Origin of the sequence: Oceanicella sp. SM1341 (genome assembly GCF_003448965.1) — a bacterium.
Lineage (GTDB): Bacteria > Pseudomonadota > Alphaproteobacteria > Rhodobacterales > Rhodobacteraceae > Paroceanicella.
The window spans coordinates 1-57,671 of sequence record NZ_QRGC01000019.1 but is presented as its reverse complement, the minus strand read 5'-3'; the positions used below and the strand labels follow the sequence as shown (position 1 = coordinate 57,671).

The following is a 57,671-nucleotide window of genomic DNA, read 5'->3' as shown; positions in this document are numbered from 1 at the left end:
CCGGTCGCGCGCCGGGAACCGGATGCGGCATCGGAAGGGAGGGCGCCTCGTACGGCATCATGTCGAGCATCGGACTCTCCGCGAGCAGGTATTTCCAGCCGGTCCGGGCAGGCTGTCCGATCACCAGTTTCGCGCCCAATGTCTAACAGTCGGTAACCGTCCCCGCTATTTCCCGGCCAGCGCGAGGGCCCGGGCATAGACATCGCGGCGCGGCAGGCCGGTCGCCTCGGCGACCATGCGGGCCGCGTCCTTCACCGACATTTCCTCCAGTGCGGTGCGCAGGGCGGTGTCGAGGTCTTCCGGCCCGGTCTCGCGGGGCAGGGGCGGGCCGACCACAAGCACCACCTCTCCGCGCGGGTCCGGCTCCCCGGCGAGGGCTTGCGCCAGCTCTCCGAGCGTGGCGCGGCGCACCTCCTCGAATTTCTTCGTGAGTTCGCGGCAGAAGGCGGCGGGGCGGTCGGGGCCGAAGGCCTCGGCCATCGCGGCGAGGGTGGCGGCGCTGCGGCGGGGGGATTCGTAGAACACCAGCGTCGCCGGCACGGTGGCGAATTCGGCGAGGAAGCGCGCCCGCGCCGCCTCCTTCACCGGCGGGAAGCCGGCGAAGAGGAAGCGGTCGGTGGGCAGGCCGGCGACGGTGAGGGCAACCAGCACCGCCGAGGCGCCGGGGGCTGCGATCACCTCGTGGCCGGCGGCGATCGCCTCCTGCGCGAGGCGGTAGCCGGGGTCGGCGATGAGCGGGGTGCCCGCGTCCGAGACATAGGCCACCGCCGCGCCCTCGGCGAGGCGGGCCATGATGTGCGGGCGCTGCTCGGGGCCGTTGTGATCGTGGTATGGTATCACCCGGCGGCCGGCGAGGTGGATGCCGTGGATGTCCATCAGGTGCCGGGCGCGGCGGGTGTCCTCGGCGGCCAGCAGGTCCGCGCGGGCCAGGATGTCGAGGGCGCGGAGCGTGATATCGTCGGCGGTGCCGATCGGGGTGGCGACCAGGTAGAGGCCCGGCGGCAGCCGGCCGCCGGCCGGCCCCGGGCTGCGGGGTGCGGGGGGCGTGGCGCCTTCGGAAGCGGTCATCTTTCGGTCCTGTCGTTGTCTTGTCCCGGGCATCGCCCTAGTTTGTCTCCCGCTTTTCACACAAACCCTTGCGCGCGGACAGAGCAGAAGAGAGAAAACATGACGAACCTCAGGGGCCAGGTCGCCCGTTTCGTGAAACCCGCGGTCTGCGCGCTGCTCGTCGCCGGCGTGGCGGCCTGCGGCTCGCAGCGTCCGGCCACGCGCAGCACCGTGGGCGCGGGCGGCGGCACCGGTCCGGCGGCGAGCGCCGGCGCGGCCGCCATCCCGATGTCCGGCCCGGTGACCGTGGCGCTGATGGTGCCCACCGGCTCCTCCGACGCCGAGCGCAACGCCATCGGCGAGGGGCTCGTGAACGCCGCGCAGATGGCGAAGGCCGACCTTTCCGGCACGCCGATCGACCTGCGCATCTACGAGACCGGCGGTGACGCCGCCCGGGCCCGTGCCGCGGCCGAGCGCGCGGTCTCCGAGGGCGCGAAGATCATCGTCGGGCCGCTCTTCGGCGCCTCCGCCCAGGCGGTGGGACCGGTCGCGCAGCGGGCGGGCCTGAAGGTGCTCACCTTCTCCACCAACCCCGCCGCGGCGGGCGGCAACGTGTTTCTCCTCGGGCAGACCGCCGAGACCGAGGCCGACCGCATGCTCTCCTACGTGAGCAGCACCGGGCGGCGCACGGTCTCGGTGTTCAGCCCCGACACGCCCACCGGCCAGGCCGCGGCCTCGGCCGTGCGCGCCGCCGCCGGCCGGCACAACCTGCAGCTCGTGCAGTCCTCGAGCTACCCGCGCAGCTTCCGCGGCATCCAGGACCAGGCCCAGGTCTTCGCCAACGGTGTCACGGCCGAGGCGCTGGTGCTGCCCGACGGCGGCCAGGGCCTCGCCTCGCTCGCCGCCTTCCTCGCCTTCTACGGCGTGAACCCGCAGGAGACCAAGTTCACCGGCCTCGGCCAGTGGAACTCCGCCTCCACCGCGCGGGAGGCCTCGCTGAAGGGTGGCTGGTTCGTGGCCCCGGATCCGGACCTGTTCAACACCTTCGCAACACGTTATCAGTCACTCTACGGTGCGCCGCCGAGCCCGGTGACCAGCCTCGCCTATGACGGGATCGCCGCCGTGGGCGCGCTGATCCGCGATGCCCGCGCGGCGCAGGACCCGGATGCCTTCTCGGCCGAGCGGATCACCGATCCGAACGGGTTCATCGGAGTGACCGGGGTGTTCCGCCTCAGGAGCGACGGCATGATCGACCGCGCTCTTGCGGTGATGGAGGTGGATGACAATGGGTTCCGCGTTATCGACCCGGCGCCGCGCGGTTTCGGCGCCTACGGAAGCTGAGCACGCGGCCGACGGGCTGTCGCTGATCCTGCCCCCGGGCGAGATCATCGACATGCCCGCGCTCGCGGCGGCGCTCGACGCCGCCGTGGGCTGCGAGAACCCGGCCGAGGCGCGGGGGGCCTGCGTGGCCCTGCTGCGCGCGGCCAAGGACGGGGCGCATGCGTCCATCGCCGCGGCGCTCGAGGCCCGGCCCTTCGCCGGGCCGCTGGCCGCCAGCTCCTACGCCTGGGTGGCGGACCGTATCGTCTGCCTCGCCATCACCACGGTGCAGGAGCGCCTCCACCCGCTGCCCAACCCCACCGCCTGCGAGCGCATGGCGGTGCTGGCGGTGGGCGGCTACGGCCGCGCCGAGATGGCACCTTCCTCCGACGTCGACCTGCTGTTCCTCACCCCCTACAAGCAGACCCCCTGGGGCGAGAGCGTGATCGAGAGCGTGCTCTACATCCTGTGGGACCTGAAGCTGAAGATCGGCCATTCGGTGCGCACGGTGGAGGATTGCCTGCGCCTCGGGCGCGAGGATTTCACCATCCGCACCGCGCTGCTGGAACAGCGCTTCCTGATGGGCGAGCGCGCGCTGGCCGACACGCTGGACACCCGGCTGTGGAAGGAGCTCTTCAGCCGCACCGGGCCGGAATTCGTCGAGGCCAAGCTCGACGAGCGGGCCGAGCGCCACCGCCGCCAGGGCGGCTCGCGCTACCTGGTGGAGCCGAACGTGAAGGAGGGCAAGGGCGGCCTGCGCGACCTGCAGACCCTCTACTGGATCGCGAAATACCTCTACCACGCCGACACGCCGGAGGAACTGGTGGAGAAGGGCGTCTTCTCCGAGGAGGAGGTCGCCACCTTCAACGAGGCCGAGAGCTTCCTGTGGACCGTGCGCTGCCACCTGCACCTGATCTCGGGCCGCGCGGTGGAGCAGCTCACCTTCGACATGCAGGTGGAGATCGCCGCCCGGCTGGGCTTCACCGACACGCTGGGCCGCCGCGCGGTCGAGAACTTCATGCAGGTCTACTTCACCCATGCGCGGGCGGTGGGCGAGCTCACCCGCATCTTCTGCGCCATGCTCGAGGCCCAGCACGTGAAGAGCCGCCCGCCGCTCGGGCCCCGCCTGCGCCGGGCGTTCGGCTTCGGGCGCAACGTGCTGCCCGAGGAGTTCCAGGAACGCGACGGGCGGGTGGATTTCGCCGAGGCCGCCGACGTGGCCGCCGAGCCCATCCTGATGCTGCGCATCTTCCAGGTGTCGCTCAACGTGGGCATGCTCATCCACCCCGCCGCCTTCCGCACCGTGGCGGCAAACCTCGACGGCATCGAGAGCCTGCGCGAGACGCCCGAGGCGAACGCCATCTTCCTCGATTTGCTGCTCAACACCAACAACCCCGAGCGCGCGCTGCGCCGGCTGAACGAGACCGGGGCGCTGGGCGCCTTCATGCCAGAGTTCGGCCATATCGTGGCGTTGATGCAGTTCAACATGTACCACCACTACACGGTGGACGAGCACACGATACAGGCGGTCTCGATCCTGTCGCGCATCGAGCGCGGCGAGATGAAGGTGGAGCTGCCGCTGGCCTCCGACATCATGCGCCAGGGCATCGAGCGCGAGGTGATCTACCTCGCCCTGCTGCTGCACGACATCGGCAAGGGCCGGCCGGGCGACCATTCGGAAGTGGGGGCGGAGATCGCCCGCGTGGTCTGCCCCCGGCTCGGCTGCGACGACAGCACCACCGACAGCGTGGAATGGCTGGTGCGCCACCACCTGCTGCTCTCCGACGTGGCCCAGCGGCGCGACATCTCCGATCCGCGCACGGTGCAGGACTTCGCCCGCATCGTCCAGACGCCGGAGCGGCTGCGCAAGCTCTACGTGCTCACCGTGTGCGACATCATGGCGGTGGGCCCGGGCACCTGGAACAACTGGAAGGCGCAGCTCCTGCGCCAGCTCTACGACGCCACCCGCGCCTACATCACCGGCGACGCCGACCCGCTGAGCCGCCGCGACCGGGTGGAGGAGGCGAAGGCCGCCCTCGTGGCCGAATACTCCAAGCATACCGGGCCCGAGGCCGTAGCCGAGGAGCTCGAGCGGCACTACCCCTCCTACTGGCTGGGCTTCGACACCGAGACGCAGCTCCTCTTCGCGCTGATGGACGAGGACATCCTGCCCGACGAGATCTACTCCCAGGTGATCCCCGACCAGGCGCGCGACGCCACCAAGGTGGCCTTCTACATGGAGGACCACCCGGGCATCTTCTCGCGCATCGCCGGTGCGCTGGCGCTGGCCGGGGCAAACGTGGTGGATGCGCGCTGCTTCACCACCACCGACGGCTACGTCACTTCCGCCTTCTGGGTGCAGGACAACCAGGGCAAGCCTTACGAGAAATCCCGGCTCGACCGGCTGCGCCGCTCGGTGGAGCGCACCCTCAAGGGCGAGGTGATCGCCGGCGAGGAGTTCAAGGTGAAGGACAAGGTGAAGCGCCGCGTGAAGGACTTCACCGTGCCGACCCGGGTGATCTTCGACAATGACGGCTCGGAGATCTACACCATCATCGAGGTGAGCGCGCGTGACCGGCCGGGGCTGCTCTACGACCTCACCCGCATCCTCTCGGGGCTCGGCATCTCCATCGCCTCCGCGGTGGTGGCCACCTACGGCGAGCAGGCGGTGGACGTGTTCTACGTGAAGGACCTCTTCGGGCTGAAGCTCCACTCGGAGGCCAAGCGCCGCAGCATCGAGGCGCGCCTGCGCGCCGCAATCGACGGGAACGGGACCCCTAAATGACAGCAAGGCCGATCCGGCTCCTGCGCTCCTTCCTCACGGTAGGGGGCTGGACGATGGCGAGCCGGTTGCTCGGCTTCGTGCGCGACATCGCCATCGCGGCGGCACTCGGCGCGGGGCCGGCGGCCCAGGCCTTCGTGATCGCCTTCGCGCTGCCCAACATGTTCCGCCGCTTCTTCGCCGAGGGCGCGTTCAACATGGCCTTCGTGCCAATGTTCGCCCGGCGGGTGGAGGCGGGGGAGGACGCGAACGGCTTTGCCGAGCAGGCGATGTCGCTGCTCGCCTCGCTCCTCATCCTGCTCACCCTCGCGGCGCTGGCCGGCATGCCCTGGCTGGTGCTGGCCATGGCCGGCGGCTTCGGCGACGAGCCGGAGAAATTCGCCCTCACCGTGTCGATGGCGCGGGTGATGTTCCCCTATATCCTGCTGATATCGCTGGCGGCACTCTTCTCCGGCATGCTCAACGCGGTGGGTCGCTTCGTGGCGGCCGCCGCGGCCCCGGTGGCGCTGAACGTGATCCTGGTGGTGGGGCTCGGCCTCGCCTCGGCCACCGGCGGCGCGCCGGAGGCCTGGATCACCTGGCTGGTGCTGATCGCCGGCGTGGTGCAGATGGGGCTGCTCTTCGTGTCCGTGCGCCGGGCGGGCTTCCCGCTCAGCCCGCGGCTGCCGCGCATCACGCCGGAGATGCGCCGCCTCGCCCGGGTGGCGGTGCCCGCGGCGCTGGCGGGCGGCGTGGTGCAGGTGAACCTGCTGGTGGGCCGGCAGGTGGCCTCGTTCTTCGATGGTGCCGTCGCCTGGCTCTACTACGCCGACCGGCTCTACCAGCTTCCCCTCGGCGTGGTGGGGGTGGCGATCGGCATCGTGCTGCTGCCCGAGCTCTCCCGCCGCCTGCAGGCCGGCGACATGGTGCAGGCCCGCGAGGCGGTGAACCGCTCCACCGAGTTCTCTCTCGCCCTCACCCTGCCGGCCGCGCTGGCGCTGATCGTGGTGCCGCTCTCCATCGTGTCGGTCCTGTTCGAGCGCGGCGCCTTCACCGGCGAGGACGCCCGCGCCACGGCGCTGGCGGTCGCGATCTACGGCGTGGGCCTGCCGGCCTTCGTGATGCAGAAGGTGCTCTCGCCGGTGTTCTTCGCCCGCGAGGACACGCGCTCGCCCTTCCGCTACGCGCTGGTGGCGATGGTGGTGAACGCGGTGATCGCCATCGGCCTCGCGCCCTTCATCGGCTACCTCTCCGCCGCGGTGGCCACCACGGCGGCGGGCTGGGTGAACATGGCGCTGCTCTGGCGCGGCGCGAAGGCCTATGGCGACGCCGCCACGCCCGATGCCGCGCTGATGCGCCGGCTGCCCCGGCTGCTGCTCTCGGCCGTGGTGATGGCCGCGGTGCTGCTGGGCCTCGCCGAGGCGCTGGGCCCTGCGCTGCACGACGGCGCGCTGCGCTACGCGGCGCTGGCCGGGCTGGTGCTGGCGGGCATGGCGGCCTATGCCGCCGCCTGCGCCCTCACCGGCGCCGTCACGCGGGCGGAGCTGCGCGCCGCCCTGCGCCGGGGGCGGTGATGCGCCACAGCCAGCCCATCAGCCAGCCGGTGACGAAGCCGCCCAGGTGGGCCTCCCAGGCCAGCAGCCCCTCGAGGTAGAACCAGATCGCCACGTTGGCGATCACCAGCGCGAAGAGCGAGCCCCAGAGCGGCTGCATCGGCGCGCCGGCCTGCCGGCGGCCCACCCACTCGGCGTATTTCCACACGCCGATGAAGCCGAAGGCCGCCCCCGAGGCGCCCACCATCGGGGCTTCCGAGGCATTGAGCAGCCCGAACACCAGCCCGCCGCCGATGGCGGTGACGAGGAAGGTCGCCACCACCCGCCAGGGCCCGATCATGCCCGAGAGCATCTTTCCCAGCGCCAGCACCACCACCATGTTCATCGCCATGTGCAGCAGGTCGCCGTGCAGGAAGGCGTGGCTGATGAACATCGTCCAGCGCTGGCCGGCGAACAGCGGCTCCCAGGCGCCGGTGAAGAGCTGGCTGTGGAACCCGCCGAAGGCGATGGCATACATCCGCCACTGCGGGCTGCCGATCAGCCCGTTGTCGGCGGCGGTGAGCACCAGCTCGATGAGCGCGCAGAGCCCCACGATGGCCCAGACCGGCCCGGGCACCGAGCCGGGTCCGATATCGGGGCGCCGCTTCAGGGGCGGGCGGGCAGGGCGGGGCGGGGGGCTGTCGGGGTCGATACTCATGACGTGGCAAGGTAGTCGCTCCGCGGCCGGGCACAAGCGCCATGCGCGAATGGTTGACCAGCCGCCCCCCGGCGCGCGATAACCGCCCTCCATTTGATCTCAGGAGAGAAGTCACATGACGCAGGCGGTCCACACGCGGCGCATCTTCTCCGGTGTCCAGCCCACCGGAAACCTCACCCTCGGCAATTACCTCGGCGCCGTTAAGCGGTTCGTCGAGATGCAGGACCACGACTGGCAGACGATCTACTGCGTCGTCGATCTCCACGCGATCACCGTCTGGCAGGACCCCGAGCAGCTCCGCCGCGCCACGCGTGAGCTCACCGCCGCCTTCCTCGCCTGCGGGCTCGACCCCGCGCGCTCGATCCTGTTCAACCAGTCCCAGGTGCCCGAGCACGCCCAGCTCGCCTGGATCTTCAACTGCGTCGCCCGCCTCGGCTGGCTCAACCGCATGACCCAGTTCAAGGACAAGGCCGGCAAGGACCGCGAGCGCGTCTCCACCGGGCTCTACGTCTACCCCAACCTGATGGCCGCCGACATCCTGCTCTACCACGCCACCCATGTGCCGGTGGGCGAGGACCAGAAGCAGCATGTCGAGCTCACCCGTGACATCGCCGCGAAGTTCAACAACGACTACGGCGTGCCGGATTTCTTCCCCCAGCCCGAGCCGGTGATCGAGGGCGCGGCCACGCGGGTGATGTCGCTGCGCGACGGCACCAAGAAGATGTCGAAATCCGACCCCTCGGACATGAGCCGCATCAACCTCACCGACGATGCCGACGCCATCTCCCAGAAGATCCGCAAGGCCCGCACCGACCCCGAGCCGCTGCCCTCCGAGGTGGCCGGGCTCGAGGGCCGCGCCGAGGCGCGCAACCTGGTGAACATCTACGCCGCGCTCTCCGGCCTCAGTGCCGAGGCGGTGCTGGCCGAGCATGGCGGCAAGCCGTTCTCCGAGTTCAAGCCGGCGCTGGCCGACCTCACTGTCGCATCCATTTCACCGATCTCGGCGAAGATGCGCGAGCTGATGGGCGACGTGGCCGAGATCGACCGGATCCTCGGCAAGGGCGCCGAGCAGGCCTCCGAGATCGCCGAGCCCATCCTCGCGAAGACCTACGAGATCGTCGGAATGGTAAGGAGCCGCTGACATGACCCCCCGGATCCGCCCCGCAGAGCCCGCCGACACCGCCGCCATCGCGGCCCTCGTGGAGGCGGCCTTCGGGCGGCCGGGGGAGGCGGCGCTGGTCGCCGCCCTGCGCGGGGCCGGCGCGGTGAGCGCCGAGCTGGTGGCCGAGGGCGAGGGCGGCACGCCCTGCGGCCACGTGCTGCTCAGCCCGCTCCGGCTCGATTTCGCCGGCGAGGACGTGCCGGCCCAGGCCCTCGCCCCCGTGGCCGTGGCGCCGGAGTGCCAGGGCCGCGGCATCGGCGCGGCGCTGGTGCGCGCGGCCCTTGCCGCCGTGCCCGGCCCGGTGCTGGTGCTCGGCGCGCCGGAATGGTACCCCCGCTTCGGCTTTTCCTGGGAGGCGGCGAAACCGCTGGTCTCGCCTTTCCCCTGGGCCGGCCGCGCCTTCATGGCCTACGACCCCGAGGGCGTGCTCACGGGGCGCGAACATGGCCGCGTGCACTACCCCGAGCCCTTCGGCCTGATGGCCTGACGCGGCGGAAGGGCAGGGGGCGTGGATCGCTCAGTTTGGAATCATTCTTGATTTCCGCCCCCCGAGGGATCACATTAACGGCCGAAACCGGAGGCTCGACTCATGTTCATCCAGACCGAATCCACCCCGAACCCGGCCACGCTGAAGTTCCTGCCCGGCGAGACCGTGATGCAGGCCGGCACGGCCGATTTCCCCAGCTCGGACACGGCGGCCAGCTCGCCGCTCGCCCGGCGCGTCTTCGATGTCGAAGGCGTGGCAGGTGTGTTCCTCGGCCAGGATTTCGTCACCGTCACCAAGTCCGACCTCGTGGACTGGGCCCATATCAAGCCGGCGATCCTCGGCGCGATCATGGAGCATTTCCAGTCCGGCGCGCCGGCGATCGAGGGCGAGGGCGCTGCCCCCTCCGGCCATGCCGAGCATGACGGGCCGGACGGCGCAATCGTAAGCCAGATCAAGGAGTTGCTCGACACCCGCGTGCGGCCCGCCGTGGCGCAGGACGGTGGCGACATCACCTTCCACGGCTTCGAGCGCGGTGTCGTCTACCTGCACATGCAGGGGGCCTGCGCCGGCTGCCCCTCCTCGACCATGACCCTGAAGATGGGCATCGAGAACCTGCTGCGCCACTACATCCCGGAAGTGACCGAGGTGCGCCCCGTTGCCGCCTGAGCCACTGCTCCTTGCCTTCGACACATCGGCCGCGCATTGCGCGGCCGCTTTGCTTTGCGGCGAGCGCCTGCTGGCGGCGCGCACCGAGCCGATGGCCCGCGGCCAGGCCGAGCGCCTGCTGCCGCTGCTCGAGGAGGTGCTGGCCGAGGGCGGCGCCGGCTGGCCTGATCTCGCGGGCCTCGGCGTGTGCATCGGCCCGGGGAATTTCACCGGCGTGCGGATCTCGGTCGCCACGGCGCGCGGGCTGTCGCTGTCCCTCGGCCGCCCCGCCATCGGCGTGAGCCGGCTCGAGGCGCTGGCCTTCGGGCTGCCCGGCCCTGTCCTCGCCCTCGTCGACGCCCGGCAGGAGCGGCTTTACGCCCAGCTCTTCGGCGCGGGGGAGAGCGCGCCGCGCATGACCGACGCCGACACGCTCGCGGCCGAGGCCTGGCCCGAGGGCCTTACTGTCACCGGGGCAGGCGCCGCGGCGCTCGCGGCGCGCCTCGGCGCCCGGGCGGCGGGGGAGAGCGATGCGCCCGCCCCCGAGGCGCTGGCACGGCTCGCGCTCGCCCGGCTGGGCCAGCCCGCGCCGCGCCCGGCGCCGCTCTACCTGCGGCCCGCCGACGCGGCGCTGCCCTCCGAGAAGCCGCCCGCCATCCTGCCGTGAGCCACGCGATGACGCCCGACGAGATGGCCCGCCTGCACGCCCGCTGCTTCGACGAGCACCCCCGCCCCTGGAGCGAGGCGGAGTTCATGGGCCTGTTCGGCTTCGGCGCCTGGCAGGTGAGCCTGCCCGGCGGGTTCGCCATGGGCCGCGTGGCGGCGGGCGAGGCCGAACTGCTCACCCTCTGTGTCGCGCCGGAGGCGCGCCAGCAGGGCCTCGGCAGCCGGCTCCTCGCCGCCTTCGAGGCGCGTGCCCGCGCGGAAGGCGCCGACGAGGCCTTCCTCGAGGTGGCCGAGACCAATGCCCCGGCCCGCGCCCTCTACCACGCCGCCGGCTGGTATCTCGCCGGCCGCCGCAAGGGCTATTACGGCCGCGGAGCCAACCGAATCGACGCCCTGGTGATGCGCCGCAAGCTCTGAGGCCGGCCGGCCTGCGCCTCCGGTCAGGGAGCGCGGCGAAGGGCAAGCCCGGCAGCGGCCGGGGGGCGGTGCATCGGCGCTCGCGGCCGCAGTGCCGGACACACGGTATGCCATCTCGGAGACGCGGGGCCGCCACACTGCGTGCGAGCAGAGCGTGCTCCCCGACGCATGGGGTTCGGCAGGGCCCGGAATGCACGAAGGCCCGCGCCGGGTGGCGCGGGCCTTCGCAGAGCAGCGTGGCGCTCGTGGCTCAGAAGTCGAGACCGGCGTACTTGTTCTTGAACTTCGAGACGCGGCCGCCGGTGTCCATCAGCTTCGCGTTGCCGCCGGTCCAGGCCGGGTGCGCGGAAGGGTCGATGTCGAGGGTGAGCGTGTCGCCCTCGGAGCCCCAGGTGGAGCGCATCTTCACGATGGTGCCGTCGGTCATCTTCACGTCGATGAAGTGATACTCGGGGTGCAGGTCTTTTTTCATGGCCACTGGGTCCTGTGCTCGCCTGACTGAGCGGGGTGGGGCATCATGCCCGGGCCCCGTCGCCCGGCAGGAAACGGAAAGCCGCCCTATAGCGGATGCGCGGGGCGGGGGCAAGGGCTCAGCCCGGGCCCCCGGCGGCGGCCCCGCGACCCTCGGCTATGGCGGCGCGCCAGTGGCGCCGGCACAGGGGCTCGTAGCTGTCGTTGCCGCCGATCTGCACCTGGGCGCCGTCGGCCATGGCGCGGCCGGAAGCATCGCGGCGCACCACCATCGTGGCCTTGCGGCCGCAATGGCAGATGGTGCGCACCTCGCGCAGCGAATCGGCCAGTGCCAGCAATGCCGCGGAGCCGGGGAAGAGCTGGCCGCGGAAATCGGTGCGCAGCCCGTAGCACATCACCGGCACGCCGAGATCGTCCGCCACCCGGGCGAGCTGCCAGACCTGTGCCTCGGTGAGGAACTGCGCCTCGTCCACCAGCACGCAGGCGATGCCGGGCGCGGCGGCGGCGCGGGCGAAGAGATCGTCGCCGGGGGCGAAGGTCTCCGCCTCGGCGGCGATGCCGATGCGCGAGGCGATGCGGCCCGTGCCGGCCCTGTCGTCCAGCGCCGCGGTGAGCAGCAGCGTGCTCATGCCGCGCTCGCGGTAATTGTGCGAGGCCTGCAGCAGCACGGCCGACTTGCCGGCATTCATGGAGGAGTAGTGGAAGTAGAGCTTTGCCATGCGCTGCTGATTGCCCATCGCGGCGCAAAGCGCAAGCGCCGGAAATGCTCCGCGGCACCGTGGCCCGGGGGGCGGGCCGGCGTGGCTGCCGTGCTGCGGCCGCGCCCGGGAGCATGGCGGACCGCGGGCGGGCCCGCGCGCGCGGAGGGACCCGGCGCGTGCCGGGGCATGGCGCGCGGCCCCGGCCGCTTTCGTGCAGCGCGGGGGGGCCGGCCGCATGGCGTGTCGGCCCGGGGCCCCTTGCCGCGCAGCGGCTCCGGGCGGGACAGGCCCGGGCGCCTCAGCCCATCAACCGCATTGCCCGGGTTATGGCGGTGGCGATCTCGGTGTCGCCCACCAGCCGGCCGGTGGTGGGGCGGGCGATGAGGTAGCCCTGAACGAGATGGATGCCGAGATCGGCGATCTCCTCGAGTTCCTCGGGTGTCTCGATGCCCTCGGCGATGGCGAGGATGCCCAGGTCGGCGCAGATGCGCACCGTGGCCGCCACGATGCTGCGGCGGGCGGGGCTGCTCTCGATCCCGCGCACGAGGTGCATGTCGAGCTTGAGGATGTCGGGTTGCAGGTCGGCCAGCAGCGCGAGCCCGGAATGCCCGGCGCCGAAATCGTCGATCGCGGTGCGGAAGCCGTGGCGGCGGTACTCGGCCACGATGCGCTGCAGATGGTCGGTGGAGCGGACCTGCTCGGTCTCGGTGAATTCGAAGATCAGGCTTTCGAGCGGGAGGCCGTGCCGCTCGGCCGCGCGGAGGGTGCGGCGGATGCAATGCGCCGGCTCGTAGACCGCGTTGGGCAGGAAGTTGATCGACAGCCCTCCCTCGAGCCCGAGTTCGGCGGCGCATTCGATGGCGCGCGTGCGGCAGAGCTGGTCGAAGCTGTAGCGGTTGTCCTCCGTCACCTCGGCGAAGACCTCGGAGGGCGGCTCGAACCGCGGCCCGCGCACCAGCGCCTCCTGCGCGAAGATGCGGCCGGTGGCAAGGTCGAAGATCGGCTGGAAGGCCATGTTGAGCGGCAGCGGGAAGGCCGTGCCCTCGCGCTCGGCGCAGCGTGCGCAGGCGTCGTTTCCGCCGGTATCCTCCGCCATGGCCATGTTCCTGTCCGGCTGCGGGCCACGCGCGCCGGCCGGCGGGTCAGCTCCGTTTTCGGGCCGGCCCCCGGGCCATGCCGCGGCGCCGATCCCCGCTTCTGCTCCCGGCTCCGCTGCGGCAGCGGGGGTCGCACGTGCCCGCGAGCCCGGTCGGGGCCGGCGCCCCGCCCTCGATCTGAACAGCATTTCCCGGCCTCCCCGCCTGTTCCCCGGCCAGTGTGGCCGGGGCGGGGTTAACCGGAGCCTGACGCGCGTGCCTCAGCGCTGCGCGTATTCCTGCAGCGAGAGCACCTCGATGCCGCCCTCACGCTCGTTGCGGATGGCGCGGGCGGCGGCGCGGGCGCCGGCGGCGGTGGTGTAGTAGGGGATGCGGGCGTAGAGCGCGATGGAGCGGATGTCCTTGCTGTCGGAGACCGACTGCGCGCCGTCGGTGGTGTTGAGCACCAGCGCCACGCCGCCGTCCTTCATCCGGTCGACGATGTTCGGCCGGCCCTCGTAGACCTTGTTGATCCGCTCCGCCCCGATGCCGTTGGTGGCGAGGAACTTCGCCGTGCCGCCGGTGGCGAGCAGGGAGAAGCCGAGGTCGGAGAGGGTGCGCGCGGCGTCGAGGATCATGTCGCCCTTGTCCGTGTCCTTCACCGAGAGGAAGACGGTGCCCTTGCCCGGCAGCTTCACGCCGGCACCCATCTGGCTCTTGAGGAAGGCGCGGGAGAAGTTGGTGTCGATGCCCATCACCTCGCCGGTGGAGCGCATCTCGGGGCCGAGCAGCGTGTCGACGCCCGGGAAGCGGGCGAAGGGCAGCACGGCTTCCTTCACCGCCACGTGGTCGGTCTCCGGCGCCTTCAGCTCGAAGGCGTCGAGGCTCTCGCCCGCCATCAGCCGCGCGGCGATGGAGGCGATGGGCGAGCCCACGGCCTTGGCCACGAAGGGCACGGTGCGCGAGGCGCGGGGGTTGACCTCCAGCACGTAGATCACGCCGTCCTTGATGGCGAACTGCACGTTCATCAGCCCGACCACCTCGAGCCCGAGCGCCATGGCGCGGGTCTGGCGCTTCAGCTCGGCGATGGTGCCGGCGTCGAGCGAGTAGGGCGGCAGCGAGCAGGCGCTGTCGCCCGAGTGCACGCCGGCCTCCTCGATATGCTCCATCACGCCGGCGACATGCACGTCCCGGCCGTCGCACAGCGCGTCGACATCGACCTCGACGGCGCCGGAGAGATAGCTGTCGATCAGCACCGGCGAGGTGCCCGAGACCACCACCGCCTCGCGGATGTAACGCTCGAGCTGGGCATCGTCGCGCACGATCTCCATCGCCCGGCCGCCGAGCACGTAGGAGGGGCGGATCACCACCGGGTAGCCCACCTCGTGGGCGATGGTGAAGGCTTCCTCGGCGGAATGGGCGATGCCGTTCTTCGGCTGCTTCAGGCCGAGCTTGTTCAGGAGCTGCTGGAAGCGCTCGCGGTCCTCGGCGAGGTCGATCGCGTCCGGCGTGGTGCCGAGGATCGGGATGCCCTCGGCCTCCAGCGCCCGGGCGAGCTTCAGCGGCGTCTGGCCGCCGAACTGCACGATCACGCCGTGCAGCGTGCCCTTCGACTGCTCGACCCGCAGGATCTCCAGCACCGACTCGATGGTCAGCGGCTCGAAGTAGAGCCGGTCCGAGGTGTCGTAGTCGGTCGACACGGTCTCGGGGTTGCAGTTGATCATGATGGTCTCGTAGCCCTGCCCGGTGAGGGCGAAGCAGGCGTGGCAGCAGCAGTAGTCAAACTCGATGCCCTGGCCGATGCGGTTCGGCCCGCCGCCGAGGATGACGACCTTCTTCGCCTCCGAGGGCCGGGCCTCGCACTCCACCTCGCCCATCGCGTCGGCTTCGTAGGTGGAATACATGTAGGGCGTCTGGGCCTCGAACTCGGCGGCACAGGTGTCGATGCGCTTGAAGACCGCGACCACCTCGAGCTCATGGCGGGCGCGGCGCACCGCCTCCTCCTCCATGCCGGTGAGGGTGGCGAGCCGGGCGTCGGAGAAGCCCATCATCTTGAGCGCGCGCATGCCGGCGGCATCGGTCGGCAGGCCCTCGGCGCGGATGCGGGCCTCCTCGTCGACGATCTCGCGGATGCGGTCGAGGAACCAGGGGTCGAAGGCCGTGGTGGCCTGGATGTCGTCGTTCGACAGGCCCTCGCGCATCGCCTGGGCGATGATGCGCATCCGGTCGGGCGTCGCCCGGGTGAGGGCGGAGATCAGCGCGGCGCGGCGGTCATCGCCGGGGATCACCACCTCGTCGAAGCCCGAGAGGCCGGTCTCGAGCGAGGAGAGCGCCTTCTGCACGCTCTCGTGGAAGGTGCGGCCGATGGCCATCGCCTCGCCCACCGATTTCATCGCGGTGGTGAGCTCGGGCTTCGCACCGGGGAATTTCTCGAAGGCAAAGCGCGGGATCTTGGTGACCACGTAGTCGATCGTGGGCTCGAAGGAGGCCGGGGTCACCTTGGTGATGTCGTTGTCGAGCTCGTCGAGCGTGTAGCCCACGGCGAGCTTGGCCGCGACCTTGGCGATGGGGAAGCCCGTGGCCTTGGAGGCGAGTGCCGAGGAGCGCGAGACGCGCGGGTTCATCTCGATCACCACCATGCGCCCGGTCTCGGGCTGCACGGCGAACTGCACGTTCGAGCCGCCGGTCTCCACCCCGATCTCGCGCAGCACCGCGATCGAGGCGTTGCGCATCATCTGGTATTCCTTGTCGGTGAGCGTGAGCGCCGGGGCGACGGTGATCGAGTCGCCGGTGTGCACGCCCATCGGGTCGATGTTCTCGATGGAGCAGATGATGATGCAGTTGTCCGCCTTGTCGCGGACCACCTCCATCTCGAATTCCTTCCAGCCCAGCAGGCTCTCGTCGATGAGGATCTGGGAGACGGGCGAGGCGTCGAGGCCGGAGCGGCAGATCGCCTCGTAATCCTCGCGGTTGTAGGCCACGCCGCCGCCGGTGCCGCCCAGGGTGTAGGCGGGACGGATGATGGCGGGCAGGCCGACATGCTCGAGCGCGTCCATGCATTCCTGCATGGTGTTGGCGATGGTGGCCTTGGGGTTTTCCAGGCCGATGCGGTCCATCGCCTCGCGGAACAGCTTGCGGTCCTCGGCCATCTCGATGGCCTCGCGCTTGGCGCCGATGAGCTCGACGCCGAATTTCTCCAGCACGCCCATGTCGGCCAGCGCGAGGGCGGTGTTGAGCCCGGTCTGGCCGCCCATGGTGGGCAGGATGGCGTCGGGGCGTTCCTTCTCCACGATCCTGGCGACGACCTCGGGGGTGATCGGCTCGACATAGGTGGCGTCGGCCATGCCGGGGTCGGTCATGATGGTGGCGGGGTTGGAGTTCACGAGGATGACCCGGTAGCCCTCTTCCTTGAGCGCCTTGCAGGCCTGGGCGCCGGAGTAGTCGAACTCGCAGGCCTGACCGATGACGATGGGCCCGGCGCCGATGATCATGATGGAGGAGATATCGGTTCTTTTCGGCATTCCGGCTCTCGTGCTGCTGGGCCCCCGGCGCCTTTCGGCGCGGAAGCGATGTGGATTCGTACCCGTCGGCAAATTGCGCTGGTTATAGTCGGCAGGTGCGCGGGCGCAAGGCCGCATGTGGGGCAAGAGCTGTGCGGACGGCAGGCGCCCGGCCCGGCGCACGCGTTCAGGCCCGTGCGGCACGTTTGCCCGGCCCGAGCGGCACACCCGCCCGGAGCAAAGGCGCGCAGCGCCGCCGGGCAGCGCCCGACCGCCCCCCCCCGGGCGGGCGCTTCGTCGCCGCTCGCGCGCGCTCGGGGTGAGGAGGGGGCTCGGGCATAAAGTGCGGACCACAGGTGGTGAGGCGCCCACCCGCGGTCGGGCGCTGCCCTGTGTTGTGCGGGGTGCTTGCGGGTCGTTGTCTCCGCGGGACGACAGCCGCACACGGCGCCGGGCAGTACCCTGCGCCGCCGCCTTTTTCACCGGATGAACCTGCCCGTCTGCAGCTCCTTCACCGCCTGGCGCAGCTCGGCCTCGGTGTTCATCACGATGGGGCCGTACCAGGCCACCGGCTCGCGGATCGGCTTGCCGGAGACGAGGAGGAAGCGGATGCCCTCGTCGCCCGCCTGCACAACCACCTCGTCGCCCCGGTCGAACACCACGAGCGAGCGGTTGCCGGTGGTCTCGCGGACATGCATCTCGCGGCCGTCGGGCGTCTCCTTCTCGGTCAGCACGCCGAAGGGGGCGGAGGTGTCGCGGAAGGTGCCGGAGCCCGCGAAGATATAGGCGAAGGCGTGGCGCTCCACCTCCACCCTGAAGCTCTTGCGCCTGCCCGGCGGCACCGAGATGTCGAAGTAGCGCGGCTCGGCGGCGATGCCGTCCACCGGGCCGGCGATGCCCTTGTAATCGCCGCAGACCACGCGGATCACCGTGCCGTCGTCATCGGTGAGCACGGGGATCTCGGCCGACGGCACGTCCTGGTAGCGCGGGTCGGTCATCTTGAGGGCGCGCGGCAGGTTGGCCCAGAGCTGGAAGCCGTGCATCTGGCCCGCCGCGTTGCCGCGCGGCATCTCCTGGTGGAGGATGCCGCGGCCCGCGGTCATCCACTGCACGTCGCCGGCGGCGAGCATGCCGGTGTTGCCCAGGCTGTCGGCATGGTCGACCTCGCCGGCCAGCACGTAGGTGATGGTCTCGATGCCGCGGTGCGGGTGCCAGGGGAAGCCCTTCTCGTAGGTGCCGGGGCGGTCGTTGCGGAAGTCGTCGAGCATCAGGAACGGGTCGACGCTCTCCACCTCGCCGTAGCTGAAGGCGCGGTGCAGGTGCACGCCGGCGCCCTCGCGGGTGGGGCGGGCGGTGCTGAGCGAGCGGACGGGGCGGATCGACATGGGGCTCTCCCTTCGTGGCGCGGCCCCTCGGGGCGCACGGGGTTTCCGAGCCAAGATGGGCGGCGCTGCTGCCGGGGTCCAGTGCCGCCCGGCGCGACGCAGTGTTTCCGGATCCGCGCAACGCCCCGGCCGGGGCGCGGGGGCAGGGCCTGCTCCGCTTCGGGGAGGGCGCGCCTGCGGTCCGGTCGTGAGCGCTCCCCGCTCCGGGAGGGCGACGTCCCGTTCCGGTGTCGGTTGCGTCCCGTTCCGGTAACGAGTGCGTCCCGTTCCGGGGCCATTGGTGCGTTCCGTTCCGGGACCACTGGTACGTCCCGTTCCGGGACAGTGTTGCCCGGATGCCGCCGCCGGACGCCGTGACCGGGGCACGGGTTGAGAGGGGCGGGGTTTTCCACTACATTATGGGGGCGTCCGGCGCCGGGGCGACATGGCGGCGCGCTACCAGGAGGATACCGTTCTGTCCGAACGTGTTGATGCGGGCGCAGAACCCGCAATTGCAATGGCCTCAACCACCGAGGCCGGTGCTTTGGGGAGCGATGCGATGCTTGCGCTCATCCTGTCCTCGCTCGACGACGACAAGGCCGAAGACGTCGTGCAGGTCGACCTGCGCGGGAAATCGTCCGTGGCCGATTACATGGTGATCGCCACCGGGCGCTCCACCCGGCAGGTCGCGTCGATGGCCGAGAAGCTGATGGACCGGGTGAAGGCGCGCAGCGGCGAGTCGCTCCGGGCCGAAGGCATGGAAACCGCGGACTGGGTGCTGATCGACGCGGGCGACGTGATCGTCCACGTGTTCCGCCCCGAGGTGCGCGACTTCTACCAGCTCGAGAAGATGTGGCTGCCGCAGGGCGAGAGCGCGCGGGTCGTCGGCTCCGCCTGACGGGGTCGCATGCGCATCACCATCGCTGCCGTCGGGCGCCTCAGGGCCGGCCCGGAAGCCGAGCTCGTGACCGATTACCTCACCCGGTTCGACCGCAGCGGCCGCCCGCTGGGCCTCGGCCCCGCGCGGGTTGCCGAGGTCGATGACCGCAAGGGCGGCGGCATGGCCGGCGAGGCGCCGCTGCTGCGCTCCGCCATGCCGCAGGGCGCCGCCCTCTGGGTGCTCGACGAGCGCGGCCGCACGGTCGATTCCCCCGATTTCGCCGACCGCATCGCCCGGCTGCGCGACGATGGCACCCGCGATCTGTGCCTGATGATCGGCGGGGCGGACGGGCTCGACCCGTCCTTGCGCCAGGAGGCGGATTTCGCCCTGTCCTTCGGCAAGATGGTCTGGCCGCACATGCTGGTGCGGGTGATGGTGGCCGAGCAGCTCTACCGCGCGGCTTCGATATTGGCGGGGGCGCCGTATCATCGCGCCTGAGGCGCGTTAAATTAGAATCTGCCTGAGGCGCGTTAAATCCGCCTGAGGCGCGCTAACTTAGAAAATGTGCCTGAGGCGCGCGTCGGGCACAAACTCTGCCCTGCGTGCTGAGATATCTTCTCCCCCGAGAGCCCGCAGCCCTTAGCCAAAGGCACATCGGCCCTTTGGCCGTCGTGCCGCCATGGGCCTGCGCCAAAGCCGCGCCGGTTGTGCCCCCCGCAGGACGATCCCCGCATATCCCCCTGCCGCACCAGCACCTTGCCCTTCGTCCTTCCCCGGCGCGACTTGCCCCGGCGCGGATGGAGGTCTAGGACTGTGCCCGGACCCTCCCACATCCGGAAAGGCGTTTTCATGACCGTGCCGAAACCCGTCGTTCTCTGCATCCTCGATGGCTGGGGGCTGAACCCCTCGCGTGAGGCGAATGCCGTGGCCCTTGCGGACACGCCCAATTTCGACCGGGTGATGGCCGAATGCCCCAACAGCACGCTCACCGCGCACGGCCCCGCCGTGGGCCTGCCGGAGGGGCAGATGGGCAATTCCGAGGTGGGGCACACCAATATCGGCGCCGGGCGCATCGTGTGGATGGACCTGCCGCGCATCGACAATGCCATCGAGGAGGGCGGTTTCGACGATAACGAGGCCCTGCAGGCGCTGATCGCGAAGCTGAAGGAAACCGGCGGCACCGCGCATGTGGCCGGGCTCGCCTCGCCCGGCGGGGTGCACTCGCACCAGCGCCACATGGCGCGCGCGGCCAACGTGATCGCGGCCGCGGGTGTGAAGGTCGCCGTGCATGCCTTCCTCGACGGGCGCGACGTGGCGCCGAAGAGCGCCTCCGAGCAGATCGCCAAGCTGGAGGCCGATCTCGACGGCCCCGCCCTCGCCACGCTCTGCGGCCGCTTCTTCGCCATGGACCGCGACAAGCGCTGGGACCGGGTGCAGGCCGCCTACGAGGGCATGGTCGAGGCGAAGGGTCATGCGGAGCCGGACGCCGCCGCCGCCATCGCCGCTGCCTACGGTCGCGGCGAGACCGACGAGTTCGTCGAGCCCAGCATTCTCGGTGGCTACGAGGGCATGGCCGACGGTGACGGCCTGCTGTTCATCAACTTCCGCGCCGACCGGGCCCGCGAGATCCTGCTCGCGCTGCTCGACCCCGGGTTCGACGGGTTCGAGCGCGCCCGGGTGCCGGCCTTCGCCGCCACCTGCGGCATGGTGGAATACTCCGACGCGCTCAATGCCTTCATGCCGGCGATGTTCCCCTCGGTGCCGATCGTGAACACCATCGGCGCCTGGTGCGAGAGCCACGAGCGGACCCAGTTCCGCCTGGCGGAGACCGAGAAATACCCGCATGTCACCTTCTTCCTCAACGGCGGGGTGGAGACCCCGGCGAAGGGCGAGGACCGCTACATGGCCCCCAGCCCGAAGGTGAAGACCTACGACATGGCCCCCGAGATGTCGGCCGCCGAGGTGACCGAACAGCTCGTCGGCGCCATCCGCGGGCAGAAGCACGACCTCATCGTGGTGAATTTCGCCAACCCCGACATGGTGGGCCATACCGGCGACCTCGACGCCGCCATCCGCGCCTGTGCGGCGGTGGACAAGGGCGTGGGCGCCGCGCTGGAGGCGCTCGGCGAGGTGGGCGGCGCCATGCTGCTCACCGCCGACCACGGCAATTGCGAGGTGATGGTCGACCCCGAGACCGGCGGCCCCCACACCGCCCACACGCTCAACCCCGTGCCGGTGGTGCTGATCGGCGGGCCGCAGGGGGCGAAGCTTCGCTCCGGCGGCAAGCTCGGCGACCTCGCGCCCACGCTGCTCGCCCTGATGGGCCTGCCCCAGCCGGAGGAGATGACCGGGGAAAGCCTGATCGCGTCATGAGGCGGGCCCGCGCCTTCGCGCTCGGCGCGGCGGTGCTGCTCGGCTGGGCGGGGGCCACGGCGGCGCAGGAAGACCCGATCGGCCAGGCCGGGCGCGCGGCCGACAGGGTGGCGGCCGCCGCCGCCGGGCTTGCCGCGGCGCGCGGGGCGGACAACCGCCTTGCCGCCTACGGCCAGGCGGTGCAGGCCTACGAGGCCGGGCTCGCCGCGGTGCGTGACGGGATGCGCGCGCTCTCCGGCCGCGTGGCGGAGCTGCAGGCGCGCATCGACAGCCGCAGCGACGAGCTTTCCAACATCCTCGGCCTGCTGCAGATCGTCGAGCGCTCGCCCACCCCGGTGCAGCTGCTGCACCCCTCGGGGCCGCTCGGCGCGGCGCGGGCGGCGCATCTGATGGCCGATATCTCGCCGGCGCTCGAATCCGAGCTCATCCAGCTCCAGACCATCCTCGCCGAGATGGAGGCGCTGCGCGAGAGCCAGGAGAAGGCGCGCGAGACCCTGCGCGCCGGGCTCGCCGGGGTGCAGAACGCCCGCGCGGCCCTCGCCGAGGCGATGAGCGCGCGCAGCCCCGGCCCCGCGCCCGACCCGGGCGAGGCGGAGGCCCTGCGCTCGGGCGCCATCTCGCTGCGCGACTTCGCCCAGACCCTGCGCGACGCGCCGGGAGGGGGCGTGGCGGACAGCCATTTCGCCGCCGCGAAGGGCAGCCTGCACCTGCCGGTGGCGGGCAGGCTGCTGCGCCGTTTCGGGCAGAAGGACGCCTCCGGCCTCGCGCGGCCGGGCATCATCCTGCAGGCGCCGGCGCATGCCATCGTCACCACGCCCTGGCGCGCCACGCTGCGCTACGCGGGCGAGTTTCTCGACTACGGCGAGATCGCGATCCTCGAGCCGCAGGAGGGCTACCTGCTCATCCTCGCCGGGCTCGGCAGCATCGACCGCCGGGTGGGCGAGGTGCTGGAGAAGGGCGAGCCGGTGGGCACCCTCGGGGGGTTGCAACCGGACGCTGAAGAATTTTTGATCGACGGCACGGCAGGAAACCGCGAGATTCGGTCCGAAACCCTTTATATGGAACTCAGGATCGACGGTGAGCCCGTGGACCCCACGACGTGGTTTGGTCTCGCACCGGAACAGGAAGGATCACAATGAAGAAGTTCGCCTTTGCCGCCATCGGTGGCGCCTTGGCGGGGGCTGTCGTCACCACGCAGTTCGTGGTTCCGGTGGTTGCCCAGGAGAACACCGACCAGAAGAGTACCTACGAGTATCTGGACCTGTTCGGCGACATTTTCGAGAGGGTTCGCTCCTCCTATGTCGAGGATGTGAGCGACAAGGAGCTCATCGAGGCCGCGATCAGCGGCATGCTCACCTCGCTCGACCCGCATTCCTCCTACCTGCCGCCGCAGGATTTCGACGACATGCAGGTGCAGACCAAGGGCGAGTTCGGCGGCCTCGGCATCGAGGTGACGATGGAGAACGGCTTCGTGAAGGTCGTCTCGCCCATCGACGACACGCCGGCCGCCGAGGCGGGGCTCGAGTCGGGCGACTACATCACCCATCTCAACGGCGAATCCGTGCTGGGCATGAACCTCACCGACGCGGTCGACCAGATGCGCGGCCCCGTGGGCTCCGAGGTCAAGATCACCGTGGTGCGCGAGGGCGTGGACGACCCGTTCGAGGTCTCCCTGGTGCGCGACACGATCAAGATCCGCGCCTCGCGCGCCCGGCTCGAGGGCGACGTGGTGGTGCTGCGCGTGACCACGTTCAACGAGCAGACCTACCCGCAGATGGAAGAGGGCATCCGCGAGCAGGTGGAGAAGGCCGGCGGCCTGGAGAACGTCTCCGGCTTCGTGCTCGACCTGCGCAACAACCCCGGCGGGCTGCTCAACCAGGCGGTGGCCGTGTCCGACGCCTTCCTCGACAAGGGCGAGATCGTCTCCACCCGCGGCCGCGACCCGCAGAACGGTGACCGCTACAACGCCACCGAGGGCGATCTGACCGGCGGCAAGCCGCTGGTGGTGCTGATCAACGGCGGCTCGGCCTCGGCCTCCGAGATCGTGGCCGGCGCGCTGCAGGACCACCGCCGCGCCATCCTCATCGGGGCCAAGAGCTTCGGCAAGGGCTCGGTGCAGACCATCATGGCGCTGCAGGGCGAGGGGGCCATCCGCCTCACCACGGCGCGCTACTACACGCCCTCGGGCCGCTCCATCCAGGCGCTGGGCATCGAGCCCGACATCCTGGTGGAAGAGCGCACCATGCCAACCCAGGAAGAGGAGCAGCCGCCGGCGGGCCGCTCGGAGGCAGACCTGCGCGGCTCGCTCGCCAGCGCGCTGACCGATGAGGAGCGCGAGCAGTTCGAGGCCGAGCGCGCTCGCGTGGAAGCCACCGCGAAACTGCGCCAGCAGGACCTGCAGCTCGCCTATGCGCTGGACGTCCTGAAAGGCCTTTCGGTCATCCGGCCGGAGCAGTAATCTCTGCCCGCGGAGGGGGGCCGCGCGCCTCCCTCCGCAGGCCGAACTGCCGCTCCCGGAAGGACCGAAGATGACCCAGCTCACCGCAGACCAGATCGCCGCACTTCCCTACAGGCCCTGCGTGGGCCTGATGATCGTGAGCCGGGACGGGCGCATCTTCGCCGGGCAGCGCATCGACAACCCCACCCCCGCCTGGCAGATGCCGCAGGGCGGGGTGGACGACGGCGAAGACCCCCAGGACGCCGCCCTGCGCGAGCTCTGGGAGGAGACCGGCATCACCTCCGACAAGGTGGAGATCCTCGCCGAAACGCGTGACTGGATCCCCTACGACCTGCCGCACCACCTGGTGCCGCGCCTGTGGAAGGGCCGCTACCGGGGCCAGAAGCAGCGCTGGTTCCTGCTGCGCTTCACCGGCAGCGACCACGACATCGACATCGAGACCGACCATCCCGAGTTCAGCCGCTGGACCTGGCTCGAGCCGGGCGTGCTGCTCGAGAAGATCGTGCCCTTCAAGCGCGACACCTACCGCCGCGTGATCGAGGAATTCCGCGACCTCGTCGGCTGAGCCGCGGCGCGCTGCCTGGGCCGCGCCGCCCCCGGGGGCGCCCCTGCCGCGGCCGGGCAGGCTCCCCCGCCTCTTCGAACCCTCGTCCGGGCGCCCCCCGGCGCCGCACTGCGCCCGGCGTGTTCGCATCCCGGCACTCAGCCAAAATCCCGACCCGCCCCCATCCCGGGGCCGCCGCGGCACGCTCGCGCGCCGGCGCCCCCGGCCGGCCGGGGGCGGATGCCCCCGTCACGCGCGGTCATCGCGGCGCTTCGGCCTGCCGCGCGGGCAGGGCAGGGCCGGGTGCCGCGAGCCATCGCTCGGGGCCGGCCGAGCGGCGTCGGCCCCGGGGCCGGCGGGCGTGGCAGACGGTCTCCCGAGCGGCCTGCGGGCGCGGCGCAGGGTGTCGGCCGGCTGCGTATCTCCCGGCTTCGCGCGGTCGGGGAAGATCTGCGGAACGGGCGGGCCCCGTCCGCGCGCCTGCGTGCCGCGCCCTTCGCCCCGGCGGTGCAGCGACCGGGGGGCCCGCCGCCGGCCCGGAGGCGCGGGGCCCGCGCCGCTGCCGTGCCCTGCACCGCGTGGCGCGGGCGGCGGGGCCGTCGGCGTTGGCGAAACCTCTTGACGGCCGGCCGCGCGCGCTGGTCGATAGACGGCATGCCCGGTGCCGTCCGGGCCGGCTCTGCCCTCCTGCCATGCGGATCGCGCCATGACCCCAGACGTCCCGGCCCCTGCCGAAGCTGCCCCCGATGTCCCCCCCGACGCCCCAGCCGAGGCGGGCGAGGCTCCCCGCCTCAGGGACTGCCCGAACTGGCTCTACCTGCTGCGCGAATACGAGGCGCTCTACCGCCATGGCTCGGCCGGGGGCAGCCAGGCCATCCGCACCCATCGCAAGAAGGTGCGCGACACGCTCTCGGCGGTGATCGCGGCCAATCCCCCGGTGCTGGCGCGCGCGCCTGCCGTGAAGCCGGTCACCGAGCATTTCGCCCGGGCGCTCGACCTCGGCGAGCGTGGCGCGATGCAGGGCATGGCCCGCGCCCTGCGCGAGATCCGCGGGCGCCTCACCTGGGAATACGGCTACGAGCGGGTGCCCAGGGCGCTGGCGCGCAAATATGCCTATTGCGAGGTGCTCGGGCCCCGCGGGCCGGTGCTGGCCGAGACGCTGGTGCTCGGCTTCGTGCTCTTCGCTCCCACCACCACCTACCCCCAGCACAGCCACCGCGACATCGAGGAGAGCTACGTCTCGGTCGCCGGTGCCTGGTCGGAGAACGACGCGGCGGTGTATGCGCCGGGGTCTCTGATCCTCAACCGGCCGGAGCACGAGCACCGCATCACCACCGGCGATCTCGACCCCTGCCTGCTCGCCTATGCCTGGACCGGCCAGCGCGAGCGCCTCGCCGCCCCCGGAATGGTGCTGACCCCGAGCCGCCGGGCCCGGGCCGCCCGCGCCGGCTGAGGGCCCGCCACCGGGCGCGCCCGGCCCGTCTTTGCCGCCCGCACCGCGGAATGGCCGCCCGGAGGGAGCGTGCCGCCGTCGGCCCGGGGCCTGCCCCCCCTCCGCCGGCGCGTCGCCGTCCGGGTGCGGGGGCGGCCCGGGGCCTCGCGGACCGCCGGGCCCGCACCGGCGCGGCTTCAGGCCGGCAGGCGGGCGGGCTCCCAGAGCGCCAGAACCCGCTCGAGCAGCGCGGCGAAGGCGGGCTCGGAGAGCATGTGCCCGCCCTCCAGCCGGTGCAGGGTCACCTCTCCGGCGAGGAAGGCGCGCCAGCCCTCGGCGCCCTCGGCGCTCACCAGATGGTCCTGCGCGCTCACCAGCACATGCGCGGGGCAGGCCGGAGCGGGGCCGACGGGCCGGGGCACGTGGGTTTCGCAGAGCCGGAAATCATGGCGCAGGATCGACTCGAACAGCGCCATCGCCTCGGCATTGGCGAGGATCTCCGGCGGGGTGCCGCCGATGCGGCCGAGCTCGGCGCGGAAGGCCGGTCCGTCGAGCAGGTGGATGGGAGACTCGCCCTCCAGCATGCGGTCCGGCGGGTTGGAGCCCAGCAGGAACAGCGCCTCCGGCCCGGGGCAGCCGCGCGCCAGAAGCCGGCGGATGAGCTCGTAACCCAGCACTGCTCCCATGGAATAGCCGAAGAGCGCGTAGCGCGGCGGCAGGGCGGGGGCCAGTTCGCCGGCGAGCTGTTCGGCGAGGGCGCCCAGGCTCTCGGGAAGCGGCTCGCCGAAGCGGGCCTCGCGGCCGGGCAGGGCGAGCGGGCGCAGCCGCACCCGGCCGGCGGCGGGCGTGCGCCAGGCGCGGAACAGCCCCGGCCCGGCCCCGGCGGGCGGAAGGCAGATCAGCTCGGGCAGCATCGGGCCTCCTCCCCTCATATCTCGACCCGGCGCAGGCCGGGCGCCGCGGCCTCCGGGGCGCGGGCGGCGGTGCGCAGGGCGTCGAGGTGCTCGGCATAGGCCGCCAGCACCGGGCGCTCGAAGAGGGCGGTCACCGGCAGCCGGGCACCGAAATCGCGCCGGAGCGCGTTCGTTACCCGCGCCGCGAGCAGCGAATGGCCGCCGAGCGCGAAGAAATCGTCTTCCAGCCGCGGCCCGGGGTGGCGCAGCACCTGCGCCCAGGCGGCGGCGACGGCGCGCTCGGTCTCCGTTTCCGGCGGGCCGCTGCGCGAGGGCGCTGCCGGGCGCGGGGCAGGCGCTGCCTCCTTCCCGGGTGTCCCCGCGGGCAGAAGGGCGCCGAGCTCCGCCTCCGGCGCCTCCGCCAGCCGGCCGAGCATGGCCCCGAGCGCGCGCAGCAGCGCCTCGGGCCCCGGCGCGCCGGGCGGCAGGCCGCGACTGCGCGCGGTGACGGTGAGGCCCCGCGCCCCCTCCGAGGCCATCACCGTGAGCGGGTAATGCGTGCGCTCGTCGAACCGCGCGCCGCGCAGGGTGAGCGGGCCCTCGGCCGGGGCGCGCACGGGGTAGTTCTCGAACACCAGAAGACAGTCGAAGAGCGGGCCGTGCCCGGCCTGGATGCGGCGCAGCCCGGGGAAGGCCTGCGCCTCCGCCTCGGCCCGCGCGCGCTGGAGGGCCTGCAGCCAGTCCCCGGCACGCTCCCCGCGCCCGGGGCTCAGCCGCAGCGGCAGGGTGGTCACGAAGAGCCCGACCATGGCTTCGGCGCCGGGCAGGTCTGCGGGCCGCCCGGAGGCGCTGGTGCCCAGCACCACCTCCGGCCGCCCGCAGTGCTGCGCCAGCACCAGCCCCAGCGCCCCGGTGACCAGCGTGTTCGCCGTGAGCCCGCGGGCAGAGCGCAGCGCCTTCAGGGCGGTGGCGAGCGCCGGCGGGCAGTGCCATTCGGCGCTTGCGTCTTCTGCCTCCGCGGCGGGTGGCCCGGATGCGAGCAGCGTCGGCCGCACCCCCTCCAGCCGGTCGCGCCAGAAGGCGAGGGCGGCGGCGTGGTCCTGCCGGCGCAGCCAGCCGATGTAGTCGGAATAGGGCGGCGGGGCGGTGGGCTGCGGCGCCCCGCCGGTGGCCCCCAGCACCTCGCCCAGCAGCAGCCCGGCCGACCAGCCGTCGAGCACCATGTGGTGGTAGCGCAGCACCAGCGTCGCCCGCCCGGCGTCGCGCCGGATGAACTGCAGCGCGATCAGCGGCGGGCGGCGCAGGTCGAAGGGCATGGCCCGGTTGGCGGCGAGCAGGGTGTCGAGGCGCTCCGGGCCGTCCTCGCCCCGCCAGTCGAGCACCTCCCAGGGCAGGGGCGCGCTGTGGCGCACCACCTGGAAGGGCGTGTCGCGCTCCTCCCAGTGCATCGAGCTGCGCAGCACCGGGTGGCGGGCCAGCGCCGCCTCCCAGGCCGCGCGCAGGGCGGTGCCGTCACCCGCGCCCTCGAGCTCGAGCGCCACCTGGGGCATGTAGAGCCCCGCCGCGCCGCCTTCGGAGACGGCGTGGAACAGGAGCCCCTCCTGCATGGGCGAGAGCGGGTAGATATCGGCGATGTCGCGTCGCGGGTCGGTCATGCTCGGGTCCTTCACAGGCTGCGCAGCAGCGCGTCGAGCTCGTCCTGGTCGAGCTCCATATGGGGGAAATCGGCCGGGGCGGGGCCGGGGGCGGCGCCGTCGCGCGCAAGGCTCACCAGCGCCTCGAGATGGCGCAGCTGGGCGGCGGCGAGGGCGGCCACGGTCTCCGCCCGGTGCAGGGCGGGGGCGTGGATCCAGCGCAGGCGCAGCCGGCCGCCATGCACCAGCGCCTGCAGGTCGAGCAGCGCGTCGCGCGGGTTCTCCGGGGCCTGCAGGGGGCCGGGGCTCTCGGGCGCGGGGGCGAAGAGCGGCGTGCCGCTGCGGGCGCCGAACAGGCTGTCGACCTGGCCGAGGTAGTTGAGCCGGGCGAGCACCGGGCCCTCCGGCTCCGGCAGCTCTGCGCCGCGCAGGTGGCGCAGCACGCCGTAGCCCATGCCGCCCTGCGCCGGCGCGCGCATCTGCGCACGCACCGCCGCGAGCACCTCCGCCGGCCCCGCGCCGGGCGCTGCCTCCAGCAGGGCCGGGCTCAGCGCGGTGAACCAGCCGACGGTGCCCGAGAGATCGGCCGCGCCGGCGGGGTCGTCGCGCCCGTGGCTCTCGGTCTCGATGCGGAACAGCGCGCCCCCGGTCGCCTCGCGCAGGGCGAGGGCGAGGGCGGCGGCCAGCATCTCGTCCACCCGCATGCCGCGGGGGCTCGCGGCCTCGGCAAGCAGCGCCTCGGTGAGTTCGGGCGAGAGGGCCTGCTCGATGCGCGCGGCAGCACCTTCGGTGTTCGCGCCGCCCGGCCCGTCGGCCGGCAGCGTGGCGACAGGGGCGGCGCAGACCTCGCGCCAATGCGCCTGCTCGGCGTCGAAGGCGGGGCTGCCGGCGAGGGCGGTCACGAAGCGGCCCGCATCGGTGCCGCGCGCCGGCGGCGGCAGCGGCGCGCCCGCCGCCAGCGCCGCGCAGCAGGCCTCGAGATCGGCGAGCAGGATGCGCCAGGACACGCCGTCCACCACCAGGTGATGCGCGGCGACGAGCAGGCGCTGGCCCTCCGCCCCGAGATCGGCGAGCACGGCACCCCAGAGCGGCCCCGCGCCGAGGTCGAACCCCGCCTGCAGCGCCTCTGCCGCCTGCGCGAAATCCGCCGCGTCGCAGGGCGCGGGCAGCAGGGTGAGGCGCGGCGCGCCGCCCTCGGGCAGGTAGTGCTGCTGCCAGCCGGAGGGGCCGCGGCGGAAGCGCGCGCGCAGCGCGTCGTGCCGGGCGGGCAGGGCGCGCAGGGTGGCCTCCAGCAGCTCCGGCGCCACCGGCCGGGTGAGGCGCAGGACAACGGCCTGGTTCCAGTGCTCCGGCCGGGGCAGGTCGCGCCCCAGGAACCAGCGCTGCACCGGGGTGAGCGGCACCGCGCCGTTCACCGGGCCGCCGGGCGCCGCTGCCACCGTGCCCGCCGCCGCGGCTAGGGCGGCGAGTTTCGGGTGCAGGAACACGTCGCGCGGGGTGAGCGCGAGCCCCGCCGCCCGGGCGCGGGAGACGAGCTGGATGGCGAGGATCGAGTCGCCGCCCAGGGCGAAGAAATCATCCTCCCGCCCCGGCGCGCGGCCCAGCAGCGCCTCCCATTCCAACGCCAGCGCGGCCTCCGGCCCGGGGCGCGGCGGCTCGGCCGGGGCGTGCTGCGCCGCCGGTGCCGGGGCCGGCAGGGCGCCGCGGTCGAGCTTGCCGTTGGGCAGGCGCGGCAGCCGCTCCAGCACCGCGAAGAGCGTGGGCACGAGATGGCCCGGCAGGCGCGCGGCAAGCGCGCGCTCCAGCGCCGCCGCCTCCGCGCCGCCCTCCACCCAGGCGGTGAGCCGGGTGTGGCCGGAGGCATCGGTCCAGGCGTCGACCACGGCGCCGCTCACGCCGGGCAGGGCGCAGAGCGCCGCCTCGGTCTCGCCCGGCTCGATTCGGAAGCCGTTGAGCTTGATCTGCCGGTCGGCGCGGCCGAGGCAGGCGAGCGTGCCGTCCGGCCGCCAGCGCGCCCGGTCGCCGGTGCGGTAGAGCAGCGGCGCGCTGCCGTCACGGTCGAACGGGTTGGGGCGGAAGCGCTCGGCGGTGAGGCCGGGCTGGCCCTGGTAGCCGCGCGCCACCCCCGCGCCGGAGAGCCAGAGCTCCCCCGGCATGCCTTGCGGCAGCGGGCGGAGTGCTTCGTCGAGCACATGCGCCTGCGTGCCGGCGATGGGCCCGCCGATGCCGAAGGGCGCGCCCGGGCCGGGCACCGGCGCGCCGGTGGAGTAGGTGGTGTCCTCCGAGGGGCCGTAGAGGTTCCACAGCCGGGTCACCGTGCCGGTGCGCAGGATGGCGTCGGCGAGGGCGGGGGGCAGCGGCTCGCCCGCGAGGCAGACGGTGGCGGCGCGGGCGGGCAGCGGGCCCAGCCGCATCAGCTCGGCCATCGGCGTGGGCACGGCGTTGATCAGCGTCACGTCATCGGCGAAGGGCGCCTCGGGCAGGGCGAAGATGTCCTCGACCATCAGCACCTCGCCGCCCGTCGCGAGCGGCGCGAAGATCTCGAATACCGAGAGGTCGAAGCACACCGAGGTGGCGGCGAGCACGCCGGCGAGCTCGGCCGGCGAGAACACCTCCGCGCACCAGCCGAGGAAGGCGGCCGCGTTGCGGTGCTCGATGGCCACCCCCTTCGGCCGGCCGGTGGAGCCGGAGGTGTAGATGAGATAGGCGAGGTCCTGCGGGCTGCCCGCCGGCTCCGGCGCCGGGGCGTCGGGCAGGCCGGCGGGGTCGAGCGCGGGCACGCCCGGCGCGGGGCTGGCCGAGCCGTCGCCCAGCAGCAGGGCGAGGCCCGCGTCTTCGGCGATATGGGCGATGCGCGCGGCGGGGTAGCGCGGGTCGAGCGGCACGTAGGCCGCACCGCTCTTCAGGATGCCGAGGAGGGCGCAGACGAGGCCCGCCCCCCGGGCCATGCACAGGCCCACGCGGTCTCCCGGCCCGATGCCGCGGGCGCGCAGGGCGTGGGCAATGGCGCCGGCTCGCGCCTCCAGTTCGGCATAGGTGAGGTGCTGCGTGCCGTCGCGCAGCGCCGGCGCGTCCGGCGTGGCGGCGGCCTGTGCGGCGACGAGCCCGTGCAGGGTTGCCTCCGTGCGGCCGCGGCCGGTGTCGTTCCAGATATCGAAACGTGCGCGCTGGGCGGCGGGCAGGGCATCGAGCCGGCCGAGCGGCGTGGCGGGGGCGGCGGCTGCCTCCTCCAGCAGGGTCACCAGCGCCTCGGCCATTGCGGCGACGGAGCCGGGGGCGAAGAGATCGGCGCGGTAGTCGATCCGGCAGGCGAAGCCATCGCTGCGGTCGCGCACGTGCAGGGCGATGTCGAGCTTGGCATCGCCGGCGGGCAGCGGCATCGGCTCCCAGTCCATGCCTTCGGGCCGGGGCAGCGGGGCGGCCCCGGCCTGCCAGGCGAACATGGCCTGGAACACCGGATTGTGGCTCCAGCTGCGCGGCAGCTCCAGCGCCTCGACCATCTGCTCGAAGGGTAGGGCCTGGCGGGCGAAGGCGGCGAGCACCGTCTCGCGCACCGCCGCGAGGGCCGCGCCGAAGCCCTGCGCCTCATCGGGGGCGAGGCGCAGCGGCAGGGTGTTCACGAACATGCCCGCCACGCCCTCCAGCGCGGGATGCGGGCGCTCGGCGACCGGGGTGCCGATCACCACGTCGCGGCTGCCCGCGTAGCGGCCGAGCAGCGCGCCCCAGCCGGCGAGCAGCGCCATGAAGGGCGTCGCCCCCGCCTCTGCCGCCACCGCGCGCAGCCGGGCGGAGAGCGCGGGCGACAACGCGAAGGCGTAGCTGCCCGCCGCGGTGCCGGCCCGGGCGGGGCGGGGGAAATCGGTGGGCAGCTCAAGGAGCGGCGGCGCGCCGGCGAGGGTCTCGCGCCACCAGTCCCGCTCCTCGCGGAGGTCCTGCGCGCGTTGCCAGGCGGCGAAATCGGCGTATTGCAGCGGCAGCTCGGGGAGGGTTGCCTCCGGATCGGCGCAGAGGATGGCGAGCTCTCGGCCCAGCAGCTCGAGCGTCAGCGCGTCGCCCGCGATATGGTGCAGCGTGAGGGTGAGCGCATGCGCGCCCTCCCGGTCGCGCAGCAGGCGCAGGCGCAGGGGCGGGGCGGCGGCGAGATCGAAGGGCGTCGCGGCCTCGGCGGCCACGGCCTGCTCGAGGTCCTCCACCGGCTCGGCGGCGAGGGCGGCAGGCGCGGCGTCTTCCACGATCATCACCGGGGTGCCGGCCTCCTCGGCGTAGCGGCCGCGCAGCACCTCGTGGCGGACGCGCAGGCGGTCGAGCGCGCGGGCGAGGCGGGGGATGTCGGGCGCCCGGCCCAGCCGCAGCGCCACGGGCATGTTGTAGGCGGCACTCTCGGGCTCCAGCCGCGCCAGCGCCCATTGCCGGGCCTGCGCGAAGGAGAGCGGCAGCGGCCGCCCGCGCGGCAGGCGCGGGATGTCGGGCGCCGTGGTGCCGGCCCCGGGCTTGAGCCGGGCGGCGAAATCGGCGAGCACCGGTGCCTCGAAGAGCGCGCGCAGCTCCGGCGCGGTGCCGCTCTCGGCGCGCAGCCGGGCGAGCATGCGGGTGGCGAGGAGGGAATGGCCGCCGAGGTCGAAGAAATGCCCGTCGCGGCTCACGTCCTCCAGCCCCAGCAGCTCGGCCCAGAGGGCGGCGAGCCGCACCTCCGCCGCGCCCTGCGGGGGGGTGGAGGCCGGGGCGGCGGCGGGCGAGGGCAGGCGCTTGCGGTCCACCTTGCCGTTGGCGTTGAGCGGCAGCGCGTCGAGCGCCATGAAGCGCGCCGGCACCATGTAGCCCGGCAGCCGGGCGGCGAGGGCGGCGCGCAGCGTGGCGGGCTCCACCGGCGTTGCGGCGCTGTACCAGGCCACCAGCATGCCCTCGTCCTCCGGCGCGGGCCGCCAGAGCGCCACCACGGCCTGGGTGACCTCGGGCAGGGCGTTCAGCGCCGCCTCGATCTCGCCGATCTCGATGCGGAAGCCGCGCAGCTTCACCTGGAAGTCGAGCCGGCCGAGGTAGATCAGCCGCCCGTCCGCCAGCCGGCGCACCGCGTCGCCGGTGCGGTAGAGGCGGCGGGGCCCGCCGGGCAGGGCGACGGTGCGGAAGGCCCGGCCCGTGAGGTCGGGCCGGCCGAGGTATCCGGGGCTGAGGCCGATGCCGCCGATCCACAGCTCGCCCGCCACGCCGGCGGGCACCGGGCGCAGGTGGCGGTCGAGCACGTGCAGCTCGGTGTTGGCGATCGGCTGGCCGAGGGGGACGGGCCCCGCCGCCTCCGCCGGCCCGATGCGCGCGGCGGCCGACCAGATGGTGGTCTCGGTGGGGCCGTAGAGGTTCCACAGCGTGCCGCGCCCCTGCAGCAGGCGGGTGGCGAGCCCGGGGTCGAGCGCCTCGCCGCCGCAGAGCATGGCGAAGCCCTCGGGCGCCTGCCAGCCGCCCTCGGCGAGCAGCCGCCAGGTGGCGGGCGTGGCCTGCATGTGCGTGGCGCCGCTGTGCGCCAGCAGCTCGGCGAGGGCGAGGTCGTCGCGCGCCTCCTCCGACGAGGCGACCACCACGCGGCCGCCGGCGAGCAGCGGCATCAGCAGCTCCAGCGTGGCGATGTCGAAGGCGGGCGTGGTGACCGCGACGAGCGTGTCATCCGGCCCGAAGCCGGGGCGGCGGGCCATGTCGGTGAGCAGGTTCACCAGCGCGTCCTGGCGCACCGGCACGCCCTTGGGCCGGCCGGTGGAGCCGGAGGTGAAGATGGCATAGGCGAGCCGGTCGGGCCCATGCGGGCGGGGCGGGGAGCTCTCCGGGGCGTCGCCCGCCTCCCAGGCTGCGAGATCAATCACCGGGCAGGGCGCGTCGGCGGCGAGGCCGGGGAGAGTGGCGGCGGCATCGCGGGTGAGCAGCAGCGCGGCGCCGCCATCCTCCAGCACCATGCGCAGGCGCTCCTCCGGGTGGCCGGGGTCGAGCGGGATGTAGGCCGCGCCGCATTTCAGCACCGCGAGCAGGGCCACCACCATCTCGGCCGAGCGCGGCAGGGCGATGGCGATGCGCGGCTGGGCACCGCCCTCGGGCAGCGCTGCGGCGAGGGCATGGGCGAGCCGGTTCGCCGCGCGGTCCAGCGCCGCGTAGCTCAGCGCCGTCTCGCCCGAGCGCAGCGCCTCGGCGGGCCCGCGCGCCGCCGCCACGCGCTCGAAGAGCGTCGCCACGTCATCGCCCGGCAGGGGCGTGGGGGCGGGCGTGTCGGCGGCAAGGGCGGCGTGGTCGGCGGGCGAGAGCATGTCGATGCCGGCCATAGGCGCCTGCGGCGCGCGCACGAGCCCGGAGATCAGTCGGCAGAACAGCTCCGCCCAATGCGCCACGGTCTCGGCGCGGAACAGGTCGGTGTTGTATTCGAAGACGCCGGTGAAGCGCTCGCCCTCGTGCATGTCGAGGCTGAGGTCGAAGCGCGCGCCGCGGTTGGGGAAGGGCAGTCCCTCCAGCTCCAGCCCCGGGGCGGAGAGCTTCGGCGCCCCGGTGTTGTGCAGCACGAACAGCGCCTGGAAGAGCGCGTTGTGGCTCAGGCTGCGCGGCACGCCGAGCGTGTCGATCACCTGCTCGAAGGGCACATCGGCATGGGCGAGGCCCTGCATCACGCGGGTGCGCACCTCGCCGAGCAGGGCGGTGAAGGGGGCGGTCTCGTCGGGCCGGGCACGGAAGACGAGGGTGTTCACGAAGAGGCCCACCACGTCGTGCAGCTCCGGCCGGTCGCGGTTGGAGATGGCGGAGCCGACGCAGACCTCCTCCTGCCCGCTCAGCCGGTGCAGGAAGAGCTGGAAGGCGGCGAGCAGGACCATGAAGGGTGTGGCGCCTTGCGCGCGCGCAAGGCGGGTGAGCGCGGCGGAGGTCTCCGCGTCGAGGGCGAAGCCGTGCCGCGCGCCGCGGAAGCTCTGCGCCTTCGGGCGGGGGAAATCCGCCGGCAGGGCCAGCAGCTCCGGCGCGCCGGCGAGCGCCTCGCGCCAGTAGGCGAGCTGCGCCTCGGGGGTGGCGGCGGTCTCGCGCTGGCGGGTGGCGTAGTCGGTGTAGCTCACGCCCAGCGGCGGCAGATCGGTGCCGGCGTAGAGGGCCAGCAGGTCGCGCAGCAGCACCTGCAATGACCAGTAATCCGCCACGATGTGGTGGAGGACGAGCGCGAAGACATGCTCCTGCGGCCCCAGCCGGAAGAGCCGGGCGCGGAAGGGCGGGCCGGATTCGAGGTCGAAGGGCTCGGCGGCCAGCGCGTCGAGCCGGGCGGCGAGGGCGGCGGAGCCGGTGGCGGGCGCCTCCACCTCCAGCGGTGCGGCGGCATCCGTGCCGACCACCTGCTCGGGCGTGCCCTCGGCCTCGCGGATGCGGGTGCGCAGGGCCGGATGGCGCGCGACCAGCGCCGCAAGCGCGGCCTGCAGCCGGTCGGTGTCGAGCGGCCCGCGCAGCCGCACGGCGGCGGGGATGGCATAGGCCGGGTTGCCGGGCTGCAGCCGGTCGATGAGCCAGAGCCGCTGCTGGGCGAAGCTCAGCGGCCGGGGCCGGGCGCGGGCGGCGCGCAGCCGGGCGATCAGGCCGGCGCGCTCCGCGGCCGAGAGGCTGGAGAGGTCGGGGTCGGTCAGGGTCACGTGCGGGTCTCCTCGCGCCGGTGGGGGCCGGGGGCGGAACGGGGAAGGGGGGCGCGCAGGCTCATGGCGCGCCCTCGGCATCGGTGTCGGCAGCGGAGAGCCGGGCGAGCATCGCGTCGAGCTCCGCATCGGTCATCGCCTCGGGGCTGCGCGCGGGCGCAGGCTCGGGGGGCGTGGCCGCCCGGGCGGTCACGAGCGCTGCCTGCGCCCGCGGCGTCGGGGCGGCGAGCAGGGCGGCGAGGGTGAGGGGCACGGCAAACTCCTCCTGCAGCCGCGAGAGCAGCCGCATGGCGGTGAGCGAATTGCCGCCCGCCTCGAAGAAATGGTCCTCCACGCCGGGCTCCGCCTCGCCTTCCAGCAGCTCGCGCCACAGGGCGAGCACGCGGGCCTCGACCTCGGTCTCGGGCGGGGCCGCGGCGCGCTGGCGCGTGCCCGGGGCGGGCAGGGCCTTGCGGTCGAGCTTGCCGTTGGCGGTGAGCGGCAGGGCCGCGAGGGGCAGGATGTCCCGCGGCACCATGTAGCCCGGCAGCAGCCGGCCGAGATGGCGGGAGAGCCGCTCGGGCAGCGGGTCGGGCGCCAGCGCCTGCCATTCGCGCGCCCAGGCCGGGGCGATGGCCCCGCCGCAGAGCGCGTAGAGCGGGCGCTCGTCCGCGCCGAGGCCGAGGGTGCGGGCGAGGGCCGTCGCATCGGTGCCGCCCAGCGGGCAGAGGCCGATGTCCTGCGCGCCCGCCCGGCTCATCAGGAGCTGGCCCATGTGGCCGGCCTCGAGCAGGCAGAAGGCCTCGGCCTGATCGCCGTAGCGCGCCTGCGCCGCCGCGATATCGGCCACGAGGAACAGGGTGAAGGCGCTGTCGGCGGCAAGCTCGGCGTTGCGGCCCCAGGCCGCCTCCTCGCCGCCCGGCGGGGCGACGCGGGTGAGGGCATGCGCCTCCGGGTCGAGGTGATACCAGCCGGGCTCGAGCCCCTCCACCCGGCCGGGGCGCACCATCAGGTAGCCCTGCACCGGGTAGAGGCTGCCGGCCGAGGGATAGGCGAATTTCGCCAGCGGCGCGCCCTCCGCCCGGCTGGCGCGCAGGCCGGCGAGCAGGGCGGAGAGCCGCTCCAGCGGCAGGGGCGCGGAAAGGTAGCGCCGGTGGCTCTGGCGCTCCAGCCAGGCTTCGGGCGGCTGCGGCGGCAGGGCGATGCGCGCCTCGCCCTCGCGGGGCGTGCGCCGGGCCGGGCCGGCGGCGCGGGCGTCGAGCGTGTCGGCCCGGTCCTGCCCGGCGGAGGGCACCACGTAGGCGGCAAGTGCCGGCGGCGTGCCATGCACCACCGCCACCGCCTGCCCGACCGAGGGGTGGCGCAGCAGCGCGGCCTCGATCTCGCCGAGCTCGATGCGGTAGCCGTTCACCTTCACCTGGAAGTCGTCGCGGCCGAGGAACTCGAGCCCGCCGCCCGCGCCGCAATCCGGCCGCCAGCGGCCGAGGTCGCCGGTGTCGTAGAGCAGGGCGCCGTCCTCGCCCGGCCCGGCGAACGGGTCGGGCAGGAAGCGTTCGGCGGTGAGCTCGGGCCGGCCCCAGTAGCCGCGCGCAACCCCCGTGCCGCCGATGAAGAGCCGCCCGGGCACCCAGGGCGGGCAGGGGCGCAGGGCGGCGTCGAGCACGTGCCAGCGCTGGTTGGCGAGGGGGGTGCCGTAGGGCACGCTGCTCCAGCCCTCGGGCTGCGCGCCGATCGGGTGGAACACCGACCAGATCGAGGCCTCCGTCGCGCCGCCGAGGCTCACCAGCTCCGCCCCGGGCAGGGCGGCGGTGAGCGCGCCGGGCAGCGGCAGGGGGATCCAGTCTCCGCTCATCATCACGAGCCGCAGGGGCGGGGCCTCGCCGGCCCGGGCGAGCTCGGGCGCGAGGAGCTGCGCCAGCGCCGGCACCGAGTTCCACACCGTCACCGCGTGGCGGGTGAGCAGCGCGGGCCAGAGCGCGGGGTTGCGCGCCTCCTCCTCGCCCGGCACCACCACGGCGCCACCGGCGGAGAGGGGGCCGAACATGTCCCAGACCGAGAGGTCGAAGCCCAGCGCGGAGAGCGCGAAGCTGCGGTCCCCCGCGCCGAGGCCGAAGCGGCGGTTGATCTCGGCCACCGTGTTCACCGCGCCGCGATGGTCGATCATCACGCCCTTGGGCCGGCCGGTGGAGCCGGAGGTGAAGATCACGTAGGCGAGGTGGTGGGGGGCGGTGCCGACCGGCGCGGGCACGGGCCTGGCCGCGCGCGGCACCGAGATGCGGGTGAGGCCCTCGGGCCAGCCGTCGCCTTCGCAGATACCCAGGGCGGCGCCGGTCTCCTCCAGCACAGCGGCGCGGCGGGCGGGCGGCAACCCGTGGTCGACCGGCACGTAGGCCGCGCCCGCGGCGAGCACGCCGAGGCAGGCCACCACCTGCTCCGGGCCGCGCGGCAGGCCGATGGCGACGAGCGTGTTCGGCCCCGCGCCCTCGGCCTGCAGCCGGGCGGCGAGGGCGCGTGCCCGGCCGGCGAGCTCGGCGTAGCTCAGCACCTCGCCCGCGCCGATCACCGCCGGGCGCTCCGGCGTCTCGGCCGCACGGGCGAAGACCTCATCATGCAGCAGCCCGCCGGGCAGGGGCAGCACCGCGGCGGCGTTCATCGCGTCGAGATGGCGCGCGTCCACCGGGTCCGGCAGGGGGGTGTCCCAGTCGGCCCCGGGTGCGGCGAGGCTGTCGAGCAGGCGCTGGTGGGCCTGGCACAGCGCGTCGAGCATGCCGGCGGGGAACAGCGCCTCCACCGCGTCCCAGTTGCAGGTGAGGGCGCCGTCCTGCTCGCTCACCTGATGGTCGAGGAACACCTGCGGGGTCTGGCTCACGCTGTCGGTCATGCGGATGTCGAAGGCGCGCGAGAGGGCGCGCGGCGCGGATTGCGCCAGCGTGCTGGTGAAGACCACCGGCATCAGCCCGGCGGCGGGCTTGCCCCGCGCCTTCGCCAGCCGGCGCAGCACCTCCACCCCGCCGAGGGCGCGGTGGTCGAGGTCGTCGAGCAGCCGGTCCTGCAGGGCGCGGGCGCGCGGCGCGAAGCCCGCCTCCACCCCGGGCGTGACGCCGAGCAGCATGGAGGCGGTGAAATCGCCCACCACGCGGCCGATCTCCTCGTGCAGCGGCGGGCGGTTGAACAGCGTGAGGTTCAGCGTGAAGGCGGGGCTGCGGCTCCAGCGGGCCAGCACCTCGGCGAAGGCGGCGAGCACCGCGCTGGTGGGGGTGAGGCCGGCGGCGGCGGCGCGGGCCTTCAGCCGCGCCCAGTCCGCCGCAGCGAGCCCGCTGCGCCGGCGGGTGAAGCGCGGGGCGCGGAGCTGCTCGGGCGCCATGACGAGCGGCAGGTCGGGCGCCGGCGGCAGCGCGGCGATGCGCGCCTGCCAATGCGCCTCGGCGCGGGCGAAGCCGGGGCTGCCCACCTCCGCCCGCTCGGCCAGCACGCAGTCGCGGAAGCTCAGCGTGAGGGGCGGCGGCGCCTCGCCCTTGAGCAGCGCTGCAAGCTCGCTCGCGAGGATCTGCACCGACCAGGCATCGCCGATCAGCACGTCGAAGCTCACGAAGTACCGCGTCGCCCCGCCGGGCAGCCGCGCCGCCTCGACGTGGAAGAGCGGCCAGTGCTCCGGGTCGAACACCTGATGGGAGAGCCGGGCGCGGATCTCCTCCAGCCGCGCCTCGGGCGCGGCCGCGCGGGTGAGGTCGGTGACGGCGAGGGCGTAGTCCGGCACCTCCTCCAGCACGCGCTGGTTGCCGTCCGGCGTCACCACGGCGCGCAGCATGTCGTGGCGGGCGACGAGGGCGCGCAGGGCGGCCTCGACGGCCCGGGGCTCGAGCCCGTCCGCCTCGAACTCGCGGTAGCCATGCGCGCCGACCTCGCCGAGCGCGAAGCCCTTCTGCCGGCCCATCCAGTAGGCGTGCTGGATGTCGGTGAGCGGGAAGGGCGCGTGGCGGTCCTCCGGCGCGGGCAGGATGGGCGGCCGGGCGGGGGCCCTCTCGCCGGTTCCTTCCGCCCGCTCCAGCGCCTCGGCGAGGCCGCGCACGGTGGGGGCGGCGAAGAGCGCCTTCAGCGGCAGGGCGATGCCCCGCTCCGTCTCGATGCGCGCCATGATGCGGATGGCGAGCAGGGAATGCCCGCCGAGGGCGAAGAAATCATCGTCGATGCCGGGGGCGGGCGCCTCCAGCGCCTCGGCCCAGATGCGGGCGAGAAGGGCCTGCGTGCCGGTCTCCGGTGCGGCACTCCGGGTGGCGGGGGCCGGTGCGGGGTCGGGCAGGGCGGCGCGGTTCACCTTGCCGTTGGGCAGGCGCGGCAGACTGTCGGTGAGCGCCCAGAGCCCGGGCACCTGGTGGGCCGGCAGCCGGGCGGCGAGATGGGCGCGCAGGGCGGGCACATCCACGTCCGCCCCCTCGCGCAGCACCACGTGGGCGGCAAGCTGGCGGTCCGGCGCGCCCTCCGCGCCGGTCACCCGCACCACGGCCTCGGCGACACCGGCATGCGCCTCGAGGTGATGCTCCACCTCGCCGGTCTCGATGCGCAGGCCGCGCAGCTTCACCTGATGGTCGAGCCGGCCGAGGAACACCAGCGCCCCGTCGGCCCGGCGCCGCACGCGGTCGCCGGTGCGGTAGAGGCGCAGGCCCGGCGCGAACCGTGCCTCGACGAAGCGCTCCGCGGTCTGCGCGGGGCGGTCGAGGTAGCCCTCCGCCAGCCCCTCGCCGGCGAGGCAGAGCTCGCCCGCCAGCCCGTCGGGCACCGGGCGGCCGAGCCGGTCGAGCACATGGGCCGCGGTGCCGGGCAGGGCCGTGCCGATGGGCAGCGGCGCGGTGGCCGGCATGTCGGGGGTGAGCTCGGCGCAGGTGGAGTAGGTGGTGTCCTCCGAGGGGCCGTAGAGGTTGAACAGCCGCAGGCCGGGGGCGCGGGCGCGCAGCTCGCCCAGCAGCGCGGGCGGGAAGGCCTCGCCCGCCAGGTTGAGCGCGCGCAGGCTGGCGGGCAGCTCGCGCTGGCCGAGAAAGGCGCGCAGCAGGCTCGGCACGGTGTTGATCAGCGTCACCTCCGCGTCCTCGGGCAGGGCGAAGAGCGTGTCGGCCAGCACCACCTCGCCGCCCGCGGCGAGGGGCGCGAAGATCTCGAACACCGAGAGGTCGAAGCACATCGAGGTGGAGGCGAGCACGCGGGCGAGCTCCTCCGGCCGGTACTGCGCCCGCGCCCAGGCCAGCCGGGCGGCGACATTGCGGTGGCGCAGCGGCACGCCCTTGGGCCGGCCGGTGGAGCCGGAGGTGTAGATCACGTGCGAGAGCGCGTCAGGATCGACCGCCGGGCGGGCCGCTGCGGCCGCGGCCCCGGGCAGGGCGGTGACGTCGATCGCGGTGACGCCGGGGGCTGCGAAGGGCAGCGCGCCCCCGGCGGTGAGCACGGTGGCGAGGCCGGCGTCGGCCGCGATCAGCTCCAGCCGCTCCGCCGGGTACTCGGAGTCGAGCGGCACGTAGGCGCAGCCCGCCTTCAGCACGCCCAGCATGGCGGCCACCATCTCGGCGCGCCTGGCCATGCACAGGCCGATCAGCCGGCCCGGGCCGCCGGGGGCGAGCGCGTCGGCGATGCGCTCCGCCGCGGCGTCGAGCCCGGCATAGCTCAGCCGCACCGCGCCGGCGCGCAGGGCGGGGGCCTCGGGCGTGCGGGCGGCCTGCGCCTCGAACAGGGTGTGGATGCAGGCGGGCGGCGCGGGCAGCGGCACCGGCCGGGCGGCGGCATGGGCGCGGATCTCGGCGGTCGCGCGCATCTCCAGCGTGGAGACCGGCGCCTCGGGGGCGGAGAGGATGGAGGCGCAGAGCGTCTCGAAATGGCCGGCCATGCGGGCGATGGTGGCGGGCTCGAACAGGCCGGCCGCGTATTCGATGCGCCCGCCGATGCCGGTGCCCCGGTCCTCGAGGTTGAAGCGCAGCTCGTATTTCGCCGCGCCCGTCTCCGGCTCCAGCCGGGCGAGGGTGAGGCCGTCGATCCGCGCCGGGGCGGGGCCCGCGTGCTGCAGGTCGAACTTGGCCTGGAAGAGCGGGTTCAGCTCGTCCGGCCGGCGCTCGGGGTTCACCGCCTCCACCACGCGCTCGAAGGGCAGGTCCTGGCGGGCGAAGCTCTCGCGCACCGTGGCGGAGACGCGGGCGAGCAGGGTCTCGAAATCAGGGTCGCCCGAGAGGTCGGTGCGCAGCACCAGGGTGTTCACCAGCGGGCCGATCATCGCCTCGGTCTCGGGCCGCTCTCGGCTCGCGACCTCGGAGCCCACGATGATGTCCTCCGCCTCCGCCCAGCGGGAGAGCGCGAGCTTGAAGACCGCGAGCAGCAGGGTGAACAGGCTCACCCCGCGCGCCTTGGCAAAGCCGCGCAGCCCGGTGGCGAGCGCATCGGGGAGCTGCAGCGCATGGGTGCCGCCGGCGCTGCCGGCCTGCGGGCCGCGCGGGCGGTCGAAGGGCAGCTCCAGCAGCGGCAGCGGGCCGGAAAGCCGCGCGCGCCACCACTCCAGCGAGGGCGCGAGGGCGCCGCCCTCCAGCCGCTCGCGCTGCCACAGTGCCCAGTCGGCATAGTCGAGCGGGCGGGGCGGCAGGGCCGCGGCGGGGTCGCGCCCCGCGCGGGCGGCGGCATAGAGGCGGGCGAGTTCGGAGGTGAACACCCCCATCGACCAGCGGTCGGAGGCGATGTGGTGCATGCCGAAGGCGAACACATGCGCCTCCGCCCCCAGCCGCATCAGCTCGAGGCGCAGCGGCGCCTCCTCCAGCGCATGGGGCAGGGCGGCGAGGGCGCGCAGCCGGGCGCGGGCCTCCGCCTCCGGGTCTGCCGCGGCGGAGAGGTCGGTCTCCTCGAGGGTGACGGGCCCGGGCGCCCCGATCACCTGCACCGGCGCCTCGCCCGGCCCGAGGGCGTAGCGGGTGCGCAGGGTCTCGTGCCGGGCCACCAGTGCTCCGAGCGCGCGGGTGAGGGCGGCGCGGTCGAGCGGGCCGGTGAGCCGCAGCGCGCCGAGCATGTTGTAGGCGGTGCTGCCCGGCTCCAGCCGCTGCATGAACCACAGGCGCGACTGCGCGAAGCCCAGCGGCAGCGGCCCGCCGCGCGGCCGGCGCGGAATGGCGGTGGGGGCGGTGAGGCCCTGCTCGGCCAGCTTGCGCTCGAAGAGGGCCCGGCGCTCGGGCGAGAGGCGGCTGAGTTTCTCGTAGAGATCGGTCACGTCTGGTGCGCCTTCTGCAGGTCGGAAATCTCCTCCTCGCTCAGGGTCTCCACCTGGGCGAGAAGCGCTGTCATGGCGTCGATGGCGCCGGCGTCGGGCAGCCGGGCGGAGATCGCCCGGGCGATGCCGGCCACGGTGGGGTGCTCGAAGAGAATCTCGCGCATCTCCAGCTCCACCGGGAAGGCCTCGCGCAGGCGCGACACCGCGCGGATGGCGAGCAGCGAATGGCCGCCGAGGTCGAAGAACCCGTCGTCGACACCCACGGCCTCGATGCCGAGCAGCTCGCCGAAGATCGCCGCCACCCGTTCCTCCACCGCGTCGCGCGGGGCGACGAAGGCGGTCTCCAGCGCCGGGCGGGCATGGCCCGCGGCGGGGCTCTCCTGCTGCTCGGGCGTCAGCGGCGTGGCGGTGAGCCAGCGCGTCCGGCGCGCGGCGAGACTGTCACGCGAGACGGTGGTGACCCCGCCGAGCCCGGCCGCGAGGACCCGGCGCGTCACCTCCCAGGCCTCCCCCGGGCGCAGGGCGTGCGGGGTGGAGGGGGTGTCCTCCACCGCGTCCCAGTTCAGCGCGTGCCAGCGGGTGCGGCCGACGCGGTCCTGCGCGGTCACGAAGAGGTCGAGCGCGCGGTGGGCGGCGCCGTAGGCCCCGAGGCCGATGCCGCCGAGCACGGCCGACATCGAGGATTGCACGCACACGAAGCCCGGGCGCGGCGCCCCCTCGGCCGCCAGCGCATCGGCCAGCGCCTCCGCCGGCGCGAGATGCCGGGCTCGGCAGAGCGCCGGCAGCCCCGGCGCGGCGAGGGCGAGCGGCGCGGTGCTGTCCGCGTCGCTCATCGGGGCGGCGAGGAAGATGCCGTCGATCCGCCCCCGGTCCGCCGCGATCCGCGCGAGGGCCGCGGCGAGCGCAGCCGCATCGGCCGGATCGGCCGGGAGATGCGTTACGCCCTCCGGCTCCGGGGCGGGGCCGAGCAGCACCGGCTGCGCGCCGGGCAGGGCGGCGAGCCCGGCGAGCCAGGCGGGCGCGAGCCCGGCGTCGGGCGCGCCGATCACCACCCAGGTGCCGTTGCGGCGCAGCCCGTCGCCGCTCCCGGGCAGCGGGGCGGCGGCATGGTCCGCCACCCAGCGGTGGCGGCCGCGCAGCGCGGCCTCTGGCGCCTCGGCGGCGAGAGCGGCGCGCAGGGCCGTCGCCTGGGGAGCGAGGGGGGCGTCGGGGTCGAGGTCGACCGCGGCGCAGCCGAGCTGGGGATATTCCTGGCCCGCCGCGCGCAGCACGCCGCCGGCCAGCGCCTGGGCGGGGTGCAGGCTCTCGGTGCCGGTCACCTCGGCCGCGCCGCGGCTGAGCAGGGTGAGGCGCAGCGGCCGTTCCGCCGCGGCGAGCGCGAGGGCGAGGCGGCGCAGGGTCTCGGCCGCCTCCTCCGCCGCGTCGGGCCCGGCGAGGCCCCGCAACGGCCAGCCGAACACCACGTGGTCGGGGGCGAGGCCGCGCTCGGCGAGGGCGTCGAGCAGCGGAGCGGGGTCGGCGGCAGGGGCGAGCGAGAAGGTGCGGAAGCCGGTCTCGGAGAAGCTGTCGCCGGGCAGCACCCGGCAGACATCTGCGCCTTCGCGCTCCAGCGCCGTGGCAAGCGCGGTGCCCAGCGTGCCGTCATCGAACACGAGCCAGCTGCCCCGCGCGCGGGCGGCAGGCGCCGCTGCCGGGGCCCGGCGCCACGAGGGGCGGCAGAGCCAGTCCTCCGGCCGGTCGGACGCTGCGGGCGCTGCGGCCGGCGCGGTGGCCGGCGCCTCGGGCAGCGTGAAGCGGGTGCGGCGGAAGGCATAGCCCGGCAGGCGCACGCGCGGGCGGGCTTGCGGGAAGAGTGCGGCCCACTCGAGGCGCGCGCCGCGCTGCCAGAGCGTGCCGGCCGCGGTGAGCAGGGCCTCCGCCTCGGCGCCCTCGGTGAGGCCGGGCAGGGCGATGCCCTGCGCCCCGCCGGAGCGCGACAGTCGGCCGAGGGCCGCACCCGGACCCGCCTCGAGGAACATCGGCGCCTCGAGCCCGGCGAGGCTGCGGGTGCCGGCGGCGAACTCCACCGTGCCGAGCAGGTGGCGCGCCCAGTAGCCCGGGTCGGTGGCGCGGCTCTCGTCGAGCCAGCCGCCGTCGAGGTTCGAGATCACCGGCAGCGCGGGGGCGGAGAGTTCGGCGCGGGCGAGCACCGCTTTGAGCCCCTCCGCCGCCTCCGCCATCATCGGCGAGTGGAAGGCATGCGAGGTGGCGAGCCTGCGGCAGGCGATGCCGCGGGCCTCGAGCGCGTCGCGGCAGGCCTCGACCTTCGCCTCGGGCCCTGCGAAGACACTCACGCCCGGCGCGTTGCGCGCGGCAAGCGCGAGGCCCGCGGGCAGCAGCGCCTCCGCCTCCTCGTCCGGGTGCAGCACCGCGAGCATGGCGCCCGGCGCGCAGGCCTGCATCAGCCGGCCGCGGGCGACGACCAGCTCCAGCGCCGTCTCGAGGCTGAAGACCCCGGCGAGGCAGGCGGCCACGTATTCGCCGATGGAATGGCCGTGCAGGGCGGCCGGCGCCACGCCTGCGGTCATCCACAGCCGCCCCAGCGCGTATTCCACCGCGAAGAGCGCGGGCTGGGCGAAGGCGGTCTCGTGCAGCTCCGCGCCGCCGTCGAAGACAAGGGCGCGGAGATCGCGGCCCATGAGGTCCGACAGCGGGCCGGCGCAGGCGTCGAAACCCTCCGCGAAGCCGGGCAGGCGCGCGTGCAGCGCCCGGCCCATGCCGGGGTATTGCGCGCCCTGGCCGGGGAAGAGCAGCACCGGCTGCGGGGCGGCACCGGGCGCGGGCGCCGCGCGCCGCAGGGCCTCGGCGGCGGTGCGGGCGTCGGCGGCCACGGCGAAGCGGCGGTGGGCGAAGGCCCGCCTGCCGGCGCGCAGCGTGTGCGCGACCTCGTTGAGCGCGGGCGCGCCCGGGGCCTCCAGCGCCTGCGCCAGCGCCTCGGCGCCCTCGGCCAGCGCCTCCGGCTCGCGCGCGGAGACGAGGAGCAGCTCCGGGCCCTCCGGCGCGGCGGCCGCGGCGCGGGCCGGGGCCTCCTCCAGCACCAGGTGCGCGTTGGTGCCGCCGATGCCGAAGGAGCTCACCCCGGCGCGGCGCGGCGTGTCGCCCTCCGGCCAGTCCCGCGCCTCGGCGTTGACGAAGAACGGGCTGGCGGCAAAGTCGATCTGCGGGTTCGGCGCCTCGAAATGCAGGCTGGGCGGCAGGCGGCGGTGGCGCAGGGCGAGCACGGTCTTGATCAGCCCGGCCATGCCGGCGGCGGTGTCGAGATGGCCGATGTTGCTCTTCACCGAGCCGAGCGCGCAATAGCCCCGGCGCGCGCTGCCCCGGCGGAAGGCGGCGGTGAGGGCGGCGATCTCGATCGGGTCTCCCAGCGCCGTGCCGGTGCCATGCGCCTCGACGTAAGTGATGCTGTCGGGCGAGACGCCGGCGGCTTCCTGCGCCGCGGCGATCACCGCGGCCTGGGCGTCGACCTGCGGGGCGGTGAAGCTCGCCTTCAGCGCGCCGTCATTGTTCACCGCCGAGCCGAGGAGCACGGCCTCGACCGGGTCGCCTGCGGCCAGCGCGTCCTCCAGTCGCTTGAGCACCACCACGCCCACGCCGTTGCCCGGCACGGTGCCCGACGCGCCGGCGTCGAAGGCGCGGCACTGGCCGTCGGGCGAGAGGATGCCGCCCTCGCGCGCCCGGTAGCCGTGCTGGCGCGAGAGCGCGACAGCGCCGGCCAGCGCCATGTCGCATTCCCCGGCAAGCAGGCTCTGCGCGGCCATGTGCACCGCGACGAGCGAGGAGGAACAGGCGGTCTGCACCGTCACCGCCGGCCCGCGCAGGTCGAGCTTGAAGGCGGTGCGGGTGGCGAGGAAATCCTTGTCATTGGCAACGAAGAGCTCGTAGGGGCTCGCATCCGCAGCACCGCTTGCCTGCAGGGCGAGCAGGTGGCTGTTCATGCCGCTTGCGGCGAACACGCCGGTGGCCGCGCCGTCGCCCGCGCCGGCGTAGCCCGCCGCCTCCAGCGCGCTCCAGGCGCATTCGAGGAAGATGCGCTGCTGGGGGTCGAGCAGCAGCGCCTCGGCCGGCGAGAGGCCGAAGAACGCGGCGTCGAAGGCGTCCGATCCCTCCAGCGGCGCGCCGCGGGGGGTGAAATCGGGCGCGCCGCGCTCGGCCGCGGGGGCGCCGGCGCATTCGGCCTCGGTAAGGGTGCGGATGCTCTCCACCCCCCCGGCGAGGTTCTCCCAGAAGCGCTCGGTGTCCGGCGCGCCGGGGAAGCGGCCGGCGAGGCCGATGACGGCGATCTCGAGCCCGGTGCGCGGGGCGGAAGCGGTGAGGTCAGTCATGATCGGGGGATCTCTCCGGTCTGGCGGGCGGCTCGGCGGCCCGCGGGGCAGGGTCGATGAGGGCGAGGCGGCTTTCGGCGAAGCGGCGCAGGGTCTCGGCGGCCTCGCGCCGCTCCGAGCGCAGGCTGCCCGCACCGCCGCCCACGAAACGGGTGCAGACATGGCTGTGCCCGGTGGCGAGCCGGCGGTAGGCCTCCACGAAGCGCCCGTGCGCGGGGACGAGCGCCTCCGGCAGCTCGGCGAAGGCGGGGCGCAGGCGGCGGAACTGCTCCACCAGCACGCCGTGCTCCCAGGACATCAGGCCGCTGAACGCGTCCGAGCGCACGGCCGGCGGGGTCATCGAGACGCGGATGCGCTCCTGGTAGGCCTCGCGCGGGAAGCTGCCGGCAAGCTCCATCGCCGCGGCGGAGGCGATGAGCAGCTCGGCGGCGCAGTCGAGCTCGCGCGCGGCCTCCGCGAGCCGGTCCTCCTCCAGGAGCCGGGTGAAGCGCTTGAGCCCGATGATCAGCCCCTGCACGTTGATGAAGAACGCCCAGTGGAACTCGCGCCAGATCTCCTCGGGCGCCGGCGGTGCGGGGCGGGGGCTCACCCGCGCTCTCCGGCGGGGGCGTCGTCGAGCGTGCGGGCGAGCAGCAGCGCATAGGCGCGGAACCCGGCGAACTGCTCCTCGGCCCGGGCGGGCGAAAGGCCGGGGCGGGTCATCAGCGCGGCCACCGCGGCGGCGGTCTGCACGAGGCCGCGCAGCAGGCTCAGCGCCGGGCGGGCGGGGGCCACGCGGCGCACGCGGAAATAGCCGTCGAAATCGGCCACGTCCTCGGGCGAGACTGGCAGGCCGGTGCCCGGCACCGGGGCTGCGGCATGGCCCGCGTCGGGCAGGCGGGCGAGCAGGGCGGCGAGCGCCTGTGCCCGCGCCTCCTCCGGCCGCGGGGCGAGGGCGTCGAGCGCCGCATCGATCAGCGCGCCGAGCTCGGCCCGCTCCGCCGGGCCCGGCGGGGGGCCGGGCAGGGCGCGCGGCAGCGCGAGGTCGAGATGCACGGGCGGGGCGGGCCGCTCCACGGCCGCCGCCCGGGCCGGGGCCTGGGTCTCCGACATCAGGGCTCAGTCTCCCGCCGGGGCGGAAGCGTCCTCCGCCTCCATGGCCCGGCGCAGGCTGAGCGGGCGCATGTCGGTCCAGACCTCCTCGATATGCGCGAGGCATTCCGCCTTCGTGCCGCGCACGCCGCCGTCGCGCCAGCCCCAGGGGATGTCCTTCCAGGCCGGCCAGATCGAGTAGCGTTCCTCGTCGGAGATCACCACGACATGCTCGGTTTCGGGGAGGGTGGTCTCGTCGGTCATGCCGGGGTCCTTTCCGTGGCAATCAGGCCGCTTTCGGCGAGGGTGCCGAGCCCCTCGGTGAAGGCGGCGAGGATGTGGTCGGTCTCCGCCTCGCCATGCGCGGTGGAGAGGAAGCCGCCGCGGTCGCCGAGGCGCAGGTGCACGCCGCGGGTGAGCAGCAGGAGCGAGAGCAGCGCCACCGATTGTGGCGCGATGCGGCTGCGTGAGAGGTCGATGGCGAAGAAGGAGCCGAAGCGGGTGAACTGCACCGGCAGCCCGTCGGCCTGCGCCTGTGCCTCGAGCCGCGAGACCAGCGCCTGCGTGCGCGCGTTCAGCCCTTCCTGCAGCGCCGGGCCCTGCTCGAGCAGGTGGCGGGCGGTGGCGCGGGCGGCGGCGAGGGCGAGCGGGTGGCGGCAGTAGGTGCCGGCGAAGAAGGTGGTGGGCACCTGCGGGGCGGAGGCATCGCCGAAGCTCCAGGCGCCGCCGTCCACGTGGTCCATGAAGCGCCCGCGCCCGGCGATGAGCGACAGCGGCAGCCCGCCGCCGGCGATCTTGCCGTAGGTGGCGAGGTCGGCCTCAACGCCGAAATGCTCCTGCGCGCCACCGGGGGCGGCGCGGAAGCCGGTGACCATCTCGTCGAAGATGAGCGCCGTGCCGGAGGCGGCGGTGATGTCGCGCAGGGTGTGGAGGAATTCGCGCGGCTGGATCTCCGGGCAGCGGCTCTGCACCGGCTCCACCAGCACGGCGGCGAGCTTGCCCGCCCGCCTGCGCAGGATGTCGAGGCTGCGCGGGTTGGCGTAGTCGAGCAGGATCACGTCGCGCACCATGCCGCGGGGCGTGCCGCGGGCGTAGGGGCGCGCGCCGGTGAACATCAGCCGCTCCAGCAACGGCCGGGCGAGGCGGAAGGCCGCGCCGTGGCGCCGCAGCGCGCCGCGGCGCAGGTATTCGAGGCGCGGCGCGGTGGCCAGCGTGCTGTCGAAATGCCCGTGGTAGGAATTGGTGAAGATCGCCACCGTGTTTCGCCCCGTCGCGGCGCGGGCGATGCGCAGCGCGGTCATCACCGCCTCGGAGCCGGTGTTGGAGAAGGTCACCCGGTCCATGCCGGTGAGGCGGCAGAACAGCTCCGCCGTCTCCCCCGCGAGCTCGGATTGCGGGCCGATGGGAAAGCCCTTCTCCAGCCGCTCCTGCACCGCCTCGCGGATGAAGCCGGGGTTGTGCCCGAACAGGCTCGTGCCCAGGCCCATCAGGATGTCGACGTAGCGGTTGCCGTCCACGTCGTGCAGGAACGGACCCTCGGCGCGTTCCGCGACAATGGGATAGAGCGCTTCCTTCAGCGGGCGGATGAAGCCCGGGCCGATGGAGCTCTTGTCGGCGAGATGCACCCGGCCCTCGGCCGCGAGGCGCTTCGAGCCCGGGGTGCGGGCGTTGAACCCGGCCACGATCGCCTCGACCGGCGTGGCGGCCTGCGGCGGGGAGACATGCCGGTTCATACCGCCATCCTCCGCGCAGGCTCTGCCCGCCGGGTGCAGACGAAATGCGCCGAGTGGCGCTCGTCCGGCGGGCCGGAGGCGTCGATGGTCTCGAGGCTCACGTCGAAGCCCGCGGCCTCCAGCGCGCGGGTGACCTCGTCCAGCTCGTGGCCATGGACGGAATAGGTGATGGCGGCGTGGCGCCAGCCCGGCGCGTGGCGGGCGAAGCGCGCCAGCCGGCGCAGCCGGGCGCGCTCCAGCCGGTGCCAGCCCATCAGCCGGTGCAGGGCGCGGCGGTGCAGGGGCAGCGGGGCGGCCCCCTCGCGGCGCCAGATGTCGACGGTGAAGCTGCCCGCGCCGGTGGCGGAGTCAATGCGCGGGGTGATGAGCCAGGCGTGCTCGGCGCCGATCTCGCCCTCCGCCGGCTGGCCGCGCCAGTAGCGCCGCATCTGCGCGGGGTGGTTCACGTCGAACACGAACACCCCGTCCTCGTCGAGGTGCGCCGCCACCCGGGCGAAGACCTGCGACAGCGCGTCGAGCCCCGGCATGTGGTTGAGCGAGGCACTGGTGCAGACCACGGCGTCGAAGCGCCGGCCGAGGTCGAAGCTCAGCGCGTCGCCCTGCACGAGGGACGCGCCGGGGGCGTTCTCGCGCGCATGGGCGAGCATGTCGGCCGAGCCGTCGAGCCCGGTCACCTTGCAGCCGCGCGCGGCGAGCAGGCCCATCACCTGCCCGGTGCCGCAGCACAGGTCGAGCACCTGCGCGCCGGCGGGCAGGCGGGGCAGCATCACCCGCTCGAGGAAGGCCATCTGCTGGCGCCCGTAGGCCGGGCCCACGGTGCGGTCGTAGAGCCAGGCCCAGTGGTCGTAATCGCTTTGGCGGTCGGTCATGCGGCAGGCTCTCCGGTTGGGGCGAGGGCGGGGGAGGCGCGCAGGAAGGCGCGGACATAGAGGCGGAACAGCCTGGGCCCGAGCGGGGGCTCGGCGAAGGGCGCGTCCGCGAGGGCGGCGCGCGCCCGGGCGGTGTCATGCGGGCGCGGGACGCGCGGGCTCGGCTCCTCGCGCGGGACGCGCGGGCTCGGCTCCTCGCGCGGCGCGAAGAGCGCCACGAGCGGGTAGAGCGGATGCTCCGGCGCCTCCCGCGCGATGCGCTGCAGGTGGGCGTGCCAGGCGGCGTGGGGCACCCGGCGCAGGGCCAGCCCCTCGGCCGCGCAGGCCTCCATCAGCCGCTCGGAGGAGACCGGCGCCGAGTGCACCAGGTGGTAGGTCTCGCCAGCCGCGCCGGGGCGGGTGGCGAGATGCACCATCGCCCGGGCGAGGTAGTCCACCGGCAGCATGTCGAGCGGCATCTCGCCCTCGGGCGCCATGCGGTCGGCGATGTAGCCCTGCAGGAGGCGGCACAGGATGTCGGCGGCGTTGAACGCGCCGCTGCGGCTGTCGCCCGACACCGCGCCGGGGCGGTAGACGGTCACCGGCAGGCCCCGCCGCCCGGCCTCGGACACGAGCTGCTCGGCCACCCATTTCGTGCGGTTGTAGCCGCCGGGCGGGGCGGGGAAGCCGGCGAGGGCTGCGTCCTCCGCGATGCGCCCCTCCGCCGCCGCAGGCAGCACGGAGAGCGAGGAGACATGGTGCAGCGGCCGCCCGGCCCCGGCGCAGGCAAGCGCCAGCACCTCGCGCGTGCCCTCCACGTTTGCGGCGCGCAGGGCGCCGTAGGGCATGAGGTGATGCACCTGCGCGCCGTTGTGGAAGATCGTGTCGGCGCTGGCTGCGAGGCGGCGGGCCTCCGCGTCGAGCCCCAGCCCGGGGGCGGCGAGATCGCCTTCGATCGCGGTCACCCGGCCCGGCAGGGGGCCGAGGCCGGCCTCGGCGCGGGCGGCGGCCAGCCGGGCCATGCCGCCTTCGCCGCGCAGCAGGCAGATGAGCTCGCGCTCCGGGTCCGCCTCCAGCAGCGCGTCGAGCAGGTGGAGGCCGAGAAAGCCGCTCGCCCCGGTGAGCAGCACCCGGCGCATCGGCGCGGGGCGCACTTGCGCCGCGGGGCGCAGGCCGGGGGCGAGGGCGATGTCGCCGCGCCAGTCCTCCGCCGCGGCGGGGCCCTGGGCGGTGCCCGCGCGCCGCGCCTCGATGCGCGCGGCAAGGGCGGCGACCGTCGGGCCGCCGAAGAGGTCCAGCACGCTCAGGCTCACGCCCAGCCGCGCAGGCGCCGCCGCCACCAGCCGGGTGGCGAGCAGGGAATGGCCGCCGAGGGCGAAGAAATCATCCTCCGCCCCCACCTCGTCGCGCTCCAGCAGCTCGGCGAAGAGGGCGGCGAGGGCGGTCTCGGTTTCGCCGTGCGGCGGGCGGCCGGAGGGGCGGGCGGTGGCGGGGTCGGGCAGCGCGGCGGTGTCGAGCTTGCCGTTCGGCGTGAGCGGCAGCGCGGGCAGCAGGGTGACCGCGTCGGGCACGAGATGGCGCGGCAGGCGCTCGGCCAGCCAGTCCCGCAGGCGCGGGGCGTCGGCGCCCTCGGGCGGCACCTCGCCGGGGGCGGATTTCGGCACGGCATGGGCGAGCAGGCGCGCGGCGCCGCCCGCGCCGGGGCGCACGGTGACCACAGCCTCGGCGAGCTGCGGATGGGCGCGCAGGGCGGCGGCCACCTCGCCGGGCTCCACCCGGAAGCCGCGGATCTTCACCTGGTCGTCGAGCCGGCCGATGAGGCGGATGCGCCCGTCCTCCAGCCGCAGCGCCCGGTCGCCGGTGCGGTAGAGCAGGCCGGGCGGGCAGAACGGGTCCGGCAGAAAGCGCTCGGCGGTGAGGCCCGGGCGGCCGTGGTAGCCGCGCGCGAGGCCGAGCCCGCCGATGAAGAGCTCGCCCGGCACGCCCGGCGGCAGCGGCTCCAGCGCGTCGTCGAGCACGTGGAGCTGCTTGTTCGCGGCAGGCGCCAGGAGCGGCTCGGCCGGCGTGGCGGCCTCGCAGGGCTGCATGCTGGCGTTCACCGTGGTCTCGGTGGGGCCGTAGGCGTTGATGAAGCGCCGGCCTTGCGCCCAGCGGGCCACCAGCTCGGGCGCCGGCGCCTCGCCCCCGGTGAGCACGCAGCGCAGCGCCGGGTAGGCGCCCTCCGGCAGGGCGAGCAGGGCGGAGGGGGTCATCGTGATGTGGCTCACCGCGTGGCGGCGCATGAGCGCGGCGAGGCCGGGGCCCGGCAGCACCGCCTCGCGGGGGGCCAGCAGCAGCCGCGCCCCGGCGCCGAGGGCCATCACAAGCTCGGGGATCGCGGCATCGAAGCTGAAGGAGAAGAAGTTCAGCACGCAGTCGCCCGGCCGCACGTCGCAGGTGGCGATCTTGTCCTGCGTGAGGTTGCCCAGCCCCGCCTGCGGCACCAGCACGCCCTTGGGCCGGCCGGTGGAGCCGGAGGTGTAGATCACGTAGGCCAGCGCCTCGGGCGGCAGGGCGAGGCCGGGGTTTTCCTCGGGCGCGCCGGGGGCGAAGAGCGCCTCGGGCGCGAGCCGGGTCACGCCCTCGGGCAGGGGGCCGGTGCCGCCGATCACCGTGCGGGCGCCCGAATCCTCCAGCATCAGCGCGAGGCGGGCCGGCGGGTAGTCGGGGTCGAGCGGCAGCCAGGCGGCACCCGCCTTCATCACCCCGAGCCAGGCGGCCACCATGTCGGCCCCGCGCGGCAGGGCGATGGCGACCACGCTCTCCGGCCCCACGCCCGAGGCGCGCAGCCGGTGGGCGAGGCGGTTTGCCCGGCGGTTCAGCGCGGCGTAGCTCTCCTCGCGCGCGGTCTCGCCCCGGGCCTCGACGAGCGCCACCGCCTCGGGCGCTGCGTGCACCTGCGCCTCGAAGCGGGCGAGGAAGCTCTCGCCCGTGGGGCGGGCGGTGTCGTTCCAGCCGGCCACGTGGCGGCGGCGCTCCGCGGGGGAGAGCAGCGGCAGGGCGGCCACCGGCGTGTCCGGCGCATGGGCGGCGGCGGTGAGCAGGGTGCGGAACTGCTCGGCCAGCCGGGCGATGGTGGCGGGGCGGAACAGGTCGGTGCGGTACTCGATGCTGCCGGAGAGGCCGTCCGCCGTCTCGCGCAGGTCCATCCCGAGGTCGAGCCGCGCCGTGCCGTCGGCCCGCGGCAGCAGCCGGGCGGTGAGGCCGGGCAGCGACAGGCCGGGCTCCGCCGCCGCGTCGCACTGGAAGCGGATCTGGAACAGGGGGGCGGCGCCGGGGTCGCGCGGCGGGGCGAGATGCTCGACCAGCCGCTCGAAGGGCAGGTCCTGGTGGGCGAGGGCGCCGGCGAGCTGGCCGCGCACCCGGGCCAGCGCCTCGCGAAACGGCTCCCCGGGCGCAAAGCGGACGGCGAGCGGCAGCGGGTTCACGAACAGCCCGATCAGCGGCTCGGTCTCGGCCCGCGCGCGGTTGGCAACGGGCGTGCCCAGCACCACCGTCTCCTGCCCCGAGAGCCGGTGCACCAGCAGCGCGAAGGCGGTGAGCGTGGTGGCAAAGAGCGTGGTGCCCGCACCGCGCGCCAGCCGGTGCAGGGCGGCTGTGGTCTCTGCGTCGAGCGCGAAGCCATGCAGCGCGCCCTCCTGGCCCTGCACGGCGGGCCGGGGGAAATCGGCGGGCAGCAGGGTGGCGGGCGGCGCGCCGCGCAGCTGCGCCTCCCAGAAGCGCAGCAGGCGCTCGGTGCCGGGGCCCGCCAGCGCCTCGCGCTGCCAGGCGGCATAGTCGCCGTATTGCACCGGCAGCGCGGGCAGGCTCGCGCCGCGGCCGGCGTAGAGCGCGCTCAGCTCGGCGGTGAGCACGCCCACCGACCAACCGTCGCCCGCGATGTGGTGCAGGGTGAAGAGCAGCAGCCGGTCCTGCGGCCCGCGGCGCACCAGCGTCACGCGCAGCGGCGGCTCGGCGGCGAGGTCGAAGGGCCGGCGCGCCTCGGCGCGCAGCAGCGCCTCCGCCGGGGCGGGCGCGGGGAGATCGATGCGGGTGAGGGGCACGAGGGGCTCGGGCGAGATCTCCTGCTCAGGGCCCTCCGCGCCCTCGCGGATACGGGCGCGCAGCACCTCGTGGCGGGCGGCAAGGGCGGTGAGCGCGGCCTCCAGCGCCGCCTCGTCGAGCGGGCCGGTGAGCTCCAGCGCGAAGGCCATGTGATTGGCGGCACTGCCGGGCACCATGCGCTCGAGAAACCACAGCCGGGCCTGGGCGAAGGACAGCGGCGGGCGGGCGCTGCCCCGGCGGCGCAGCGGCGTGGTGTCCTCTCCCGCGGCGGCGAGGAAGGCGAGGATGCCGGGCTTGCGCGCCCGCAACTCGTCGAGCAGCGCGTCGGTCAGCGCCTCGTCCGGCGCGTCGCAGTGCAGCCTGCCGCCCTCGGCCGAGAGGCGGATGCCGCGGCGGCCGAGCCCGGCAAGAAAGCGCTCTGTGTCAGGCATGTCGACGGTCATGCTCGTCCTCCGCGCGCGGCCGCGGGGCAGGCGGCAGCACGGCTTGCACGGGGCGGGCGCGCGCCCGGTCGCGGGCGCGACGAGGCGTCTGCCGGAAGGCCCGGAGCCCGGGCCCGCCCTGCGGTGAATTCGTGGTGACGGAGTTTGCTGCCTCTGCGGTAGCGCTCCCTGGCGGCGCCCCGGTCTTCGCAAAGGCGGGCGGCTGTGGGAGGGAGGACGGTCTTGCCATCCTCGATAATTGTTGACTAATACATTCGGGAAAGCTATTCAAGCGGAAATTGAATTCCGCACGCGCCATGCAACCTTGGAGTGTTACACTCAGGCAGCAGCGTGCAGCCCGGCGTGGCGCCAGTGGCCACACCCAAGCCCGAATCCCCGTTCCGATCAAGATGGAGGCGCCGGTGTCCGACGCCCGCAGGCCAGCCATGGCCGCTTTCGAAACCATTCTCGACCGGCTCGCGCGACGGGCCGGGCAGGGCGGCACCGCGCTGTCGTTCTGGCGTGACGAGCCGGGCCCGGCGGAGGAAGCCCCCGCCCTGGCCTGGAGCGGCGCCGAGCTGCAGGCGCGCAGCGTCGCCGTGGCCGCCGAGCTCGCGACCGTGCTCGCGCCCGGCGCCCGGGCGCTGCTGGTGTACCCCGCCGGCCCCGGTTTCCTCGCCGCCTTCCTCGGCTGCCTGCAGGCCGGGGTGATCCCGGTGCCCGTGCCCGCCCCGCGCCGCGCCGAGGGGCTGGAGCGCTGGGCCCACGTGATGCACGACGCGGGCGTGAGCGGGGTGATCGCGGCGGAGGGCCCGGGCGAGAAGGCCCCCGACCTCCCCTGGCTCTGCCCGCGCGGTGCCGACCCCGCGCAGCCCTGCGCGCCCGGCGCACGGGCGCCGCAGCGCGCGCTGCGCCCGGATGACCTCGCCTACCTGCAATACACCTCCGGCTCCACCAGCGCGCCGAAGGGGGTGATGGTGACCCATGGCGCGCTGATGGCGAACCTCGAGCAGATCCGGCTCGGCTTCGCCCTCACGCGGCAGGACCGGATGGTGAGCTGGCTGCCGCATTACCATGACATGGGGCTGGTGGGCGGGCTGCTCGCGCCCGTCCACGTGGGCTTCGAGGTGGCGCTGATGTCGCCCGCGGCCTTCCTGCGCCGGCCGCTGCGCTGGCTCGACCTGGTGAGCCGCACCCGCGCCACCATCACCGGCGCGCCCAACTTCGCCTACGAGCAATGCGCCCGCCGCGCCGCCGCGGGCGGGGCGGAGGGGCTTTCGCTCGGCAGCCTGCGCCTCGCCTTCTGCGGCGCCGAGCCGGTGCGCCCGCGCACCCTGCAGCGCTTCGCCGCCGCCTTCGCCGGGCAGGGCTTCCGCGCCGGGGCCTTCCATCCGTGCTACGGCACGGCGGAAACGGTGCTCTACGTCGCCTCGGAGCGCCCGGAGGCGGCCCCGCGCCTGCTCTCGGTCGACGCGGCCGCGCTCTCGGATGCGGGGCAGGTGGTCGCCCCCGGCCCGCTGCCGGACGAGGAGACCCCCGGCCGGCGCGAGTTCACCTCCTGCGGGGCCGCCGCCGAGGGCCTCGATCTCGCCATCGTCGACCCGGAACGCCGGCTGCGCGCCGGCCCGGGCCGGGTGGGCGAGCTGTGGCTGCGCGGGCCCAATGTCACCCCCGGCTACCTCGGGCACGGCCAGGAGGGCGCCTTCGCCAACACGCTCGACGGCGTGCCGGGCTGGTACCGCACCGGCGACCTGGGCTTCGCGCACGAGGGCGCGCTCTACGTCACCGGGCGGCTGAAGGACCTGATCATCATCCGCGGGCGAAACCACGCCCCGCAGGACATCGAGGCCAGCGCCTCCGCCGCCCACCCCGCGCTGCTGCACGGCGCGGCCGGTGCCGTGGCGCTGGAGCGCGAGGGCGAGGAGCGGCTGGGCCTGGTCTGCGAGCTCTCCCGCGCCGGCATGCGCGAGGCGGACAGCACGCAGGTGCTCGCCGCCATCACCCGTGCGGTGGCCGCGCATCACGGGCTGCAGCCCGCCGCCATCGCCCTCCTGCGCCCCGGCAGCCTGCCGCGCACCCCCAGCGGCAAGGTGCAGCGCTTCGCCTGCCGGGCGCTGCTGGAGGAGGGCGGCCGCGCCGTGGTGCTGCGCCACGAGCCTGCGCCGGAAGCGGCGGAGCCCGCGCGGGAGGCGCCGGGCTGGCGCGCCCGGCTCGCCGCCCTGCCGCCC

At 74.3% G+C, this 57,671-nt stretch carries 35 protein-coding genes (1 of these 35 running past the window's edge); 16 read left to right on the top strand and 19 right to left on the bottom strand.

Annotation, left to right across the window (positions count from 1 at the left end; genetic code table 11):
• Nucleotides 1-70, bottom strand: partial view of a YraN family protein gene (locus D3P35_RS16575; RefSeq protein WP_118135861.1) — the 5' portion only. The gene continues 383 nt to the left of window position 1, outside the view; only the first 70 of its 453 coding nucleotides appear in the window; it begins with the start codon at nt 68-70; its stop codon lies beyond the left edge, outside the window.
• A 95-nt stretch (nt 71-165) separates the two neighbouring features.
• Nucleotides 166-1,068 carry a 16S rRNA (cytidine(1402)-2'-O)-methyltransferase gene (gene rsmI / locus D3P35_RS16570; protein ID WP_198670663.1) on the bottom strand — a complete coding sequence of 301 codons (903 nt, stop codon included), beginning with the start codon at nt 1,066-1,068 and terminating at the stop codon, nt 166-168.
• Nucleotides 1,069-1,167: 99 nt separating this feature from the next.
• On the opposite strand from rsmI, the gene D3P35_RS16565 reads away from it, so the two are divergent.
• From D3P35_RS16565 to murJ, 3 genes are read left to right on the top strand one after another with little or no spacing between them, the layout of a single operon-like run.
• Nucleotides 1,168-2,388 carry a penicillin-binding protein activator gene (locus D3P35_RS16565; RefSeq protein WP_118135859.1) on the top strand — a complete coding sequence of 407 codons (1,221 nt, stop codon included), beginning with the start codon at nt 1,168-1,170 and terminating at the stop codon, nt 2,386-2,388.
• Nucleotides 2,327-5,152: a [protein-PII] uridylyltransferase gene (locus D3P35_RS16560; protein WP_370031613.1), complete on the top strand. Its 2,826-nt coding sequence runs from the start codon at nt 2,327-2,329 to the stop codon at nt 5,150-5,152. The genes D3P35_RS16565 and D3P35_RS16560 overlap by 62 nt, the downstream gene beginning before the upstream one ends.
• A complete protein-coding gene (gene murJ / locus D3P35_RS16555) occupies nt 5,149-6,702 on the top strand; it encodes a murein biosynthesis integral membrane protein MurJ (protein WP_118135857.1) in 1,554 nt (517 codons plus the stop codon). The genes D3P35_RS16560 and murJ overlap by 4 nt, the downstream gene beginning before the upstream one ends.
• On the opposite strand, the gene D3P35_RS16550 is transcribed toward murJ, so the two are convergent.
• Nucleotides 6,659-7,297, bottom strand: coding sequence for a rhomboid family intramembrane serine protease (locus D3P35_RS16550; RefSeq protein WP_157982181.1), 639 nt, complete (start codon nt 7,295-7,297; stop codon nt 6,659-6,661). The two genes, murJ and D3P35_RS16550, sit on opposite strands and share 44 nt — an antisense overlap.
• 196 nt (nt 7,298-7,493) lie before the next feature.
• Here D3P35_RS16550 and trpS point away from each other — a divergent pair, with 196 nt between their 5' ends.
• From trpS to D3P35_RS16525, 5 genes are all read left to right on the top strand, one after another.
• Nucleotides 7,494-8,519, top strand: coding sequence for a tryptophan--tRNA ligase (trpS, locus tag D3P35_RS16545; RefSeq protein ID WP_118135855.1), 1,026 nt, complete (start codon nt 7,494-7,496; stop codon nt 8,517-8,519).
• Nucleotide 8,520: 1 nt separating this feature from the next.
• Nucleotides 8,521-9,027, top strand: a complete 507-nt coding sequence (locus tag D3P35_RS16540) for a GNAT family N-acetyltransferase (RefSeq protein WP_118135854.1) — start codon at nt 8,521-8,523, stop codon at nt 9,025-9,027.
• A gap of 102 nt (nt 9,028-9,129) precedes the next feature.
• Nucleotides 9,130-9,693 (top strand): NifU family protein, encoded by a 564-nt coding sequence (locus tag D3P35_RS16535; protein ID WP_118135853.1) that lies wholly within the window; start codon nt 9,130-9,132, stop codon nt 9,691-9,693.
• A complete protein-coding gene (gene tsaB / locus D3P35_RS16530) occupies nt 9,683-10,339 on the top strand; it encodes a tRNA (adenosine(37)-N6)-threonylcarbamoyltransferase complex dimerization subunit type 1 TsaB (RefSeq protein WP_118135852.1) in 657 nt (218 codons plus the stop codon). Before D3P35_RS16535 ends, tsaB begins: the two co-directional genes overlap by 11 nt.
• 8 nt (nt 10,340-10,347) lie before the next feature.
• A complete protein-coding gene (locus tag D3P35_RS16525; RefSeq protein ID WP_118135851.1) occupies nt 10,348-10,755 on the top strand; it encodes a GNAT family N-acetyltransferase in 408 nt (135 codons plus the stop codon).
• 250 nt (nt 10,756-11,005) lie between these two features.
• On the opposite strand, the gene rpmE is transcribed toward D3P35_RS16525, so the two are convergent.
• From rpmE to D3P35_RS16500, 5 genes are all read right to left on the bottom strand, one after another.
• On the bottom strand, nt 11,006-11,227 hold the full coding sequence (gene rpmE, locus D3P35_RS16520) for a 50S ribosomal protein L31 (protein WP_118135850.1): 222 nt from the start codon (nt 11,225-11,227) through the stop codon (nt 11,006-11,008).
• Nucleotides 11,228-11,345: 118 nt separating this feature from the next.
• A complete protein-coding gene (locus tag D3P35_RS16515; protein WP_118135904.1) occupies nt 11,346-11,945 on the bottom strand; it encodes a thymidine kinase in 600 nt (199 codons plus the stop codon).
• Nucleotides 11,946-12,225: 280 nt separating this feature from the next.
• A complete protein-coding gene (locus tag D3P35_RS16510) occupies nt 12,226-13,023 on the bottom strand; it encodes an EAL domain-containing protein (protein WP_118135849.1) in 798 nt (265 codons plus the stop codon).
• Nucleotides 13,024-13,284: 261 nt separating this feature from the next.
• A complete protein-coding gene (carB, locus tag D3P35_RS16505; protein WP_118135848.1) occupies nt 13,285-16,524 on the bottom strand; it encodes a carbamoyl-phosphate synthase large subunit in 3,240 nt (1,079 codons plus the stop codon).
• A gap of 458 nt (nt 16,525-16,982) precedes the next feature.
• On the bottom strand, nt 16,983-17,888 hold the full coding sequence (locus D3P35_RS16500) for a pirin family protein (RefSeq protein WP_118135847.1): 906 nt from the start codon (nt 17,886-17,888) through the stop codon (nt 16,983-16,985).
• Between the two features lie 496 nt (nt 17,889-18,384).
• Here D3P35_RS16500 and rsfS point away from each other — a divergent pair, with 496 nt between their 5' ends.
• From rsfS to D3P35_RS16465, 7 genes are all read left to right on the top strand, one after another.
• The gene (gene rsfS / locus D3P35_RS16495; RefSeq protein WP_118135846.1) at nt 18,385-18,765 is read left to right on the top strand and encodes a ribosome silencing factor; all 381 of its coding nucleotides are present in this window, start codon (nt 18,385-18,387) and stop codon (nt 18,763-18,765) included.
• Nucleotides 18,766-18,774: 9 nt separating this feature from the next.
• Complete coding sequence (rlmH, locus tag D3P35_RS16490; RefSeq protein ID WP_118135845.1) at nt 18,775-19,245, top strand: 23S rRNA (pseudouridine(1915)-N(3))-methyltransferase RlmH; 471 nt, start codon at nt 18,775-18,777, stop codon at nt 19,243-19,245.
• A gap of 351 nt (nt 19,246-19,596) precedes the next feature.
• Complete coding sequence (gene gpmI, locus D3P35_RS16485) at nt 19,597-21,120, top strand: 2,3-bisphosphoglycerate-independent phosphoglycerate mutase (RefSeq protein ID WP_118135844.1); 1,524 nt, start codon at nt 19,597-19,599, stop codon at nt 21,118-21,120.
• Entirely contained in the window at nt 21,117-22,259 is a 1,143-nt protein-coding gene (locus D3P35_RS16480; protein ID WP_118135843.1) for a murein hydrolase activator EnvC, read from the top strand. The genes gpmI and D3P35_RS16480 overlap by 4 nt, the downstream gene beginning before the upstream one ends.
• Nucleotides 22,256-23,578: a S41 family peptidase gene (locus tag D3P35_RS16475; protein ID WP_118135842.1), complete on the top strand. Its 1,323-nt coding sequence runs from the start codon at nt 22,256-22,258 to the stop codon at nt 23,576-23,578. Before D3P35_RS16480 ends, D3P35_RS16475 begins: the two co-directional genes overlap by 4 nt.
• 70 nt (nt 23,579-23,648) lie before the next feature.
• Nucleotides 23,649-24,143, top strand: a complete 495-nt coding sequence (locus D3P35_RS16470) for an RNA pyrophosphohydrolase (RefSeq protein WP_118135841.1) — start codon at nt 23,649-23,651, stop codon at nt 24,141-24,143.
• Nucleotides 24,144-24,828: 685 nt separating this feature from the next.
• Nucleotides 24,829-25,575 (top strand): dimethylsulfonioproprionate lyase family protein, encoded by a 747-nt coding sequence (locus D3P35_RS16465; RefSeq protein ID WP_118135840.1) that lies wholly within the window; start codon nt 24,829-24,831, stop codon nt 25,573-25,575.
• A gap of 176 nt (nt 25,576-25,751) precedes the next feature.
• On the opposite strand, the gene D3P35_RS16460 is transcribed toward D3P35_RS16465, so the two are convergent.
• The 11 genes from D3P35_RS16460 to D3P35_RS16410 all read right to left on the bottom strand — a co-directional run bounded on the left by D3P35_RS16460 (nt 25,752) and on the right by D3P35_RS16410 (nt 55,464).
• Nucleotides 25,752-26,468 carry a thioesterase II family protein gene (locus tag D3P35_RS16460; protein ID WP_157982180.1) on the bottom strand — a complete coding sequence of 239 codons (717 nt, stop codon included), beginning with the start codon at nt 26,466-26,468 and terminating at the stop codon, nt 25,752-25,754.
• A 14-nt stretch (nt 26,469-26,482) separates the two neighbouring features.
• On the bottom strand, nt 26,483-28,102 hold the full coding sequence (locus tag D3P35_RS16455) for a condensation domain-containing protein (protein WP_118135838.1): 1,620 nt from the start codon (nt 28,100-28,102) through the stop codon (nt 26,483-26,485).
• An 11-nt stretch (nt 28,103-28,113) separates the two neighbouring features.
• Nucleotides 28,114-35,715 carry a non-ribosomal peptide synthetase gene (locus D3P35_RS16450; protein WP_198670662.1) on the bottom strand — a complete coding sequence of 2,534 codons (7,602 nt, stop codon included), beginning with the start codon at nt 35,713-35,715 and terminating at the stop codon, nt 28,114-28,116.
• Between the two features lie 61 nt (nt 35,716-35,776).
• Nucleotides 35,777-42,925 carry a non-ribosomal peptide synthetase gene (locus tag D3P35_RS16445; RefSeq protein ID WP_118135836.1) on the bottom strand — a complete coding sequence of 2,383 codons (7,149 nt, stop codon included), beginning with the start codon at nt 42,923-42,925 and terminating at the stop codon, nt 35,777-35,779.
• Nucleotides 42,922-47,286 (bottom strand): beta-ketoacyl synthase N-terminal-like domain-containing protein, encoded by a 4,365-nt coding sequence (locus D3P35_RS16440; RefSeq protein ID WP_118135835.1) that lies wholly within the window; start codon nt 47,284-47,286, stop codon nt 42,922-42,924. Before D3P35_RS16440 ends, D3P35_RS16445 begins: the two co-directional genes overlap by 4 nt.
• Nucleotides 47,279-47,875, bottom strand: coding sequence for a siderophore biosynthesis protein (locus D3P35_RS16435; RefSeq protein WP_118135834.1), 597 nt, complete (start codon nt 47,873-47,875; stop codon nt 47,279-47,281). Before D3P35_RS16435 ends, D3P35_RS16440 begins: the two co-directional genes overlap by 8 nt.
• Nucleotides 47,872-48,378 (bottom strand): siderophore biosynthesis protein, encoded by a 507-nt coding sequence (locus D3P35_RS16430; RefSeq protein ID WP_118135833.1) that lies wholly within the window; start codon nt 48,376-48,378, stop codon nt 47,872-47,874. The genes D3P35_RS16435 and D3P35_RS16430 overlap by 4 nt, the downstream gene beginning before the upstream one ends.
• 6 nt (nt 48,379-48,384) lie before the next feature.
• Nucleotides 48,385-48,621, bottom strand: coding sequence for an MbtH family NRPS accessory protein (locus tag D3P35_RS16425; RefSeq protein ID WP_118135832.1), 237 nt, complete (start codon nt 48,619-48,621; stop codon nt 48,385-48,387).
• Nucleotides 48,618-50,090 carry an aminotransferase class III-fold pyridoxal phosphate-dependent enzyme gene (locus D3P35_RS16420; RefSeq protein WP_118135831.1) on the bottom strand — a complete coding sequence of 491 codons (1,473 nt, stop codon included), beginning with the start codon at nt 50,088-50,090 and terminating at the stop codon, nt 48,618-48,620. The genes D3P35_RS16425 and D3P35_RS16420 overlap by 4 nt, the downstream gene beginning before the upstream one ends.
• A complete protein-coding gene (locus tag D3P35_RS16415) occupies nt 50,087-50,959 on the bottom strand; it encodes a class I SAM-dependent methyltransferase (RefSeq protein ID WP_118135830.1) in 873 nt (290 codons plus the stop codon). Before D3P35_RS16415 ends, D3P35_RS16420 begins: the two co-directional genes overlap by 4 nt.
• Nucleotides 50,956-55,464 carry a non-ribosomal peptide synthetase gene (locus D3P35_RS16410; protein ID WP_198670661.1) on the bottom strand — a complete coding sequence of 1,503 codons (4,509 nt, stop codon included), beginning with the start codon at nt 55,462-55,464 and terminating at the stop codon, nt 50,956-50,958. Before D3P35_RS16410 ends, D3P35_RS16415 begins: the two co-directional genes overlap by 4 nt.
• A 425-nt stretch (nt 55,465-55,889) precedes the next feature.
• Here D3P35_RS16410 and D3P35_RS16405 point away from each other — a divergent pair.
• Nucleotides 55,890-57,671: fatty acyl-AMP ligase (locus tag D3P35_RS16405; RefSeq protein ID WP_198670660.1), on the top strand; the 1,782-nt coding region annotated here is incomplete at its 3' end.

Excerpts from the sequence above, each read along its gene's own strand:
- murJ (WP_118135857.1), top strand. The coding sequence starts at position 5,149 with ATGACAGCAAGGCCGATCCGGCTCCTGCGCTCCTTCCTCACGGTAGGG.
- D3P35_RS16500 (WP_118135847.1), bottom strand. The coding sequence starts at position 17,888 with ATGTCGATCCGCCCCGTCCGCTCGCTCAGCACCGCCCGCCCCACCCGC.
- D3P35_RS16440 (WP_118135835.1), bottom strand. The coding sequence starts at position 47,286 with ATGACTGACCTCACCGCTTCCGCCCCGCGCACCGGGCTCGAGATCGCC.
- trpS (WP_118135855.1), top strand. The coding sequence starts at position 7,494 with ATGACGCAGGCGGTCCACACGCGGCGCATCTTCTCCGGTGTCCAGCCC.
- D3P35_RS16470 (WP_118135841.1), top strand. The coding sequence starts at position 23,649 with ATGACCCAGCTCACCGCAGACCAGATCGCCGCACTTCCCTACAGGCCC.
- D3P35_RS16430 (WP_118135833.1), bottom strand. The coding sequence starts at position 48,378 with ATGTCGGAGACCCAGGCCCCGGCCCGGGCGGCGGCCGTGGAGCGGCCC.
- D3P35_RS16480 (WP_118135843.1), top strand. The coding sequence starts at position 21,117 with ATGAGGCGGGCCCGCGCCTTCGCGCTCGGCGCGGCGGTGCTGCTCGGC.
- D3P35_RS16415 (WP_118135830.1), bottom strand. The coding sequence starts at position 50,959 with ATGACCGACCGCCAAAGCGATTACGACCACTGGGCCTGGCTCTACGAC.
- rlmH (WP_118135845.1), top strand. The coding sequence starts at position 18,775 with ATGCGCATCACCATCGCTGCCGTCGGGCGCCTCAGGGCCGGCCCGGAA.
- D3P35_RS16410 (WP_198670661.1), bottom strand. The coding sequence starts at position 55,464 with ATGACCGTCGACATGCCTGACACAGAGCGCTTTCTTGCCGGGCTCGGC.
- rpmE (WP_118135850.1), bottom strand. The coding sequence starts at position 11,227 with ATGAAAAAAGACCTGCACCCCGAGTATCACTTCATCGACGTGAAGATG.
- D3P35_RS16535 (WP_118135853.1), top strand. The coding sequence starts at position 9,130 with ATGTTCATCCAGACCGAATCCACCCCGAACCCGGCCACGCTGAAGTTC.
- rsmI (WP_198670663.1), bottom strand. The coding sequence starts at position 1,068 with ATGACCGCTTCCGAAGGCGCCACGCCCCCCGCACCCCGCAGCCCGGGG.
- D3P35_RS16510 (WP_118135849.1), bottom strand. The coding sequence starts at position 13,023 with ATGGCGGAGGATACCGGCGGAAACGACGCCTGCGCACGCTGCGCCGAG.
- gpmI (WP_118135844.1), top strand. The coding sequence starts at position 19,597 with ATGACCGTGCCGAAACCCGTCGTTCTCTGCATCCTCGATGGCTGGGGG.
- D3P35_RS16525 (WP_118135851.1), top strand. The coding sequence starts at position 10,348 with ATGACGCCCGACGAGATGGCCCGCCTGCACGCCCGCTGCTTCGACGAG.
- D3P35_RS16465 (WP_118135840.1), top strand. The coding sequence starts at position 24,829 with ATGACCCCAGACGTCCCGGCCCCTGCCGAAGCTGCCCCCGATGTCCCC.
- D3P35_RS16475 (WP_118135842.1), top strand. The coding sequence starts at position 22,256 with ATGAAGAAGTTCGCCTTTGCCGCCATCGGTGGCGCCTTGGCGGGGGCT.
- D3P35_RS16420 (WP_118135831.1), bottom strand. The coding sequence starts at position 50,090 with ATGAACCGGCATGTCTCCCCGCCGCAGGCCGCCACGCCGGTCGAGGCG.
- D3P35_RS16565 (WP_118135859.1), top strand. The coding sequence starts at position 1,168 with ATGACGAACCTCAGGGGCCAGGTCGCCCGTTTCGTGAAACCCGCGGTC.
- D3P35_RS16515 (WP_118135904.1), bottom strand. The coding sequence starts at position 11,945 with ATGGCAAAGCTCTACTTCCACTACTCCTCCATGAATGCCGGCAAGTCG.
- D3P35_RS16560 (WP_370031613.1), top strand. The coding sequence starts at position 2,327 with ATGACAATGGGTTCCGCGTTATCGACCCGGCGCCGCGCGGTTTCGGCG.
- D3P35_RS16540 (WP_118135854.1), top strand. The coding sequence starts at position 8,521 with ATGACCCCCCGGATCCGCCCCGCAGAGCCCGCCGACACCGCCGCCATC.
- carB (WP_118135848.1), bottom strand. The coding sequence starts at position 16,524 with ATGCCGAAAAGAACCGATATCTCCTCCATCATGATCATCGGCGCCGGG.
- D3P35_RS16460 (WP_157982180.1), bottom strand. The coding sequence starts at position 26,468 with ATGCTGCCCGAGCTGATCTGCCTTCCGCCCGCCGGGGCCGGGCCGGGG.
- D3P35_RS16425 (WP_118135832.1), bottom strand. The coding sequence starts at position 48,621 with ATGACCGACGAGACCACCCTCCCCGAAACCGAGCATGTCGTGGTGATC.
- rsfS (WP_118135846.1), top strand. The coding sequence starts at position 18,385 with ATGGCCTCAACCACCGAGGCCGGTGCTTTGGGGAGCGATGCGATGCTT.
- D3P35_RS16455 (WP_118135838.1), bottom strand. The coding sequence starts at position 28,102 with ATGACCGACCCGCGACGCGACATCGCCGATATCTACCCGCTCTCGCCC.